Origin of the sequence: Pseudomonas sp. PICF141 (assembly GCF_002286815.1) — a bacterium.
GTDB lineage: Bacteria > Pseudomonadota > Gammaproteobacteria > Pseudomonadales > Pseudomonadaceae > Aquipseudomonas.
Genome location: NZ_MUNM01000025.1, coordinates 115,343 through 169,688 on the forward strand (window position 1 = coordinate 115,343; position 54,346 = coordinate 169,688).

40 protein-coding genes are annotated in these 54,346 nt (G+C 59.6%); 19 read left to right on the top strand and 21 right to left on the bottom strand.

Features of this window, described 5'->3' with window-relative positions:
• Positions 1-345 precede the first annotated feature (345 nt).
• The 4 genes from BZL43_RS04745 to BZL43_RS28765 all read left to right on the top strand — a co-directional run bounded on the left by BZL43_RS04745 (position 346) and on the right by BZL43_RS28765 (position 6,340).
• Positions 346-2,553: a DUF1631 domain-containing protein gene (locus tag BZL43_RS04745; protein ID WP_095631270.1), complete on the top strand. Its 2,208-nt coding sequence runs from the start codon at positions 346-348 to the stop codon at positions 2,551-2,553.
• A gap of 63 nt (positions 2,554-2,616) precedes the next feature.
• Entirely contained in the window at positions 2,617-3,171 is a 555-nt protein-coding gene (ampD, locus tag BZL43_RS04750; protein WP_095631235.1) for a 1,6-anhydro-N-acetylmuramyl-L-alanine amidase AmpD, read from the top strand.
• Positions 3,172-3,173: 2 nt separating this feature from the next.
• The gene (ampE, locus tag BZL43_RS04755) at positions 3,174-4,010 is read left to right on the top strand and encodes a regulatory signaling modulator protein AmpE (protein WP_095631236.1); all 837 of its coding nucleotides are present in this window, start codon (positions 3,174-3,176) and stop codon (positions 4,008-4,010) included.
• 1,625 nt (positions 4,011-5,635) lie between these two features.
• Positions 5,636-6,340, top strand: a complete 705-nt coding sequence (locus BZL43_RS28765) for a methyl-accepting chemotaxis protein (protein ID WP_371916200.1) — start codon at positions 5,636-5,638, stop codon at positions 6,338-6,340.
• 188 nt (positions 6,341-6,528) lie between these two features.
• Here BZL43_RS28765 and BZL43_RS04765 read toward each other — a convergent pair whose 3' ends face one another.
• Positions 6,529-7,305 (bottom strand): TatD family hydrolase, encoded by a 777-nt coding sequence (locus BZL43_RS04765; protein ID WP_095631238.1) that lies wholly within the window; start codon positions 7,303-7,305, stop codon positions 6,529-6,531.
• Positions 7,306-7,308: 3 nt separating this feature from the next.
• Complete coding sequence (gene cra, locus BZL43_RS04770) at positions 7,309-8,304, bottom strand: catabolite repressor/activator (protein WP_095631239.1); 996 nt, start codon at positions 8,302-8,304, stop codon at positions 7,309-7,311.
• 301 nt (positions 8,305-8,605) lie between these two features.
• Between cra and ptsP the strand changes: the two genes are divergently transcribed.
• The 3 genes from ptsP to BZL43_RS04785 are packed head-to-tail and all read left to right on the top strand — an operon-like array spanning position 8,606 to position 14,156.
• The gene (ptsP, locus tag BZL43_RS04775; RefSeq protein ID WP_095631240.1) at positions 8,606-11,467 is read left to right on the top strand and encodes a phosphoenolpyruvate--protein phosphotransferase; all 2,862 of its coding nucleotides are present in this window, start codon (positions 8,606-8,608) and stop codon (positions 11,465-11,467) included.
• Complete coding sequence (gene pfkB, locus BZL43_RS04780; protein ID WP_095631241.1) at positions 11,467-12,408, top strand: 1-phosphofructokinase; 942 nt, start codon at positions 11,467-11,469, stop codon at positions 12,406-12,408. The genes ptsP and pfkB overlap by 1 nt, the downstream gene beginning before the upstream one ends.
• 11 nt (positions 12,409-12,419) lie before the next feature.
• On the top strand, positions 12,420-14,156 hold the full coding sequence (locus tag BZL43_RS04785) for a PTS fructose-like transporter subunit IIB (protein WP_095631242.1): 1,737 nt from the start codon (positions 12,420-12,422) through the stop codon (positions 14,154-14,156).
• 149 nt (positions 14,157-14,305) lie between these two features.
• On the opposite strand, the gene BZL43_RS04790 is transcribed toward BZL43_RS04785, so the two are convergent.
• Entirely contained in the window at positions 14,306-14,569 is a 264-nt protein-coding gene (locus tag BZL43_RS04790) for a bacteriocin immunity protein (RefSeq protein ID WP_095631243.1), read from the bottom strand.
• Complete coding sequence (locus BZL43_RS04795) at positions 14,569-15,906, bottom strand: S-type pyocin domain-containing protein (protein WP_095631244.1); 1,338 nt, start codon at positions 15,904-15,906, stop codon at positions 14,569-14,571. Before BZL43_RS04795 ends, BZL43_RS04790 begins: the two co-directional genes overlap by 1 nt.
• Before the next feature lie 502 nt (positions 15,907-16,408).
• Between BZL43_RS04795 and BZL43_RS04800 the strand changes: the two genes are divergently transcribed.
• The gene (locus tag BZL43_RS04800) at positions 16,409-17,950 is read left to right on the top strand and encodes an alkaline phosphatase (protein ID WP_095631245.1); all 1,542 of its coding nucleotides are present in this window, start codon (positions 16,409-16,411) and stop codon (positions 17,948-17,950) included.
• Between the two features lie 171 nt (positions 17,951-18,121).
• Here BZL43_RS04800 and BZL43_RS04805 read toward each other — a convergent pair whose 3' ends face one another.
• From BZL43_RS04805 to BZL43_RS04830, 6 genes are all read right to left on the bottom strand, one after another.
• Positions 18,122-20,650, bottom strand: coding sequence for a sulfite reductase flavoprotein subunit alpha (locus BZL43_RS04805; protein WP_095631246.1), 2,529 nt, complete (start codon positions 20,648-20,650; stop codon positions 18,122-18,124).
• 280 nt (positions 20,651-20,930) lie between these two features.
• Entirely contained in the window at positions 20,931-22,094 is a 1,164-nt protein-coding gene (locus tag BZL43_RS04810; RefSeq protein WP_095631247.1) for a type III PLP-dependent enzyme, read from the bottom strand.
• A gap of 466 nt (positions 22,095-22,560) precedes the next feature.
• The gene (locus BZL43_RS04815) at positions 22,561-23,718 is read right to left on the bottom strand and encodes a betaine/proline/choline family ABC transporter ATP-binding protein (RefSeq protein ID WP_095631248.1); all 1,158 of its coding nucleotides are present in this window, start codon (positions 23,716-23,718) and stop codon (positions 22,561-22,563) included.
• Positions 23,715-24,368, bottom strand: a complete 654-nt coding sequence (locus tag BZL43_RS04820; protein ID WP_063341568.1) for an ABC transporter permease — start codon at positions 24,366-24,368, stop codon at positions 23,715-23,717. The genes BZL43_RS04815 and BZL43_RS04820 overlap by 4 nt, the downstream gene beginning before the upstream one ends.
• A gap of 12 nt (positions 24,369-24,380) precedes the next feature.
• Positions 24,381-25,274 carry a glycine betaine ABC transporter substrate-binding protein gene (locus tag BZL43_RS04825; RefSeq protein ID WP_095631249.1) on the bottom strand — a complete coding sequence of 298 codons (894 nt, stop codon included), beginning with the start codon at positions 25,272-25,274 and terminating at the stop codon, positions 24,381-24,383.
• Between the two features lie 20 nt (positions 25,275-25,294).
• Positions 25,295-26,011 (bottom strand): ABC transporter permease, encoded by a 717-nt coding sequence (locus BZL43_RS04830; RefSeq protein WP_095631250.1) that lies wholly within the window; start codon positions 26,009-26,011, stop codon positions 25,295-25,297.
• A 636-nt stretch (positions 26,012-26,647) separates the two neighbouring features.
• On the opposite strand from BZL43_RS04830, the gene BZL43_RS04835 reads away from it, so the two are divergent.
• Together BZL43_RS04835 and BZL43_RS04840 are read left to right on the top strand one after the other, a co-directional pair.
• Positions 26,648-28,231: a peptide chain release factor 3 gene (locus BZL43_RS04835; protein WP_095631251.1), complete on the top strand. Its 1,584-nt coding sequence runs from the start codon at positions 26,648-26,650 to the stop codon at positions 28,229-28,231.
• A 277-nt stretch (positions 28,232-28,508) separates the two neighbouring features.
• On the top strand, positions 28,509-28,724 hold the full coding sequence (locus BZL43_RS04840) for a hypothetical protein (protein ID WP_095631252.1): 216 nt from the start codon (positions 28,509-28,511) through the stop codon (positions 28,722-28,724).
• A 105-nt stretch (positions 28,725-28,829) separates the two neighbouring features.
• Here the strand turns inward: BZL43_RS04840 and BZL43_RS04845 are convergent, their stop codons facing one another.
• From BZL43_RS04845 to BZL43_RS04885, 9 genes are all read right to left on the bottom strand, one after another.
• Entirely contained in the window at positions 28,830-29,810 is a 981-nt protein-coding gene (locus tag BZL43_RS04845; protein WP_095631253.1) for a peptide ABC transporter ATP-binding protein, read from the bottom strand.
• Positions 29,810-30,778 (bottom strand): ABC transporter ATP-binding protein, encoded by a 969-nt coding sequence (locus BZL43_RS04850; RefSeq protein ID WP_008067269.1) that lies wholly within the window; start codon positions 30,776-30,778, stop codon positions 29,810-29,812. The genes BZL43_RS04845 and BZL43_RS04850 overlap by 1 nt, the downstream gene beginning before the upstream one ends.
• A 10-nt stretch (positions 30,779-30,788) precedes the next feature.
• Entirely contained in the window at positions 30,789-31,700 is a 912-nt protein-coding gene (locus tag BZL43_RS04855; RefSeq protein ID WP_095631254.1) for an ABC transporter permease subunit, read from the bottom strand.
• Between the two features lie 10 nt (positions 31,701-31,710).
• Positions 31,711-32,721: an ABC transporter permease subunit gene (locus tag BZL43_RS04860; RefSeq protein WP_007900379.1), complete on the bottom strand. Its 1,011-nt coding sequence runs from the start codon at positions 32,719-32,721 to the stop codon at positions 31,711-31,713.
• Between the two features lie 72 nt (positions 32,722-32,793).
• Positions 32,794-34,389, bottom strand: a complete 1,596-nt coding sequence (locus BZL43_RS04865; RefSeq protein ID WP_095631255.1) for an ABC transporter substrate-binding protein — start codon at positions 34,387-34,389, stop codon at positions 32,794-32,796.
• 75 nt (positions 34,390-34,464) lie between these two features.
• Complete coding sequence (locus BZL43_RS04870; RefSeq protein WP_095631256.1) at positions 34,465-35,898, bottom strand: OprD family porin; 1,434 nt, start codon at positions 35,896-35,898, stop codon at positions 34,465-34,467.
• A 169-nt stretch (positions 35,899-36,067) separates the two neighbouring features.
• Entirely contained in the window at positions 36,068-37,669 is a 1,602-nt protein-coding gene (locus BZL43_RS04875) for an ABC transporter substrate-binding protein (protein WP_095631257.1), read from the bottom strand.
• Positions 37,670-37,969: 300 nt separating this feature from the next.
• Positions 37,970-39,595: an ABC transporter substrate-binding protein gene (locus tag BZL43_RS04880; protein ID WP_095631258.1), complete on the bottom strand. Its 1,626-nt coding sequence runs from the start codon at positions 39,593-39,595 to the stop codon at positions 37,970-37,972.
• Between the two features lie 652 nt (positions 39,596-40,247).
• Positions 40,248-40,961 (bottom strand): SIMPL domain-containing protein, encoded by a 714-nt coding sequence (locus BZL43_RS04885; protein WP_095631259.1) that lies wholly within the window; start codon positions 40,959-40,961, stop codon positions 40,248-40,250.
• Between the two features lie 417 nt (positions 40,962-41,378).
• Between BZL43_RS04885 and BZL43_RS04890 the strand changes: the two genes are divergently transcribed.
• From BZL43_RS04890 to BZL43_RS04905, 4 genes are all read left to right on the top strand, one after another.
• On the top strand, positions 41,379-42,641 hold the full coding sequence (locus BZL43_RS04890) for an ATP-binding protein (RefSeq protein WP_095631260.1): 1,263 nt from the start codon (positions 41,379-41,381) through the stop codon (positions 42,639-42,641).
• On the top strand, positions 42,634-43,194 hold the full coding sequence (locus BZL43_RS04895) for a response regulator transcription factor (protein ID WP_007901386.1): 561 nt from the start codon (positions 42,634-42,636) through the stop codon (positions 43,192-43,194). The genes BZL43_RS04890 and BZL43_RS04895 overlap by 8 nt, the downstream gene beginning before the upstream one ends.
• A gap of 96 nt (positions 43,195-43,290) precedes the next feature.
• Positions 43,291-45,018 carry an ABC transporter ATP-binding protein/permease gene (locus BZL43_RS04900; protein ID WP_095631261.1) on the top strand — a complete coding sequence of 576 codons (1,728 nt, stop codon included), beginning with the start codon at positions 43,291-43,293 and terminating at the stop codon, positions 45,016-45,018.
• A 178-nt stretch (positions 45,019-45,196) separates the two neighbouring features.
• Positions 45,197-45,946: a FadR/GntR family transcriptional regulator gene (locus BZL43_RS04905; RefSeq protein WP_008067294.1), complete on the top strand. Its 750-nt coding sequence runs from the start codon at positions 45,197-45,199 to the stop codon at positions 45,944-45,946.
• Positions 45,947-46,085: 139 nt separating this feature from the next.
• Here BZL43_RS04905 and BZL43_RS04910 read toward each other — a convergent pair whose 3' ends face one another.
• Both BZL43_RS04910 and BZL43_RS04915 read right to left on the bottom strand, forming a co-directional pair.
• On the bottom strand, positions 46,086-46,277 hold the full coding sequence (locus BZL43_RS04910) for a hypothetical protein (protein ID WP_095631262.1): 192 nt from the start codon (positions 46,275-46,277) through the stop codon (positions 46,086-46,088).
• 14 nt (positions 46,278-46,291) lie between these two features.
• The gene (locus BZL43_RS04915) at positions 46,292-47,623 is read right to left on the bottom strand and encodes a phospholipase (RefSeq protein WP_095631263.1); all 1,332 of its coding nucleotides are present in this window, start codon (positions 47,621-47,623) and stop codon (positions 46,292-46,294) included.
• 235 nt (positions 47,624-47,858) lie between these two features.
• Between BZL43_RS04915 and kdgD the strand changes: the two genes are divergently transcribed.
• The 5 genes from kdgD to BZL43_RS04940 all read left to right on the top strand — a co-directional run.
• The gene (gene kdgD, locus BZL43_RS04920) at positions 47,859-48,770 is read left to right on the top strand and encodes a 5-dehydro-4-deoxyglucarate dehydratase (protein WP_095631264.1); all 912 of its coding nucleotides are present in this window, start codon (positions 47,859-47,861) and stop codon (positions 48,768-48,770) included.
• A 60-nt stretch (positions 48,771-48,830) separates the two neighbouring features.
• Positions 48,831-50,276 (top strand): aldehyde dehydrogenase family protein, encoded by a 1,446-nt coding sequence (locus BZL43_RS04925; protein WP_095631265.1) that lies wholly within the window; start codon positions 48,831-48,833, stop codon positions 50,274-50,276.
• 160 nt (positions 50,277-50,436) lie between these two features.
• The gene (locus tag BZL43_RS04930; protein ID WP_095631266.1) at positions 50,437-51,804 is read left to right on the top strand and encodes an MFS transporter; all 1,368 of its coding nucleotides are present in this window, start codon (positions 50,437-50,439) and stop codon (positions 51,802-51,804) included.
• Positions 51,805-51,815: 11 nt separating this feature from the next.
• Entirely contained in the window at positions 51,816-53,369 is a 1,554-nt protein-coding gene (garD, locus tag BZL43_RS04935) for a galactarate dehydratase (RefSeq protein ID WP_095631267.1), read from the top strand.
• Between the two features lie 182 nt (positions 53,370-53,551).
• Positions 53,552-54,346, top strand: a 795-nt coding sequence (locus BZL43_RS04940) for an AEC family transporter (protein ID WP_095631268.1), incomplete at its 3' end; no start/stop codon positions are given.

A 54,346-nucleotide genomic window follows, 5' to 3' on the forward strand; every position in this document is an offset into this window, starting at 1 on the left:
AAACAAAGTGGCCCGATTATAGGGCCATGGTGCAAGCCAACCCAAGGCATCAACGGCCATTCCATCGTTCGGCAACCTGCATTTGGTCGATTGGCGCGAGCAATCAGTGTTAAGCGAAGGCTTCTCTCTAACGTCTATTTCCTGGGTGCACGTAGAGTCTGCTGGTGCAAAGAAGTTCTTTTGCAGATAATCCGCCTTGCATTTGACGTCATAGCTTTGACGTGATTTTGGATTCCCGATTTTGAATGACAGTGGATGATGACTGTCTTCATTAAGCGCCGGCTGTTTGGCCTGCGTCTCGATCTTTCTTACCGTACCGAAGAATCACCGTTTCAGGAGGCTTGGATGCACAACGACGGGAATGTAGTGCCCTTGCACAAGGCCGCTACCGACCAGGCGACTCACTCGCCGCTTGCCCGCCTGCCCGTGATTCTGCTTCAGGTTCGCGACAAGGCCGCTCAACAGCTCAAACAAGGTTTGCAGGCGCTGTTCGATAACGCCGACGACACCCTGTTCGAGATGGCCGATCGGGCCCGAGATAACGTCGAGCAGAACATCTTCTTCGAGGCCATGCGTGATTTGCGTCTCAAGCGCAAAAGCATCGAGCGCGGTTTTCTCGAACAATTCTTCGAGGCCTTCGTCAGCCTTGCGCAATACGACATTGCTCAAGCGGCCTTGCGCCGGGCATTGGTTTTCGATGCCTCGGCCTCGATGCCCCATGACGACATGGAGCGTAACGTGGCGGTGGAGGCCATGGTTGGCAAAGTACTGAATCGGGACGGCTTCGCCCTTGATCAGCTCACCGCCCGACTCAGCACACTGCTGGGCAAGACGCTGGTCGAACAGCACAATCCCCTGGGGCCGACGCTGCTTTGCGAGTATTTCTTGCAGGCTGGGCGCAACCTGGGGATGGAGATCAAGGTCAAGCTGATCATCCTCAAGCTGTTTGAACGCTATGTGCTCAGCAATGCTGATCAACTCTACGCCGAAGCCAATCAACTGCTGATCGCCACCGGTGTACTGCCGGACCTCAAACCCGCCCCGGCACGGCGTGCGACCGACCGGGCGGCTGCCAGTGTTCGTGCTGATCCCGCCGAGACAGGCGTGCGAACTGGCAATACACAGATCGACGAAGGCGTGCAGCAAGTCTTCGCCGCCTTGCAGGAATTGCTGTTCCACGTGCGTGGCAGCGTTGCGCCGACGCTGGAAGTCAGCGCCCAAACCCAACCCATCTCAACCCGCGATCTGCTGCGCCTGCTCTCGCATTTGCAGCAATACGTGCCAGCGCTGGCGGCTCAGGACGACTTTGACCTGCGCACCCAACTCGAACAACTACTGACCCGGGTCAGCGTCAAAAGCGGCAAGTCCCGCGTGGTGGGAGTGGCCGACGAAGACGTGATCAACCTGATCGCCATGCTCTTCGAATGCATCCTCGATGACCGCAACCTGCCGGACTCGCTCAAGGCTCTGATTGGCCGTTTGCAGATCCCGATGCTGAAAGTCGCGGTGCTCGACAAGAGTTTTTTTAGCCGCAGCAGCCATCCCGCCCGGCGTTTACTCAACGAAATTGCTGCGGCGGCCATGGGCTGGGGCGAGTGCGATGACCATGAGCGCGATAGCCTGTACCTGCGCATCGAGCAAGTGGTGCAGCGTTTGCTGAACGACTTTGTCGATGACCCGGCAATCTTTTCCGAATTACTGGCCGATTTTCTTGCCTTCACCCATGACGAGCGCCGTCGCAGCGAATTACTTGAGCAACGCACCCGTGACGCCGAAGAAGGCCGTGCCAGGACCGAACTGGCGCGTCAGCGTGTCGAGCAGGCGCTGAACCAGGCGTTGATGGGCAAGGTGCTGCCGCACAGTGTGGTGGCGTTTGTCCAGGAGGCCTGGAGCAAAGTGCTGTTGCTGACCTGCCTCAAGCACGGTGATCAGTCCGCCGAATGGCATGCCGATGTGCAGACCATGGCGCAACTGATCTGGAGCGTGCAGCGCCATGACGAGCCTGACGCGAGTCTGCGTTTGTTGTCGCTGGTACCGGGGTTGCTCAAGTCGTTACGCGATGGTTTGAACAGTTCGGCATTCGATCCGTTCGCCACCGGCGAGTTTTTCAGCAAGCTGGAAGCTTTGCATGTGCAGTTGTTCGAACGTCCGGACCAGAAAAGCATGGCTGTTGACGCTCCGATGATGGTCGAAGTGCAGCAGCAAATCGTGCTTCGCACCGCTGACGAAGGCCCGGTTGAAACCCCATCGATGCGTTTGCCCGAGGACGATTTCGCGTTGCTTCAAGTCGATCAGTTGCGCCTGGGCTGCTGGGTCGAGTTTCAGGAAGACCAGGAAAACACCTTGCGCTGCAAGTTGGCGGCGATCATTCAAGCCACCGGCAAGTACATCTTCGTCAACCGTACCGGGATGAAAGTGCTGGAGCACAGTCGCACCGCTCTGGCCCTGGAATTCCGGCGTGGCGCGGTGCGAACGCTGGACGACACCTTGCTGTTCGACCGGGCGCTGGAGTCGGTGCTGGGTAATCTGCGGCGTCTCAATCGCGGCAAGTGATCGCCGCCGAGGGGCTATCGCGGCATACTGGGCACCAACACAGTTGTCGTTGAAGGAACCTGTATGCAGTTGGACCCCGCGAGCGGTTGGTGCCAGGGCGTGCGCATATGCCCCTCGCCTAACTTCAATGCGCGCCCCGAGGGCGAAATTTCCCTGTTGGTGATCCACAACATCAGTCTTCCGCCTGCGCAGTTTGCGACCGGCAAGGTGCAGGAATTTTTCCAGAATCGTCTGGATGTCACGGAACATCCCTACTTTGCAGGAATCGCCGACCTGCGGGTGTCTGCGCACTTTCTGATCGAACGTGACGGCATCGTCACTCAGTTTGTCTCTTGTCTGGAGCGCGCCTGGCACGCTGGCGTCTCGTGTTTCGAGGGACGGGAAACCTGTAACGATTTTTCCGTGGGCATCGAGCTCGAAGGCACGGATGATCTGCCGTTCACCGACGCCCAGTATCAAGCGTTGACGGCCCTGACCCGACAGCTGCAAAGCGCCTTCAAGGACATCACCGCACAACGCATCTGCGGTCATAGCGACATCGCCCCCGGGCGCAAGACTGATCCGGGACCGGCGTTTGACTGGGCACGCTATCGCGCGGCTCTGGAAAAAAAGGAGTGACAATGAGTTTTCTGGTGCTGCTGTTGGCGGTGTGGATCGAGAAATTCTCGGCCCTGCGTCATCAGATTCAACGTGATGGCGGTTGGGTGCGTGAGCTGAACAAGCTTGAAGCCAACCCGCGCATGACAAACCGTCCGTGGCTGATACTGGTGGTGCTAGTGTTGTTGCCGGTGGCGCTGCTGGGTTTGCTGTTGGTGGTGCTGGAGCCGGTAGCTTACGGTTTGCTGGCGTTGCCGGTGCATCTGCTGGTGGTGATCTACAGTCTGGGCCGTGGTGATCTGCTGGCCGGCCTCGGGCCATTCCGCGATGCCTGGCGTCGGGAAGACCTGCAAGCCGCTGCCCATGTGGCCAAACGTGACCTGAATATTTGCGCCGACAGCGGCGAGCAACTGCTGGAGCGAGTTGAAGGGCATCTGTTGTGGCAAGCCTATCAGAGCTTTTTTGCGGTGATCTTCTGGTACTTCCTGCTAGGCCCGGTTGCCGCATTGAGCTATCGACTGCTGGCGCTGGCCGAGGAACACGGGCAGAACCTGGCCGTGGTCGAGCGAGCGGCACAGCTGCGTCATGCGTTCGATTGGGTACCGGTGCGCCTGCTGGCGGCCAGCTTCGCATTGGTCGGCAACTTTGTTGCGGTCGGCCGAGTGATGTTGAACGAGCTACTGAACTGGAACATCAGCGCCGCCCAGTTGATCGAGAAGGTCGGTTTGGTGGCCGGTGAAATTCCGGCGCCGGTGGTCGGGCCGGACGGCATCAACAGCCTCGACCGGATCTGGGAACTGCTGCTGCGCGCGGCGGTGCTTTGGTATGCCGGGTTTGCGGTGTGGACTGTTTTGTCCTGATTTCTGCTTTGAGTCGAAAAGATCGCAGCCCTGCAGCTGGCGAAGCCTGCGTTCGGCTGCGCAGCAGTCGTGAATCCTGCGTGCACGGTTAGCCTGACAAAATGCAGTGCTTGAGCTGGCGACTGCTTCGCAGCCGAACGCAGGCTTCGCCAGCTGCTACAAGGCTGCGTGTCTGTCGTTAACCTTAAGTTACAAAACCTTCCGCCGATTTAGGCTATACAGGGATAGCGCCAATAGTGGCTATCTGCTGTCTCTGCGCGCCTGCCATAAAAATAAGAATTCAAAAGGGAGACTTCACAGTGAAGAGCTTGCTCTATCCCGCCGTCGCGCTGATGAACCGCCTGAGCTTCGGCATGAAGTTCAGCCTGATCAGCGTGCTGTTCCTCGTGCCGATGCTGGTGACCAACTTCTATCTGGTGCGCGATTCCTATCGCGAATTCCAGGGCACCCGGGTCGAGCTGCAGAGCCTCGACCTGCTGGGCAGCGGCCTGAGCCTGCGCCGGGATCTGGAAACCCTGAACAACCTGGTGCAGATCAACGTCACCCTTGGCCAGTCCGGCAAGGCCGGTGCTGTCGAATCGACTATCAGTGCTCTGGAGCAAAGCGTTCTGAGCCGTTTGCAAGGGTTGGCGGCGATGACCACTGACCCGGAGCAAATCACCTTTTTCAATGGCAAGCGCGACGAAATGATCGCCGCGTTCAAGGCCCAGCAAACGGAAACCTCCCTGCAAAGTAAAAGTGCGCTGATCGGCAAATTGCTCGGCAATGCGCAGATTTTCAGCCAGATCATTGCCAGTCAGGCCGGTTTGAGCCGCGACAGCCAGAGCGACATGCGTCAGCTGAGCGAGCTCATTATCAACGTCACGCCAGCTGTCACCCAGACGCTCGGCGAAGGCCGGGCAATGGGGTCTTACTCGTTGGGGCAGGGTTTTCTCAATTCGGCGTCGAGCACCCGTTTCGATGAATTGCTGGCGCAGATCGAAAAGCTTCAGGCTGAATACGCTCTGAAATTGCAGGACGCGCTGGGCTCCAGTAAAGCGGCGCACGAAACCCTGGCTGCTCAGGCCGAAAGCAGCAAGGCTTCCCTGAAAAAGGCCAGTGAACTGTTCGAAGAACAGGTGGTGATGGCCGATACCCTCGATGCGCCGTGGCAGGCTTTTTACGATCAGGTCACAGGCCTGCTCGACCAGACCTACCAACTCAACGAAGCCACCCTGAAGTTTCTCGGCATCCAGTTGCAGCAGCGACTGGAGCAGCACCGCACCCACATGATCCTGCAGGCAGTGGCGCTGACGGTCGTGTTTGTGTTGATTTTTTACCTCTATGGCGGTTTTTACGCCTCGACCCGTACCACGCTCAAGCGGCTTGGCGCGGTGATGGATAAAGTGGCGGCCGGCGACATGACCGTGACCTTCAGCGCCAACAGTCGCGATGAACTGGGCGAGTTGGGCGAGGTGTTCACCGCCACCGTGAAGAAAATCCATGACCTGATCGAGCGGGTGGGCCAGACCGTTGGTGAGGTCGAGCGGCAGGCCGGCCAAGTCGAAAATGTGTCCGCCCAGAGCAACCAGGCGGTGGCGGGGCAACGCACGCAGATCGAGCAGGTCGCCACCGCGATGAACCAGATGTCAGCCACGTCTCTGGAGGTGGCACGCAGTGCTGCGGCGGCCGTGAGCAGCGCCCACAGCGTCAACGACGAGACCATCAGCGGGCGCGGGCTGGTGGAGTCTCAGCAGGGCAGCATCGCTGCACTGGCCAGCGAGATCGATCAGTCGGTGCGGGTAATCAATCAACTGGCCAACGACAGCCAATCCATCAGTCGTGTGCTGGAAGTGATCAAAAGCATCGCCGAACAGACCAACTTGCTGGCGCTCAACGCGGCCATCGAAGCCGCGCGCGCAGGCGAGCAGGGCCGTGGTTTTGCGGTAGTGGCAGACGAGGTCCGGACCCTGGCCAAACGCACCCAGCAATCGACCGAAGAAATCGAGCAGATGATCGCCAAGCTGCACAGCGGTGTCGGTGCGGCGGTCAAGGCGATGGGCACCAGCCATCAGATGGCCAACGGCACGGTCGGGCAGTCGGAAAAGGTCCAGCAGGCGCTGGAAAACATCCTCGGCGCCGTCGGCATGATCGTCGACCAGAACCAGCAGATCGCCGCCGCGGTTGAGCAGCAGACCGCTGTGGCTCATGACATCGACCAGAACATCGTCGAGATCAACCGCGCCGGCGAGCGTACTGCCGACGGCGCGCACCAGACCGAAAATGCCAGCCGGGCGTTGTCGGCGCAGGTGGTGGAACTCAAGCAATTGATCAGTGCGTTCCGGGTTTGATGCTACAGAGTTGATTTACTGTGGGAGCGAGCTTATGTGGCGAGGGGGCTTGCCCCCGTTGGGTCGCGAAGCGGCCCCCGGCGCCCATCCAGACAGACCAGGTTGTCCGGATTTGCGACTGCTTCGCAGCCGAACGGGGGCAAGCCCCCTCGCCACAAAAGCCCACAGGTAGTGCGTGAATCAACGGACTACCAGTTGAACAGCTCACACGCATTAACCGTGCTGGCGGCAGCCAGTCGTTCGGGGCTGACGGCCATGATGGCAGCCAGTGCCGCGCAGATCGCCGGCAAATGAGCCGGGCTATTACGTTGACCGGCAAACATGGCGGGGGCCATGTCCGGTGAGTCGGTCTCCAGTACCACCGATTCGACCGGCAAACCGGCGAGCACGCGGTGCATGCGCAGGGCCTGCGGCCAGGTCGCGGCACCACCCAGGCCGAGTTTGAAACCCAGCTTGATGTATTCGCGAGCCTCTTCCTGACTACCGGCGAAGGCATGAATGATCCCTGCGCGCTTCAAGCGAAACCGTTTGAGCGTGGCAATCACTGCCGCATGGCTGCGTCGCACATGAATCAGCGCCGGCAGATTGAAGTCCGCTGCCAATTGCAGTTGGGCGTCGAACAGCACTTGCTGGCGTTCGCGATCCAGGGTTTCGATCAAGTAATCCAAGCCGATCTCGCCCACCGCACATAGCTGCCGATGGCCCGCCAGACGCGTCAGCCAGTCACCGAGTTCGGTCAAATCCTCAGGCCGATGGTCATCCAGATACACCGGATGCAAACCAAACGCCGCATACAGATCGGCATCGCTTTGCACCAGGTCCCAGACCCGCTGCCAATTGGCCTGATAAACCCCCAACACCACCATCCGCCGCACGCCGAGAGCGCGACTCTCGGCCAACAGTGCCTGACGATCCATGTCGAAATCCGGGAAATCCAGATGGGTGTGGGTGTCGATCAGTTCCACGGCTCAGCCCTGCAGAATTCGCTGCTTGAAGGTCCGCGCGATGGCCTGCACGCCGGGCTTGTAATCGGCCTGTTCGATGGCCGCCAGTGCCAGTTGCAGCGCCTTGTCGGCGATCAGCTGATGCTGCTGGGACATGGCGTTGACCGGCAGCGGCAGGAAGTCCAGCAACTGCGTATCACCGAAGGTGCCCAGGCGTAGCGGGCGGGTTTTCAGCGGGAAGTCATGCAAGGCATCGAACACGCCCTGAAGCAGCACGTAGGAGGTGGTCACCAACGCATCCGGCAAATGGCCCAGGCGCTGAAGCAACTCTTCCATCAATTGCTTGCCGCACTCACGGCTGAACGACTCGCCGTGTTCGATCAGCGCTTCGCCTTTGAAGCCGTTCAGCGCTTCCTTGAAGCCCGCCGCCCGTTCCTGGCTGATACTCAATTCGGGACGCGCGCCAATCAGCGCGATCTGCTTGGGCAACGGGTCCAGCAGGCTGCGGGTCAGGTGCAGACTGGCTTCGCGATCGTCACTGATCACCGAGCAGAAGTGCTCGGGCTCCATCACCCGGTCGATGGCGATGATCGGAATGCCTTTGGCCTGCAACTGGCGATAGCTATCGTCGCCGGCCGGCAGGCAACTGGCGACGATCAGCGCATCGCAGCGGCGGGCGCGGAACAGTTGCAGCAATTGCCGTTCGCTGTCTGGCGCATCGTCGGAGCTGGCGATCAGCAACTGATAGCCGCGAGCCCGGGCGCCTTGTTCCAGCAGTTTGGCGATTCGCGCGTAACTGGGGTTTTCCAGGTCCGGCAGAATGAACCCCAAAGTGCGGGTATGCCGACTGCGCAGTCCAGCGGCCTGAGGGTTAGGAGTGAAGCCGTGTTGTTCGACAACTGCTCGCACGCGCTCGACGGTGGCGCTGCTGATACGTTGCTGTTCGGCCTTGCCGTTGATGACATAACTGGCGGTGGTCACGGAGACGCCGGCCAACTGTGCAATATCACTGAGTTTCAACCCGGTATTTCCTTGTTTATTCGAGCGTGCCCGGCATTTTCGCCAATCCTACCCGATTCGGCAGGCGATCATTGTGGCAGCACATCCGACAATTGGACTTCAAGGATGAGACATTATCGAGTAACGTGCCTAACATTCTAGATTAAACGTTTCAGCAGGCGTATTTTCTACGTTCCAGGTCGCTTTGAACGGTTCTGCCGCAAAACCGCCAAAACTGCCCCTGAAAAGGCGCTCCCAAAGGGCCTAAGCTGAATCAATCAAAACAATACCTGGCGTCACACGGCGCCAAAAAGGAGAAAGCATGCTCGAGCTCACCATAGAGCAAATATCCATGGGCCAGTCGGCTGTGGATAAAGCCACCGCCTTGCAATTACTCGCTGACCGACTCGTGACCGATGGCTTGGTGGCCGACGGCTACCTCGCGGGCTTGCAGGCCCGGGAAGCCCAGGGCTCGACCTTTCTCGGCCAAGGTATTGCCATCCCCCACGGCACCCCGCAAACCCGTGATCAGGTGTTCGCCACTGGCGTGCGGCTGATGCAGTTCCCGGACGGCGTGGATTGGGGCGATGGCCAGATCGTTTATCTGGCCATTGGTATCGCCGCCAAATCCGATGAACACTTGCGCCTGCTGCAACTGTTGACTCGCGCCCTCGGTGAAACCGACCTGGGTCAGGCCCTGCGTCGCGCCAGTTCCGCCGAAGCCTTGTTGAAACTGCTGCAAGGCGCGCCGCAGGAATTGGCGCTGGACGCACAGATGATCGGCCTCGGCGTCTCCGCCGATGACTTCGAAGAACTGGTCTGGCGCGGTGCCCGTTTGCTGCGTCAGGCCGATTGCGTGAGCAACGGTTTTGCCGGCGTCTTGCAGCAGGTCGACGCGCTGCCGCTGGGCGATGGCCTGTGGTGGCTGCACAGCGAACAAACGGTGAAGCGTCCGGGCCTGGCGTTCGTTACCCCGGACAAACCCATGCGCTACCTCGGTCAGCCGTTGAGCGGTCTGTTCTGCCTGGCCAGCCTCGGTGAAGCCCATCAGGCGCTGCTCGAACGCCTTTGCGCGTTGCTGATCGAAGGCCGTGGCCATGAATTGGGCCGTGCCACCAGCAGTCGCGCGGTGCTGGAAGTGCTGGGCGGTGAAGTGCCGGCGGATTGGCCGAGCGCACGCATTGCCTTGGCCAACGCCCACGGTTTGCATGCGCGCCCGGCGAAAATTCTTGCGCAACTGGCGAAAAGTTTTGAAGGCGAAATCCGCGTGCGCATCGTCGATGGCCACGACAGCGCGGTGTCGGTGAAGAGTTTGAGCAAACTGCTCAGCCTCGGCGCCCGTCGTGGTCAGGTGCTGGAATTCATCGCCGAACCGACCATCGCCGCCGATGCCTTGCCGGCCTTGCTGGCGGCCATCGAAGAAGGCCTCGGTGAAGAAGTCGAGCCGCTGCCGGCAGTGAGCCAACAGCGTGAAGTGATCGCCGATGTTGCCGAAGTGCTGCTTGCACCGGCTTCCGGCAGTTTGATTCAGGCGATTGCTGCTGCCCCGGGGATCGCCATCGGCCCGGCGCATATTCAAGTGCTGCAAGTCATCGATTACCCGCTGCGCGGTGAGTCCGCCGCCATCGAGCGCGAACGTCTCAAACAAGCGTTGGCAGATGTGCGTCGCGACATCGAAGGCCTGATCGAGCGCAGCAAGGCCAAAGCGATTCGCGAGATTTTCATTACCCATCAGGAAATGCTCGACGACCCGGAACTGACCGATGAAGTCGACACCCGCCTCAAGCAAGGCGAAAGCGCCGAAGCAGCGTGGATGGCGGTGATTGAGGCGGCGGCCAAACAACAGGAATCGCTGCAGGACGCCTTGCTCGCCGAACGTGCCGCCGACTTGCGCGACATTGGCCGTCGGGTGCTGGCGCAATTGAGTGGCGTCGAAACGCCGGCCGAGCCGGAGCAACCGTACATTCTGGTGATGGATGAAGTCGGCCCGTCCGACGTGGCACGTCTCGACCCGACGCGCGTGGCCGGCATCCTCACCGCTCGCGGTGGTGCCACGGCCCACAGCGCCATCGTCGCGCGAGCACTCGGTATTCCGGCGCTGGTGGGCGCCGGTGCCGCGGTGTTGCTGCTGAAACCGGGCACGCCGCTGTTGATCGATGGTCAACGTGGTCGCCTGCACGTAGATGCCGATGCCGCCACCTTGCAGCGCGCCACCGAAGAACGCGACACCCGCGAACTGCGCTTGAAAGCCGCGGCTGAACAGCGCCATCAGCCGGCGCTGACCACCGACGGCCACGCGGTGGAAGTGTTCGCCAATATCGGCGAAAGCGCCGGCGTCACCAGTGCGGTGGAGCAGGGCGCCGAAGGTATTGGCCTGCTGCGCACCGAACTGATTTTCATGGCCCACCCGCAAGCGCCGGACGAGACAACCCAGGAAGTCGAATACCGACGCGTGCTCGATGGCCTGGCCGGTCGACCGCTGGTGGTGCGCACTCTTGACGTCGGTGGTGACAAACCGCTGCCGTACTGGCCGATCGCGAAAGAAGAAAACCCCTTCCTCGGCGTGCGCGGCATTCGCCTGACTCTGCAACGTCCGCAGGTCATGGAAGCGCAATTGCGCGCCTTGCTGCGTGCGGCGGACAACCGTCCGTTGCGGATCATGTTCCCGATGGTCGGCAGCGTCGATGAGTGGCGTCAGGCGCGGGATATGACTGAACGTCTGCGCCTGGAAATCCCGGTTGCGGACCTGCAACTGGGGATCATGATCGAAGTGCCGTCGGCTGCTTTGCTGGCGCCGGTGCTGGCCAAGGAGGTGGACTTTTTCAGTGTCGGCACCAACGACCTGACGCAATACACCCTGGCCATCGACCGTGGTCATCCGACCTTGTCGGCCCAGGCTGATGGCTTGCATCCGGCGGTGCTGCAGCTGATCGACATCACCGTGCGTGCGGCTCATGCTCACGGCAAGTGGGTCGGTGTGTGCGGTGAGCTGGCGGCCGATCCGCTGGCGGTACCGGTGCTGGTGGGACTGGGTGTGGATGAGTTGAGTGTGTCGGGGCGCAGCATCGCCGAGGTCAAGGCGCGTATCCGTGAACTCAGCCTGACCCAGACTCGAACCCTTGCCCAAGAGGCCCTGGCCGTGGGCAGCGCGAACGAAGTCCGTGCATTAGTGGAGGCCCTGTAATGGCCAAGATCTTAACCCTGACCCTTAACCCGGCGCTGGACCTCACCGTCCAATTGCCGCTCCTTGCACCCGGTCAGGTCAATCGCAGCGACGAAATGCACACCCACGCTGCCGGCAAAGGGGTGAACGTGGCGCAGGTGCTGGCCGACCTCGGGCATCAGCTGACCGTCAGCGGTTTTCTCGGGGAAGATAACCTTCAGGCGTTCGAAACCCTGTTTGCCAAACGCGGGTTTACCGACGCGTTTGTCCGTGTCCCCGGCGAGACTCGCAGCAACATCAAACTGGCGGAAAGCGACGGGCGCATCACCGACATCAACGGCCCCGGGCCGAGGGTCAGTGAAGCGGCGCAGCAGGCCTTGCTCGATCGGCTCGACCAGATCGCTCCCGGGCATGATGCGGTCGTGATTGCCGGTAGTTTGCCCCGGGGGGTGAGCCCTCAGTGGTTGCGCGAGATGATTCAGCGCTTGAAAAAACGCGGTTTGAAAGTGGCGCTCGACACCAGCGGTGAAGCCTTGCGCGCAGGTCTGGCGGCCGGCCCATGGCTGATCAAACCCAACACCGAAGAATTGGCGCAGGCGCTGGGTTGCGAGGTGGTTTCGGTGGGCGCCCAAGCCGAGGCCGCGAGCCGTTTGCATGCGCATGGTATCGAGCACGTGGTGATTTCCGACGGTGCCGACGGGGTGAACTGGTTCAGTGTCGGCTCGGCCATGCACGCCTCGCCTCCCAAAGTCAGTGTGGTCAGTACTGTCGGTGCGGGTGACTCGTTGCTGGCGGGCATGCTGCACGGTTTGCTCAGTGCCGATACGCCCGAACAAACCTTGCGCACCGCCACTGCGATTGCCGCCATGGCCGTTACCCAGATCGGTTTTGGTATCAGCGATACGGCGCAACTGGCGCACCTTGAACAGGGCGTACGCGTGCGTCCCCTGACCGAACAATAAGAGGGTTTGTCATGAAGTTAGCCATTGTTACGGCCTGCCCGAACGGTATGGTCACCAGTGTGCTGTGCGCCCGTCTGCTCGATGCAGCGGCTCAGCGTCAGGGCTGGAGCACCAGTGTCGAAGTCGTTGATGCGGCCCATCCGGAACGGCAGCTGTCAGCTGCGACCCTCGAAGCCGCCGAGTGGGTGTTGCTGGTCACCAGCACGCCTGTGGATATGTCGCGGTTTGTCGGTAAACGGGTATTCCAGAGCACCCCGGCCCAGGCCCTGCAAGATGTCGAAGCGGTGCTGCGGCGTGGGGTGGAAGAAGCCGAGGTTTACGTCGCGCCCGACGTCGCCGTCGAACCTGCCGTGGGTAAACAGGTGCCACGCCTAGTGGCTGTCACCGCGTGCCCGACCGGGGTCGCCCATACCTTCATGGCCGCCGAAGCCTTGCAGCAAGCGGCCAAGCGTCTGGGCTACGACTTGCAAGTGGAAACCCAGGGTTCGGTCGGCGCGCGCAATCCACTCAGCGCCGAGGCGATTGCCGATGCCGACGTGGTGCTGTTGGCGGCAGACATTGACGTGGCCACCGAGCGTTTCGCGGGCAAGAAAATCTACCGTTGCGGCACCGGCATTGCCCTGAAACAGGCCGAAGCGACCCTGAACAAAGCCTTGGCCGAGGGCAAACAGGAAAGCGCTTCGACTGGCGCCAAAGGCCCGGCCAAGCAAGAGAAGACCGGCATCTACAAACACTTGCTGACCGGTGTGTCGTACATGTTGCCGATGGTGGTGGCGGGCGGTCTGATGATTGCCTTGTCCTTTGTGTTCGGCATCACTGCGTTCAAGGAAGAGGGCACGCTCGCGGCCGCGCTGATGCAGATCGGCGGCGACACTGCGTTCAAATTGATGGTGCCGTTGCTGGCAGGTTACATCGCCTACTCGATCGCCGACCGCCCGGGCCTGGCGCCAGGGATGATCGGTGGTTTGCTGGCGAGTACGCTGGGGGCCGGTTTCATCGGCGGGATCATTGCCGGTTTCATCGCCGGTTATGCCGCCCAGGCGATCAACCGCTATGCACGTTTGCCCCAGAGCCTTGAGGCGCTGAAACCGATCCTGATCATTCCGTTGCTGGCGAGCCTGTTCACTGGTCTGGTGATGATCTACGTGGTCGGCAAACCAGTGGCTGGGATGCTCGCGGGGCTCACGCACTTCCTCGACAGCATGGGCACCACCAATGCCATCCTGCTGGGTGTGCTGCTGGGCGGCATGATGTGCATCGACCTCGGCGGGCCGATCAACAAAGCCGCTTACGCGTTTTCGGTGGGGCTGCTGGCATCGCAAAGTTATGCACCGATGGCCGCGACCATGGCCGCCGGCATGGTACCGCCGATTGGTCTGGGTATTGCCACGTTCATCGCCCGGCGCAAGTTCGCCCAGACTGAGCGCGAGGCCGGTAAAGCGGCGCTGGTGCTGGGGCTGTGCTTTATCTCCGAGGGCGCGATTCCGTTTGCGGCGAAAGACCCGTTGCGGGTGATTCCAGCGAGCATCGCCGGCGGTGCGCTGACGGGCGCGCTGTCGATGTACTTCGGCTGCAAACTCATGGCACCCCACGGCGGTTTGTTCGTGATGCTGATTCCGAACGCGATCAACCATGCGCTGTTGTATCTGCTGGCGATCGTGGCCGGGAGTTTGCTGACGGCGGTGACGTATGCGCTGCTCAAGCGGCCGGAAACGGTAGAACTGGCGCTGGAACCGGCCAACGCTTAACAGCAAAAGATCGCAGCCCTTCGGCAGCTCCTACCCGGGATTGTGTTCGACCGTGATATTGCGGCGTACATCGAACCTGTAGACCTGCCGAAGGCTGCGGTCTTTTTCCTGTCATCTCGATATTGAGCCAGGTCGGCGGCTTCATGACTTCAGTTTTCAGGATCAGTTCTGAAACCTGGCAAGCCTTTGGACGCGCAGTAGTCTTCGATTGTCTGCACGACTCCTTCCGGCGAGTCATCTGCTCCATCTTCTGGATAGAACAGTAAGTCACTCCCTGCTGGATGCGGCACGATCCTGTTGAAATGCTCCACCAACTTCCCCCGGTCGTCCTCTATTTCGGCATCGTCGATAGCGCCAATCAACGCTTTGAATTCCTGTTTTGTGTACTCGGCAAGATTGTTCTTCAAATCCATTATTCAACCCTTCTGTGTATGTCGATATGGCGCCTTGGCGTGACAGCTCGCAGATTGTCAGCATCGTATACGGCGCCACCATCCATGATTGGTTCCACGTGGTGCAATTCGAAAGCAATTCGTTTTCCTACATGCTCGATTTTGGGGGATGCGGGGGCCAAACCTTTCGCCATGCCGGACAGGTTGCGTGAATTGAATTGCTGACTTAACTCTAAGTCATTGGCTACTGCTATCCAGAACGCTTTCCTGAATGCGTCGAAGCTACTGAACTGTCGGCCACGAAGCTGATCAACAATCCGCGTTGGAATGGGGGCGCCTAACGCTGTGCCAGCCCCAGCAAGCCAAATACCCGACACATTCTCGCCCACCCCCGTAACCCCACCAGGTTCATACCGTGCATTGAGTACGATGTAGATTGGCTCAAGCCCCGCATCCGCAGGAAACCAGATAATCGCATCCTGATACTCGGGCGGATGCTCCGGGTTCACCAGGGCCTTGTTGGCTTGTTCGGTGGGCGGATATACCCATATCGTCGGCAGGGGCGGGGCGCCTTCGAGTGCAGGAATGCGCGGCAGATCATCGGGACTCGCTGCGGGAGTCCAGATCAGGCCAATGCCGTTGCCGATATCGGCGACAAAATGTTCCCCCTCTCGGGCGGCTTTGATGACCGGGACAAATTCCCAGTCTTTTTTCCCGCCCGTGTAGAAGCCGTAAGCGCTGATGGAGCCGTCCGGCAAGGTTTTCAAGTTGAGGCGGACACGAGTTCGCCCGCTATCAAGCTCCGCGTACTGCTCTTTCTTGTAGAAGGCACTGTCGGGGGAAAGGCTGGTGTTCGGTATCAAGAGCGCGACGGTGCCGACCGCCGCAGTGGTTGCCACCGCCGTTGAACTGGTCAGCAGACTGAGGGCAAGGGATCCGCCGAGACGCTGGGCCAGGGCGTTGCCCGTGGCCGAGCCGGCCACCCATTTGAGCGGTATGCCTTCGGCGGTAATCGCTGCGCCAGTGCCCAGTACGGCCCACGCCCCGTAGTCGGCCAGTCTCTCGACCGGGACAAACCCGGCGGGGTTGCTGTGATTGATGACGCCGTCAGGGAGGTTGCAGCTTTTGGTGAACACGCAACCGTTGCTGGCGGCTTGCTTGCGTTTTTCGACTTGCCTGACGAGGCGATTTTCATACGCCTGTTGTCGGGCGAGCATGTCGTCGTAGGCTTTTTGTCTGGCGTCACGTTCGGCCAGCTCGGTCGGGGTCATGTCGCGCAGGTAGCGGATGCCGATTCCGCTGCCGCCGCCACCGCTGGAATATTCCCAGAATTGGGGGATGTCCTTGTTGCGCGCCATTGGTGCTTTTCTGCATGTGGCTAGGGGAGCCTCGAACCTAACCGGAGAGCGAAGGGGCTGGCGTTAGGACGTTTCCCAAAAGCGGCGCTGAAATTTCCTATTTCAGGTTGTTGCTGGGGGAGGAAGGGCTATTGCTCGGTTTCGACTGTGGCCCGGTGAATGGCGCCTTCGGCAGCTCCTACCCGGGATTGTGTTCGACCGCGATATTGCGGCGTACATCGAACCTGTAGGAGCGGCCGAAGGCTGCACCCGGCTAAAACACCGACTGTGGAAGGGTTTTTGTGGCGAGGGGGCTTGCCCCCGTTGGGTCGCGCAGCGGCCCCAAAACCTGAAACTGCGTTATGTCAGACACACCGTGTTTGCCGGGTTTGCGACTGCTTCGCAGCCGAACGGGGGCAAGCCCCCTCGCCACAGAAGTTGTGCATTTCATTAAGTCGGCGAAGATCCTGTCATACCGGTTTCATGCAGCCATGCTTAAGTTTTCCTTTTCAGGGAGAACACCATGAGCGAATTCGACCTCGGCCGCCGTCGTGTCATGCAAGCCGTCGGGGCCGGGCTGTTGATGCCTGGCATGGCCCCGGCGGTGATCGCTTCGGTCAAGGATCGGCCGCAACTCACCGATGGCGTGCAGTCTGGTGACCTGCTGGGCGACCGGGCGATGATCTGGAGCCGTTGCGACCGTGCGGCGCGGATGGTGGTGGAATGGGACACCCGCAGCCTGTTCAGTAATCCTCGTCGATTCGTTTCGCCATTGGCCGATGCCCGCACCGACTTCACTGCCCGGGTCGACCTCACTGGCCTGCCCGCCGATCAGGCAATTTTCTACCGCGTGTATTTCGAAGACGCCCAGAGCGGTGTCGCCAGTGAACCCTGGTTCGGTCATCTGCGCAGTGTGCCAACCGCCCGACGGAATATTCGGTTTGTCTGGAGCGGCGACACGGTCGGCCAGGGCTTCGGCATCAACCCGGACATTGGCGGCATGCGCATTTACGAAGCCATGCGTCTGCGCCTGCCGGACTTTTTTATCCACAGCGGTGACACCATTTACGCCGACGGCCCGGTGCCGGCGCAACTGACCACCGAAAGCGGACGGGTGTGGCGCAACCTCACCAGCGAAGCCAAGAGCAAAGTCGCCGAAACCCTCGACGACTATCGCGGCAATTACCGCTACAACCTGATGGATGAAAACATCCGCCGCTTCAACGCTGAAGTGCCGCAGATCTGGCAGTGGGACGACCACGAAGTGGTGAACAACTGGTCGCCGGGCAAGCAACTGGATGAGCGTTACAAAAGCAAAGATATCCACAGCCTGGTGGGCCGTGCGCGCCAGGCCTGGCTGGAATACGCGCCGATGCGCTTGCAGAGTGCCGATGACGGCGGGCGGATTTATCGCAAGCTGAGTTATGGGCCGATGCTTGATGTATTTGTGCTCGACATGCGCAGTTATCGCCAAGCCAATGACGACAACCTGGGTGCCGCCAAAGCGTTTCTCGGTCGCGAACAATTGGATTGGCTCAAACGCGAATTGAAAGGCTCCCAGGCCCAATGGAAAGTCATCGCCGCCGACATGCCCATCGGCCTCGGCGTGCCCGATGGTGAAGTCAGCCCCGGTGTGGCGCGGTGGGAAGCGGTGGCCAATGGTGACCCTGGCCCGGCTCAGGGCCGTGAAGTGGAAATCGCCGAACTGCTCGGTTTTCTGCGGGCGCAGCGGGTGCGTAATTTCGTGTTCCTCACGGCGGATGTGCATTACTGTGCGGCGCACCATTACCACCCGGACCGCGCGGCGTTTCAGGACTTCGAACCGTTCTGGGAATTTGTCGCGGGGCCGTTGAATGCGGGGAGCTTCGGGCCAAATGCGCTGGATAAAACCTTCGGCCCCGAAGTGGTGTTCGAGAAAGCACCACCGGCGCAAAACACCTCGCCGTTTGCCGGGTTTCAGTTTTTTGGCGAGGTGAACATCGATGGGCAGACGGGGGAGATGAGTGTGGTGTTGCGGGATCTGGATGGGGTGGGGGTGTTTGAGCGTAAGTTGCAGCCGGTTTGAGGACTGCACGATCGTTCCCATGCTCTGCGTGGGAATGCCTCAACGGACGCTCTGCGTTCGGCTGTTGTGGGACGCGGAGCGTCCCGGGCTGCATTCCCACGCGGAGCGTGGGAACGATCAACGTTGGATGTGATGGCCTCATCGCAGGCAAGCTACAGGGGATCAAGGGTGTCAGTAGACGTCGCGGCGGTAGCGGCCTTGTTCGATCAGGCGCTCGACCTCTTCAATGCCGAGCAATTCGTTGAGCGCGTGATCCACCCCTGAAGCCATTCCCTGCAGACTGCCGCAGATGTAAATCATGGCGCCATCGGCCAGCCATTTTTTCAACTCATCGGCAGATTCGCGCAGCCGATCCTGCACGTAGATCTTCTCTGCCTGATCCCGGGAAAACGCCAGGTCCAGCCGCTCCAGATCACCGTTGATCAACCACTCTTCCAGTTCCGCGCGGCACAGGTAATCGTGCTCGCGATGACGCTCGCCGAACAGCAGCCAGTGACGCTGCTGCCCGTCGGCAATCCGTGCCTTGAGCAAACTGCGCAACCCGGCAAGGCCAGTGCCGTTGCCCAGCAGGATCATCGGCACCGGTTGATTCGGCAGATGGAAACCACTGTTGCGGCGTACCCGCAAGCTGATGCTACTCCCCACGGGAGCGTGTTCGGTCAACCAGCCGGAACCGACCCCCAGGCTGCCGTCGGCATGCACCTCCTGACGCACGATCAATTCCAGTACGCCGTCGGCGGCGATCGAGGCGATGGAGTATTCGCGCATGGACAACGGCACTAAAGCGTCCGCCAGCGCTTGCGCATGCAGGCCAACCAGATGGGTGCGGTTTTCGGGCAGTTGTCGGCTGGCCAGGGCTTGTTCCAGTGTTTGCGACAGGCCATCGAACTCAACCATGGCCCGACCATCAACCCCCAAACCGTCGAGGAAATGCTCGATGGCCCACGGACAATTGCGTGGCAGCACTTCCACCAGATCCCCGGCCAGCCAACTGCTGGCAGTGGGAGCGCTCAGACCGAGCAAATACACGGGCGAACCGCTGCTGTCCGGGTTCATCAATTCGCGGTGGGTGAGGGTCCAGTTGTCGTAACTTGGCGCTTGCCAGGTATCCACCGGCGCCTGGCCTGTCAGCAGGCCGAGTTGCTGTTGCCAGTGGCGCAGGGCGTAAGGGTCACCGCTGTCGACTTCTACCGGAGCGAACAAAGTCTTGCCGCCGTTTTCGCCCAGCCATGCGTGCAAGCGGCGGGCGAAGCCGCAGAAATGTTGGTATTGACGGTCGCCGAGGCCAAGCACGGCATAGTTCAGGCTGTCGAAGCTCAGCGCCCGGCCCAGCACTTTGCGTTCGAATCCTCGGGCACTGTCCGGCGCTTCACCGTCGCCGAAGGTGCTGACCACAAACAGCGCGTTGCTGGAATCCTGCAGATCCTGTTGGCTGACATTGGCCAATGGTTGGACCTTCACCGGCAACCCGGCGGCCTGCAGTTGTCCGGCAGTCTGCCAGGCAAGCTGTTCGGCGAACCCGCTCTGACTGGCGAAGCCGATCAGCCATGCTGGTGCATCACTGCCCGGTTGCGCGAGGCCTTTGCGTGTTTTCTGGATCTGACGTTTCTTGCGTCGGCGGTCCAGGTACAGCAACCAGCCGGTGATGAAAAACACTGGCATGGTCAGCGCAGCGATCGTCAGGATAATCCGTCCGATCATCCCGAAGTAACTGCCGACGTGCAGCGCATAGATACTGGTCAGCAGCTGCGCCTTGAGGCTCTTGTCGCTGTAGCGGTCATGCCGGCTGACGATCCCGGTCGCCGGATCGAGAGTGAGCTGGTTCCGCGCCTGGTCGTGAGGGGAGTTTTGCAGCAGATAGAACACGGTTGCCGGTTGTCCGGCCACGGGCGGCATTCGGACGTTGTAGGAGGCAAGCCCTGGGCCGGCAGCGCTGTAGATGCTGCTCCATATCGCCCTGTAATCGGCGGTGGGGGCTGGGCCGCTTGGCGCAGGACCGCGGCTACTGCGCACTCGTTCGTTCTGCGGCGAATCGGAAAGCAGCCGGGTCAGGCCTTTGTTGTACCACTCGTACGACCAGAATAACCCGGTCAGCGCTGCCAAAAGATAGAACACCAGGCACCAGGTACCGGCCACCGAATGCAAATCCCAGTTGAAGCCGCGTCCCTTTTTCTTCCAGTCGAGGGTCAGCCAGGCCCGCCAGCTTTTCCACTGGCGTGGCCAGCGCAGGTACAGGCCGGACAGGCAGAAGAACACCAGAATCAGGGTACAGGCGCCGGTGATCTGCCGGCCGATATCGTCCATGGCCAGAACCCGGTGCAGTTGCAGCATCAGGCCAAAGAAATCCTGGCCGGTGACGTCGCCCATGAACTCGCCGGTGTACGGGTCGAAGTAACGCATCGGCCCGCGACGTTCACCGGGTGGCGCCGTGAAGATCACCCGCGCGGCGTTGCCGCTGTCGGTCTCGACCCAGAGCATCGAGACTTTTTTGCCCGAGGCACCTTCGATCTTCTCCACCAGTTCGGCAGGCGGCAGTACGCCAGCAATCTGCTTCTCGACGTGCAGCACAGAGGGGTTCAATGCACGCAGTATTTCATCCTGAAACGATACCGCCGCCCCGGTGATGCCCATCAGGGCCAGGACCAGTCCGGCGCTGATGCCGAAAAACCAGTGCAACTGGAACAGGGATTTTTTCAACACGTCGCTCGCCTTGTTCGTTCAAAAGTCATCACGGCGCGCATTATGCCGTGAGTTGTCGAGAAAGATTCTTTTTTACACAGAAAAACCTGATCGCCGCCCGTGAAGGCGCGCTCGATACTCAGGCGTTGCTCGGGCAGAATCTGCTCGACGGTCGTGGCTGATCAGCTGTCTATAGCAGGTGCGGGAACACCGATAGCAAAACGACCTCGACAGCTTCGAACGTCAGACACAAAAAAGCCCATGACAGGTCATGGGCTTTTTGATTTTCTGCGTATGGTTTTTACACGTAGAACGACTTCAGCGGCGGGAAGCCATTGAATTCAACAGCGCTGTAGCTGGTGGTGTAAGCACCGGTCGACAACCAATACAAACGGTCACCGATCGCCAGGTTCAGCGGCAGGCCATACTTGTAGCTTTCGTACATGATGTCGGCGCTGTCGCAGGTTGGACCGGCGATGACCACTTCTTCCATCTCGCCTTTCTTCTCGGTCCAGATCGGGAACTTGATGGCTTCATCCATGGTTTCGATCAGGCCAGAGAATTTGCCCACATCGGTGTATACCCATCGCTCGACGGCGGTACGGGATTTACGCGCCACCAGCACCACTTCACTGACCAGAATGCCGGCGTTGGCGATCAGCGAGCGGCCCGGCTCCAGGATGATTTCCGGCAGCTCGTCGCCGAAGTCTTCCTTGAGGAAGCGGATGATTTCTTCGGCGTAGGTTTCCAGGCTGTTGGTGCGGGTAATGTAGTTGGCCGGGAAGCCTCCGCCCATGTTGATCAGCTTCAGGTGAATGCCGTCTTCTTCTTTCAGACGCTCGAAAATCACTTTGACCTTGGCGATCGCCGCGTCCCACACGCTGATGTCGCGCTGCTGCGAACCGACGTGGAACGAGATGCCGTACGGCACCAGGCCCAGATCGCGAGCGAGGATCAGCAGGTCCATGGCCATGTCGGTCTGGCAGCCGAATTTACGCGACAGTGGCCAGTCGGCAGTGGTCGAGCCTTCAGTCAGGATGCGTACATAGACTTTCGAGCCTGGAGCTGCCTTGGCGATGTTGCGCAGGTCGGCTTCGGAGTCGGTGGCATACAGACGCACGCCCTTGTCGTAGAAGTAGCGAATGTCTTTGGATTTCTTGATGGTGTTGCCGTAGCTGATGCGATCCGGGCCGACGCCCTGGTTCATCACTTTGTCGAGCTCGTAGATCGAGGCGATGTCGAAGTTCGAGCCTTTTTCTTTGAGCAGGTCGATGATTTCAACGGCCGGGTTGGCCTTGACTGCATAGTAGACCTTGGCGAATTCGAAACCGGCGCGCAGGTCATCGTAGGCCTGGCTGATCATCGCGGTGTCGATCACCACGAACGGGGTTTCTTGTTTGTCGGCGAAGGCCTTCATTTTCTGGAAGGTATCGCGCGCGAAATAGTCTTCGACGTTGATCGACATGCTGGGAACTCCTACTGGCAAACTGAAATTATCAATGGGTGCAAATGAACGCCCTCCGTATCCCCACTTTGGTTCGCCTACTTCCCAAGGCATGTCGCCGAAAGCAAAAAGGCCATGGGAAACGGTGCTTCCCTTGGCCTTGCTGTCTCGTCGTCAGTACTTGAGCCGGATGGATCGTTTCCAGCATGGACGTTCGGCGCGAACTTTAGGGCGTGAGGGGCTTGAGATCAACAAAAAATGTCGCGTTTTTGCACGCTTCCGTCGTGCGGTCCTGGGTAGCTACTGATGTAACCGACCTGCATGACAGTGTGATGTTCCCGTAGGAGGGATATTTGAGGGGGTTCAGGAGGGATTGGTGGTGCCCCATTCGCGGGCAGCCTCGCTCCTACAGGTTTGGTGTCGTGCAAAAAATCAAGGCACACCACAAATCCTGTAGGAGCGAGGCTTGCCCGCGAAGACCGTCAGATCAGGCGACAGCAGTCTCGGCCGGCGAAACAATGCTGGTTTTGCCCCCACGAGACTTGCCGGAGCTCAAGTACTCGGCAATCGATTCCTGAGTCACCTCACCCAGGAACACCCGCTCGGCATCCATCACCGGCAGCCATGAGCGGTTGAACTCGTACATGCGCGACAGCAGGATGCGCAAATGCTCGTCGTAGGCCGCGGTGGCGTTGAACTCGCGCAGGTATTGCGCGCAGGTGCCGGTCTGGCGGTGCAGGTCGCGACGGCGCACGTAGCCCAGGGCCTTGTTCTCGGCACAGGTGACCACCACGTAACGACGGTCCAGTTCGTCCATCAATTCCAGCGCTTCGGCCACTGGCGTTTCCGGGCTCACTGAGGGCGCGTTATCCGCCGCGTCTTCGGCTTTCACCAGCAACAGGCGCTTGAGGGTGCTGTCCTGGCCGACGAAATTGCTGACAAAGTCATCCGCCGGGTGCGCGAGAAGCGTGTCCGGATGATCGATCTGCAGCAGTTTGCCCGCGCGGAAAATGGCGATCTTGTCGCCAAGCTTGATCGCTTCGTCGATGTCGTGGCTGACCATGATCACGGTCTTGTTCAGTGCCCGTTGCATCTCGAAGAATTCGTTCTGAATCATCTCGCGGTTGATCGGGTCGACCGCGCCGAACGGCTCGTCCATCAACAGCAGCGGCGCATCCGCCGCCAACGCGCGAATCACGCCGATCCGCTGCTGTTGGCCGCCGGACAATTCACGCGGGTAGCGAGTCAGGTACTGCTTGGGTTCGAGCTTGATCATGCTCATCAACTCGCGGGCGCGATCGTGGCATTTCTGTTTGTCCCAACCGAGCAGGCGCGGAACGATAGTGATGTTTTCCTCGATGGTCATGTTCGGGAACAGACCGATCTGCTGGATCACATAACCGATGTTGCGACGCAGGGTCACGGCGTCGAGGTCGGTGGTGTCTTCGCCGTTGATCAGGATCTTGCCCGAGGTTGGCTTGATCAGGCGATTGATCATCTTCAGCGTGGTGCTTTTGCCGCAGCCCGATGGCCCGAGGAACACACAGATTTCGCCTTCATTGACGGTCAGGCTCACCGAGTCCACGGCTTTCACATCTTTGCCGTTGCTTTGGAAGGTTTTACTGAGGTTTTGAAGTTCGATCATTTCAGGAGTCCTTTTGGAGTCAGCGTGCGTTGTAGCCATTGCAGAAGCAGGTCGGCGAAGATGGCCAGGAGACTGACCAGCACGGCGCCGACGATCAGCATCGACATGTCGCTGCGGCTGATGGAAGCGAGAATGAGTACACCCAGGCCACCGGCGCCGATGGTCGCGGCGATGGTCATCACACCAATGTTCATCACCACGGCGGTGCGCACACCGGCGAGGATCACCGGCACGGCAATCGGCAGTTCGACCATGCGCAGGCGCTGGCCGAAGGTCATGCCGATGCCGCGCGCTGCTTCGCGAATGCCAGGTTCCACGCCGGTCAGGGCCAAATAGGTGTTACGCATGATCGGCAGCAACGAGTACAAAAACACTGCAGTGATCGCCGGCATCGGGCCGAGGCCCTGGCCGAATTTCGAGTAGAACGGCAGCAGCAAGCCGAACAGGGCAATCGATGGCACGGTCAGCAACACCGTGGCGCTGGCTTGCAACGGACCGGCCAGTGTCGGGAAACGGGTCATCAGGATGCCCAGCGGCACGCCGACCACAATCGCCAGGGTCACGGCGATGCCGACCAGAGTGATGTGCTGCCAGGTCAGGTGCAAAACCTGCGGCCAATCGAGATGGGAAAAGGCGTTCAAAAATTCCATGGCTTTTCCTCCTCAGTGGATGGGGTGCTGGCGCAGGAAATCTGCGGCAACGGATGAAGGACTTTCGTGATCGACATCGACCCGCGCATTCAGCTGACGCAGGGTGGCGTCGTCGAACAGTTCGGCCAGCGGCTTGAGTTCTTCGGCGAGTTTCGGATGGGCGTCGAGGTAGACCTGACGCACCACCGGCGCGGCGGTGTAGTCGGGGAAGTAATGCTTGTCGTCTTCGAGCAACTTGAGCTTGAAGGCATTCAAGCGACCGTCAGTGGTGTAGACCAGACCGGCAAACACCTGGCCATTGCGCAGCGCGGTGTAGACCAGTCCGGCATCCATCTGGCGGATGTTGTTGCGGGTCAGGTTCATGCCGTAGAGATCAACCATGCCATCGAGACCGTCGGAGCGGTTGGCAAACTCGGTGTCCAGGGCGATGAGGTGAGGGCTTTTCGCCTCGGCCTGCAACACGGCATTCAGTTCGCTGATGGTGTTGATCTGCGGGTAAGCCTTGGCGGTGTTTTCCGGCAGCGCCAGGGCGTAGGTGTTGCTGAACTTCGACGGGGTGAGCCAGACCAGGCCTTTTTTTGCGTCGAGTTCTTTCACCCGGGCGTAGGACTGAGCGCTATCAAGCTTGTCGGTGACGTGGTTGTAAGCCACCAGCGACACGCCGGTGTATTCCCACATCAAATCCAGCTGACCACTTTCGTGGGCGCTACGGGCCAGGTTACTGCCCAGGCCGCCGGTCACCTGGGTGTCGTAACCCTTGGTGCGCAGGTATTGCGAAGTGATTTCCGCCAGCAGGGTTTGTTCAGTGAACACCCGGGCGCCGATGCGGATCACGGGTTTTTCAGCGGCTTGGGCAAATCCTGCGAACAGCAGAATGCAGCCTGTTAAAAAGCTTAATGTCTTCATGAATATTCCTTTGCCGAGGCTTAAGACGGGCGCAGGCCGCGTTCGAGCCAGAGTCGGCTGGCGGCTGTCACCAGACCGTCGAGCAGCAAGGCCAGCAGGGCGGTGCAGGCCGCGCCGAGCAGCAATTGCGGCTGATTGTTCAGGGCGATGCCGGGGAAAATCAGGCTGCCCAAGCTGTTGGCGCCAATCAGGAACGCCAGCGGTGCGGTACCGACGTTGATCGCCAGCGCCACGCGCACGCCGCCAATGATGATCGGCACAGCGTTCGGCAGTTCGACCCGCCACAGCACCTGAGTCGGTGTCATGCCGATGCCGACGGCCGCTTCCTTGAGTGAACCCTGAACGTTTTTCAGCCCTTCGTAGGTGTTGCGCACAATGGGCAACAGTGAGGCGAGGAACAAGGCGAAAATCGCAGGGCCGCTGCCGATGCCGAGGATACCCAGGGCGATGGCCAGTACGGCGAGAGGCGGCACGGTGTTGCCGATATTGAAGATCTGCATGAAGCGTTCGGCGCGGCCAACCATGGTCGGGCGGCTGAGGAAGATACCGGCGGGTATGCCCACTACAAGGGCGGCCAGCATGGAAACGAGGACGAGAATCAGATGAGCTTGCAGGTAAAACAACAAATCGTCGCGGTACTGTTCGATCGTGTTGATGCCAATCCAGTGGACCAGCAGGGCCAGAAGGGCGACGACAACCGCACCTCCTATCAGCCCTTTGCCATAGCGAATAGCCACAGGCGGACTCCTTTTTTCAGTCGGCGGACGCAGTCCCGTGTTACGTGGCCGGGGTGGTCAGTTCTGTTTGCCCAACTTCGGCACCAGAAGCTCATATCCTGCGTTGCTGTTCCTCGCCATAGCGAGCTATGACTCGTCACAGCGCCTGGGCTATGAACTTCTGGCATCCGAATTTGAGCAACAGAACTGACCACCCCGGCCACATGCCATTCCTGGCTGCCGGGAAATCAACGTTCGCGAGAAGCAGCTCTTCATGCTCGTGAAACCGCATGAAATCGAGCCATAAGCGCAGCCCCGTCAGGCTAACTTGCTGATTTTTCAGCCCCTGACGATGGGTCGTAACAGGGGAGTGGACGCCTCCACCTTTTAAAAGGTTCCATAATTAACAGCATTTAGCCACCCCGCGCCTCATGTAGCAGCTGCCGAGCCTTCGAGGCTGCGTTCGGCGGCGCAGCCGTCGTAGAGTCGGCATGCCCGGTCTGCCTGATACACCGCAGCGTCTGGTTTTACGACGGCTGCGCCGCCGAACGCAGCCTCACAGGCTCGGCAGCTGCTACAGGGCGAACGGTGGTCTGTCAGGCTCGGTTTGCGCTATACTCGCCGCCCTTTTTTGAATCACCTGCCAGGCGATTTCCCATGACCAAACAGGCCGCCGAAGTCGCGAAACGCCGCACTTTCGCCATTATTTCCCACCCCGATGCCGGTAAAACCACCATCACCGAGAAGCTCTTGCTGATGGGCAAGGCGATTGCGATTGCGGGCACGGTGAAATCTCGAAAATCCGACCGCCATGCCACCTCCGACTGGATGGAAATGGAAAAACAACGGGGTATTTCCATTACCACGTCGGTCATGCAGTTTCCGTATCGCGATCACATGATCAACCTGCTCGACACCCCGGGGCACGAAGACTTCTCCGAAGATACTTACCGCACTTTGACGGCAGTGGACTCGGCCTTGATGGTCCTCGACGGCGGTAAGGGTGTAGAGCCACGGACCATCGCCCTGATGGATGTCTGCCGTCTGCGTGACACGCCGATCGTCAGCTTCATCAACAAACTCGACCGTGACATCCGCGACCCGATCGAACTGCTCGACGAAATCGAAGCGGTCCTGAAAATCAAGGCTGCGCCGATCACCTGGCCGATCGGTTGCTACCGCGACTTCAAGGGCGTTTATCACCTCGCCGACGACTACATCATCGTCTACACCGCCGGTCACGGCCACGAGCGCACCGAGGTGAAAATCATCGAGAAGCTCGACTCCGATGAAGCCCGTGCGCACTTGGGCGATGAGTACGATCGCTTCGTTGATCAGCTGGAACTGGTGCAGGGCGCCTGCCACGAATTCAATCAACAGGAATTCCTCGACGGCCAACTGACGCCGGTATTCTTCGGTACCGCACTGGGCAACTTCGGTGTCGATCACGTGCTCGACGCCGTGGTCAACTGGGCGCCGAAACCGCTGGCCCGTGTGGCCAACGAGCGCACGGTGGAGCCGGTTGAGGAGAAGTTCAGCGGCTTCGTGTTCAAGATCCAAGCGAACATGGACCCCAAACACCGCGACCGTATCGCTTTCATGCGCATCTGCTCCGGCAAGTACGAAAAAGGCATGAAAATGCGCCACGTGCGCACCGGCAAAGACGTACGGATCGGCGATGCGCTGACGTTCTTCTCCTCCGAACGTGAGCAGCTGGAAGAAGCCTTTGCGGGCGACATCATCGGTTTGCACAACCACGGCACCATCCAGATCGGCGACACCTTCACCGAAGGCGAAGTCCTGGGCTTCACCGGCATCCCGCACTTCGCCCCGGAACTGTTCCGTCGCGTGCGTCTGCGTGATCCGCTGAAATCCAAGCAACTGCGTCAGGGCTTGCAGCAACTGGCCGAAGAAGGCGCCACTCAGGTGTTCTTCCCCGAGCGCAGCAACGACATCATCCTGGGGGCCGTCGGTGTGCTGCAGTTCGACGTGGTCGCCAGCCGTTTGAAAGAGGAATACAAGGTCGAGTGCTCGTACGAGCCGATCACTGTTTATTCCGCGCGCTGGATTGATTGCGACGATAAGAAGAAGTTCGAGGAGTTCCGGGTCAAGGCCGTGGAAAACCTTGCGGTCGATGGGGGTGGTCACCTGACCTATCTGGCGCCGACCCGGGTCAACCTGGCGCTGATGGAAGAGCGTTGGCCGGATGTGAAATTCAGAGCGACGCGTGAGCATCATTAAGCGCTGAGTTACAAAACAAAAACCCCGTTGTGAAAACTCCGGGGTTTTTTATTGACCATGAATTACCTGTGGCAAGGGAGCGAGTTCCCTCGCCACAAGTCGTCACTGATGTTGAAATTGCTGTTCAGCATATCCCTTATTCCAAACCAATCTCCCCGCCAACGATAATTTCTGCTACCCGGTAGTGTCCTGTCTGGAGAACCCGGTCAATCGGAACTAGATTTCACTCAGTACCTTCAGCATCCACGCGTCACCCAAGAAAAGGATGGAATCGGCTATGAGTATTTATCAACGCATTGTGTTGTTGCTTAAGGTTTTGGTGCTGCTGTCCCTCGGCACATCGGCGATGGCGTGGGCAGAGTGTGAGAACCATGAAAAACAGGCTTTGAACGGGCAAGGGGTGCATAGCGAGCTGATGATCGCCGCGACCGAATCGGATGAGGACGACCCGGACGTCGATGAAGACGAAGACGAGGAAGATACGCAAACGTAAGTGACAGACAAAAGAAAACCCCTCCTGCCGGACTGATGCGCAATCTGGCGGAAGGGGTCTGGTCAACTCGATAAAAGCGCGCCCCGATACCCGAGGCGCGTTTTTTTACACCGCGCCGTCGAGAAATTGCTCGGCGTAGTGACAAGCCACCTGACGGGTGTCGACCAGCCGCAGGAGCGGTTCTTCTGTGGTGCAGCGGTCGGTCGCGTACGGGCAGCGCTTGTGGAAGGCGCAGCCCGACGGCGGGTTCAGCGGGTTCGGCAGTTCGCCGACGATCTTGATTTTCGGTTTGGCCGGGTCCGGGTGGATGGTCGGCGTGGCCGACAGCAGCGCCTGGGTGTAGGGGTGCAGAGGGCGAGTGTAGATGTCCTCTTTCGGGCCCATTTCCACCGGACGGCCGAGGTACATCACCATCACTTGATCGGCGACGTGGCGCACCACCGCCAGGTTGTGGGAGATGAACACGTAGGCGGTGTTGAACTCTTGCTGCAAATCCATGAACAGGTTCAGTACCTGTGCCTGGATCGACACGTCCAGCGCCGAGGTCGGTTCATCCGCCACCAGCACTTTGGGTTGCAGCATCATCGCGCGGGCGAGGGCGATCCGCTGGCGCTGACCGCCGGAGAACATGTGCGGGTAGCGCTGGTAATGCTCAGGCCGCAAGCCCACCTGTTTCATCATTGCCTGGACTTTCTCGCGACGTTCCGAGGCGCTCAGGTTGGTGTTGATCAGCAGCGGTTCGGCGAGCTGATCACCGACTTTCTGTCGTGGGTTCAGCGAGGCGTACGGGCTCTGGAACACCATCTGCACGTCTTTGCGCAGCTGCTTGCGCTGAGCCTTGTCGGCACCAGCGACTTCCTGCCCGGCGATTTTCAAAGAGCCGGAGGACGGTTCTTCGATCAGCGTCAGGGCCCGGGCCAGGGTGGATTTGCCACAACCCGATTCGCCCACGACGGCGAGGGTCTTGCCGGCTTCCAGTTCGAACGACACACCGTTGAGGGCGCGCACGGTCGCATGCCCCTTGAACAGGCCACGGGACACTTCGTAGTGACGGGTCAGGTTGCGGGCGGTAAGTACGACGGCCATTACGCCACCTCCTGATTCAACGGGTAGAAGCAGCGGGCGAGGCTGTTGCTTTTCGGGTCAAGGGCCGGACGCTGGGTGCGGCAGTTGTCCTGCACGTACGGGCAGCGCGGCGACAACAGGCAGCCTTGCGGGCGGTCGTAACGACCGGGAACGATGCCCGGCAATGTCGACAGGCGCGCGGCGCCCAGGCTGTGTTCCGGAATCGCCTTGAGCAGTGCTTCGCTGTACGGGTGCGCCGGAATGTCGAACAGTTGTGGCACCTGACCGACTTCAACCGCTTGGCCGGCGTACATCACGCACACGCGCTGGGCCGTTTCGGCCACGACCGCGAGGTCGTGGGTGATCAGCACCAGGCCCATGTTCTGCTCTTTCTGCAGGGCCAGCAGCAAGTCCATGATCTGCGCCTGAATCGTTACGTCCAACGCGGTGGTCGGTTCGTCGGCGATCAGCAGTTTCGGTTCGCCGGCAATCGCCATGGCGATTGCAACACGCTGGCTCATGCCGCCGGAGAGTTGGTGCGGATAGGCGTCCATACGGCTGGCGGCGCCCGGGATTTCCACTTTTTCCAGCAGTTCGATGGCACGCTTGCGGGCGTCCTTGCGGGACATTTTCAGGTGCAGGCGCAGCACTTCTTCGATCTGGAAACCGACGGTGTAGCTCGGGTTCAACGCGGTCATCGGATCCTGAAAGACCATGGCCAGGTCTTTGCCGACGATTTGCCGACGCTGACGGTTGCTGAGCTTGAGCATGTTCTTGCCGTCGAAATTCAGGGCGTCGGCGGTGACGATCCCCGGATGCTCGATCAGGCCCATCAGCGCCATCATGGTCACGGACTTGCCGGAACCCGACTCGCCAACGATGGCCAGCACTTCGCCCTTGTCCACGGTAATGTCGAGACCGTCGACCACCGGAACGGCGTTGGCGTCGCCGAAGCGAACGTTGAGATTCTTGATTTCTAACAGTGACATTTGAATCTCCTCAGGCGGCATTCTTGAGTTTCGGGTCCAGCGCATCGCGCAGGCCGTCGCCCATCAAGTTGATTGCCAGCACGCTGAGCAAAATGGTCAAACCAGGCAAGCTCACCACCCACCAGGCACGTTCGATGTAGTCACGAGCCGAAGCCAGCATGGTGCCCCACTCAGGGGTTGGCGGTTGAACGCCAAGGCCAAGGAAGCCCAGTGCCGCGGCATCGAGAATCGCCGAGGAGAAACTCAAGGTGGCCTGAACGATCAGCGGCGCCATGCAGTTGGGCAGCACGGTGACGAACATCAGACGTGGCAGACCGGCACCGGCCAGGCGCGCGGCGGTCACGTAGTCGCGGTTCAATTCGCCCATCACCGCGGCGCGGGTCAGACGAACATAAGACGGCAACGAAACCACGGCGATGGCAATAATGGTGTTGATCAGGCCAGGGCCGAGGATGGCGACAATCGCCACAGCCAGCAGCAGGGACGGCAGGGCCAGCATGATGTCCATCAGACGCATGATGGTCGGGCCGAGCACGCGCGGAAAGAACCCGGCGAACAGACCCAAAAGGATGCCCGGAATCAGCGACATCACCACCGACGACAAGCCGATCAGCAAGGACAGGCGCGAACCGTTGATCAGCCGCGACAGCAGGTCGCGACCCAGTTCATCGGTGCCGAGCAGGAACTGGATTTGCCCGCCTTCCAGCCAGGACGGCGGGGTCAGCAGGAAGTCGCGGTATTGCTCGCTTGGGTCATGCGGTGCGACCCACGGCGCGAAGATCGCGCAGAAGATCACCAGCAGCATGAACATCAGGCCGGCGACGGCGCCTTTGTTCCTGGAGAACGCGTGCCAGAATTCTTTATATGGGGATGGGTACAGCAGGCTTTGATCGACTGCTACCGGTGTAATGAGAGTGGTCATGGTCTTGATCTCAGCGCTGATGACGGATGCGTGGGTTGGCAAAGCCGTAGAGGATGTCCACCACGAAATTGACCAGAATCACCAGGCAGGCGATTAACAGGATGCCGTTCTGCACCACGGGATAGTCCCGTGCGCCAATGGCTTCGATCAGCCATTTGCCGATGCCGGGCCAAGAGAAAATGGTTTCGGTCAGAACCGCACCGGCCAGCAGTGTGCCGACTTGCAGGCCGACCACGGTCAGTACCGGAATCAGTGCGTTACGCAGGCCGTGAACGAACACCACCCGCGATGGCGACAGGCCTTTGGCGCGGGCGGTACGGATGTAGTCTTCACGCAGCACTTCGAGCATCGACGAACGGGTCATTCGCGCGATCACCGCCAGCGGGATGGTGCCGAGCACGATGGCCGGCAGGATCAGGTGATGCAGGGCATCGAAGAACGCCCCGACGTCATCGGCCAGCAGCGTATCGATCAGCATGAAACCGGTGCGCGGCTCGATGTCGTAGAGCAGGTCGATCCGCCCGGACACGGGGGTCCAGCCCAGGCTTACCGAGAAGAACATGATCAGAATCAGGCCCCACCAGAAGATCGGCATCGAGTAGCCCGCCAGGGAGATACCCATCACCCCGTGGTCGAACAGGGATCCTCGCTTGAGTGCCGCAATCACCCCGGCCAGAAGGCCCAGGATGCCGGCGAACAACAGGGCGGCCATGGACAGTTCCAGGGTCGCGGGGAATAGAGAGCTGAACTCGGTCCAGACGCTTTCACGGGTACGCAGGGATTCGCCGAGATCGCCGTGGGCCAATTTGCCGATGTAATCCAGGTATTGGGCATACAGGGGTTTGTTCAGACCCAGGCGTTCCATTGCCTGAGCATGCATTTCGGGGTCGACCCGGCGTTCGCCCATCATCACTTCCACGGGGTCGCCTGGAATCATGCGAATCAACGCGAAAGTCAGCAAGGTGATGCCGAAGAACGTGGGGATCAATAACCCCAATCGGCGGGCAATAAAACTAAACATCTTGTGTGGTACCTCATCAGCCGGTTAGGCATGCCCGGCAGCGCTGGGGTCAGCGATGCCGGGCGTTTTTATCTACTTCACCTGGGTGGTGGCGAAGTTATTAGTGGTGAGGGGACTAATGTGATAGCCCTCTACGTTGGTGCGCATGGCCGTGAACACGCGGGTGTGCGCCATGCTGATCCATGGCTGGTCCTGATTGAAAATGGCCTGGGCTTGTTCGTAGAGCGCCGTGCGTTCGCCCGGGTTCACTTTAGCCCGTGCTTCGTCGATCAGCGCCTGGAACTTTTCATTGCACCAGCGAGCGTAGTTTTCGCCGTTCCTGGCGGCTTCGCAACTGAGCATAGGCGTCAGGAAATTATCCGGGTCGCCGTTGTCGCCAGCCCAGCCGGCAGACACCATGTCGTGCTCGCCGTTTTTCGCGCGTTTAAGCATTTCGCCCCATTCCATGACACGAATATCGATCTTGATCCCGACCTTGGCCAGGTCGGCCTGCATCATCTGTGCGCCGAGCATCGGGTTCGGGTTGGTCGGGCCGCCGCCGTTGCGGGTGAACAGGGTAAAGGTGGTGCCTTCCGGTACGCCGGCGTCCTTGAGCAGGGCGCGAGCCTTGTCCAGATCACGCGGCGGGTTGGTCAGTTGGTGGTTGTAGCCGAGCAGGGTGTCCGGGTACGGGTTGACCGCCACGGTCGCATTGCCCTTGCCGAACAACGCGTTGACGTATGCCGCCTTGTCGAAGGCAATGTCGATGGCTTTACGCACGCGCACGTCGCTCATGTACGGGCGGGCGGTGTTCATGGCGACATAGGACACGGTCATCGCGTTCAGCTCGTCAACCTTCAGGTTGGTGTCTTTCTTGATGCTCGGGATGTCATCCGGCTTCGGATACAGCGCGATCTGGCATTCGTTGGCCTTGAGCTTTTGCAGGCGCACGTTGTTGTCGATGGCGATGGCCAGGATCAGCGCATCAGCCGGTGGCTTGCCGAGGAAATAATCCGGGTTGGCCTTGAAGCGGACTTGAGCGTCCTTGGCGTAGCGCTGGAAAACGAACGGGCCGGTGCCAATCGGCTTGCTGTTCAGGTCACCGGTCTTGTTGGCTTTGAGCAACTGGTCGGCGTACTCAGCGGAGTAGATCGAGGAAAAGGCCATGGCAATGTCGGCCAGGAACGGTGCTTCACGGCGGGTCAGGGTGAATTTCACCGTGTTGTCGTCGACTTTCTCGACGCTTTTGAGCAGTTCCTTGAAGCCCATGCTTTCAAAGTACGGGAAGCCCACGCTCGACAGTTTGTGCCATGGGTGATTCGGGTCCAGCTGACGCTGGAAGCTCCAGACCACATCGTCGGCGTTCATGTCGCGGGTCGGCTTGAAGTAATCGGTGGTGTGAAACTGGACGCCTTTGCGCAGATGGAACGTATAGGTCAGGCCGTCATCGCTGATGTCCCACGACTCGGCCAGTGCCGGAACCACTTCGGTGGTACCGGGCTTGAAGCCCACCAGACGGTTGAAGATGGTTTCGGACACCGCATCGCCTGTGACTGCAGTTGTGTACTGGACCATGTCGAAGCCTTCCGGACTGGCTTCGGTACAGACCACCAAGGGTTTGGCCGAGGCGCCGACGGCGACACTCAGCAACGCGGCAGCGATGGCCGCTCGTAGGGGAAGCATTTTCATCTAGAGCCCTCTGCAATCGGTTGAACAGAAAAACCAGACGGCCGACTCATCATGAGTCAGCCGCCGGCATGGGTTTTACAAAATGTTGAACGGGATGGTGGTCACCAGACGGAACTCATTGATGCTGCCATCCGCCTGGTTTTCGCTGGCGCGGTGAGCGGTGTAGGTGGCGCGGATAGCGGTGGCCTTGAGTGGGCCGCTCTGCACGGCGTACGAAGCACCGATGCCGTATTCGTAGTGGTGTTCGCCGTCCTGGGACTGGATACCGTCGTAACCCTTGCCTGCTACGCCTTCGTTGCCGGTGTAGTGAGTGCCATCGATGCCCCAGCCGCGAGCCTGGTAAATGTTGAACTTCAGGCCAGGAACGCCGTATTCAGCCATGTTCAAACCGTAGGCAACCTGGAAGGACTTCTCGTTCGGGCCGTTGAAGTCCGACAGCAGGGAGTTGGCCAGGTAGATGCCGTTGGTTTCGTGCAGGTAATCGAAGTACTCGTTACCGTTAATTTCCTGATAGGAGAAGGTCAGGCTGTGAGCCTGGTGGGTCAGGCCGAGCGACAGGGAATAGGTGTCGTTATCGATCTTGCCGATAAGGGCTTTACCTTCTTCCTGGGTTTTGTAGTAGTTCAGGCCAGTGGTCAGGCTCAGGATCGAACTGTCGCCCAGCACATGAGTGGCGCCGAAGTAGTACTGGTTCCACAGGTCTTCAGCCTGGGTGCCCCACACACTGGTGGTCAGGCTGGCGAATGGCGTGTAAGTGATACCGGCCGTGTGGACATGATCGGTTTCAACGATGCCGTTGGCGTATTCGGTGCGGAACTTGCGCTGGCTTTGTTCGGTTCGTGGCGAGTTTCGATCGAACGTGCCGATGTCGAAGCTCAGGTTCTCCAGCTCTTCGCTGTGCAGGCTCACACCCTGGAAGCTTGAAGGCAATGCACGGTTACCGATGACATCGACCATCGGGCTGCTGAAGTTCTGGCGACCGGCAGTAAGGGTGGTGTTGGATACGCGGGCCTTGACGTTGGCCAGGCCCAGCTTGCTCCACTGGCCGACGGCGTCGCCACCTTCCTCGGTCAGGGTGCGGTTGTTGCCCGCGCCAGAACGAGTACCCGGTGCGCCACCGTTATTGGACGCCAGATCCTTGCGATCACGATCCAGAGCAATAGCGTTGTAGGCCGCCACTTCGGTGCTGAACCCCACAGTGCCTTCGGTGAAACCGGAGTTGTACTTGAGGATAGTGCCCTGAACCCAGTTGATACGACGATCAGTCGGGGTCGATACACCGTGCTTCTTATAGCTGAACGTGGCGCCGCGCTTCAGTTGTTCATTGGCGTACCAGTTACGCGTGCTGCCGGTGATCGATTGGCCTTCGACAAAACCTTTGGCTTCACTCTGGGCACTTTTCTCTTTAACGGTAACCGGCGTGAACGCCTGGCTCTGGGATTCTGCGTACGCCGTGGCGGTCACGCTGCTGATGGCCAAGGCCAATAACGCAGTGCTGCTCAGTTTCATGGGTGAAGCTCCTTGTTTTCTTTTTTTATGCCGGTCTTTTTTTGGTGATCCGGCTATTTGTTTAGAACACATTCAGGCATTGCAAACGTTTGCTATAGGCCGGATTGGCGAATTACGGCAATACGCTTGCGTGAGGGCGCAAGCCGCCCCCAGCGTTCTGGCTAATTGGTTATTGGTCGATGCTGACGCCCGAGAACACGTTGCGACCGAAAGGACTCACCTTGAATCCTTCGACGTTGGCGCTCAACGGCTGGTTGACCGTCGAGTGAGCGACAGGCGTGATCGGCACTTGCTGCTTGAGCAATTGCTGAGCCTGTTTGTAGAGCACGGTGCGCTGGTCGCGATCGGTGACGACCTTGGCCTGCTTGATCAGCTTGTCGTAAGCCGGATCACACCACATGGAATAGTTGTTGCCGCCAATGGCATCGCAGCTGTACAGCGTGCCGAGCCAGTTGTCCGGATCGCCATTGTCACCGGTCCAGCCGATGAGGCTGATGTCGTGCTCGCCGTTCTTGGTGCGCTTGATGTACTCGCCCCATTCGTAGCTGACGATATTGACCTTGAGGCCGATCTTCGCCCAATCCGCCTGGAGCATTTCGGCCATCAACTTGGCGTTGGGGTTATAGGGACGTTGCACCGGCATGGCCCAGAGGGTGATTTCAGTGCCTTCCTTGACACCGGCGGCCTTGAGCAATTCCTTGGCCTTTTCCGGGTTGTAGGCGGCGTCTTTAATCGTCTCGTCGTAGGACCATTGAGTCGGTGGCATGGCGTTCATTGCCAGTTGACCGGCGCCTTGATAGACCGCGTTGAGAATGCCTTGCTTGTTCACCGCCATGTCCAGCGCCTGGCGCACTTGGAGCTGATCGAACGGTTTGTGCCGCACGTTATAGGCGATGTAACCCAGGTTGAAGCCAGGCTTTTCGATCAATTGCAGTTTCGGATCGTTTTTCAGCGCGGTCACGTCGGCGGGGCGTGGATGAAGCGTGATCTGGCATTCGTTGGCCCTGAGCTTCTGCACGCGCACCGAGGCGTCGGTATTGATGGCGAAAATCAGGTTGTCCAGCTTGACCCGGCTCGGGTCCCAATACTGCTTGTTACCGCTGTAACGGATGCTGGAATCTTTCTGATAGCTCTTGAACACGAACGGGCCCGTGCCGATCGGCTTCTGGTTGATGTCGCTCGGCTTGCCGGAGGCCAGCAATTGATCGGCGTATTCGGCGGACAGGATCGCGGCGAAGCTCATGGCGATGTTCTGGATGAACGCGGCGTCAACGCTGTTGAGCGTCATTACCACGGTCAATGGTCCGGTCTTCTCGACCTTGGCGATGTTCTTGTTCAGGCTCATCCCGTTGAAGTACGGGAACTCAGTCGGGTAAGCCTTTCGGAAGGGTTGTTGCGGATCGAGCATGCGATTGAAGGTAAACAGCACGTCATCGGCGTTGAAATCGCGGGTCGGCGTGAAATATTTGGTGGTATGAAATTTCACCCCTTCACGCAGGTGAAAAGTGTATTTGAGGCCGTCCTCGGAAACGTCCCAGCTCGTTGCCAGGCCTGGTACGACGTTGGTGGCGCCTTTTTCAAATTCTGCCAATCGGTTGTACAGCGGTTCCGCGGCGTCGTTATCGGTCGCCGTAGTGTACTGCGCGGTGTCGAAACCGGCGGGGCTGCCTTCGGAACAAAACACCAGGCTGTTATTGGCGGCCTGGCCGATGGAAGTGACGGCCAGCAGGCCGGTGCCCAGCAATGCGGATAAAACCAATGTATGGCGCATGACGCTCCCTCTTTTTGTAGTGTTTATTCAATGCGCCGCGACCCCGTCGGGGGATGTTGTGGCGCATTGAGCTCAAACCAATACGGGCAGCAAACCGATAGCCACGCAATTGCTGGTCAGATCCCGACGGTAGGGGCCGTGGGTCTGGCAGTAAATTGCGCTGTGTCCTAAAAACTCGTAGGAATTGTCAACGCGTCCTAATCCTGGCTGTACAAGACAGCGGATTTGGATGTAGGCAAATTCCTACTTATCGGCAGAAAAAAAACAGCGGCGCCGCTGAAGACGTCGCCGCTGCTTTTCTTATTTGCTGACGCTGACGCCGTAGAAGGAGTTCAAGCCAAACGGGCTGATCTTGAAATCCTGCACGTTGTTGCGCATGGGTTGGAACACCGTTGAGTGAGCGATAGGTGTCATTGGAACGGCGTCTTTGAGGACGTGTTGAGCCTGCTTGTACAGTTCGGTGCGCTTGGCCTGATCGGTCGTACGCTTGGCTTCTTTGACGATGCCGTCGAACGTCTTGTCGCACCATTTGGAGAAGTTGTTGCCCTGCAACGAGTCGCAGCCGAACAGCACGTTCAGCCAGTTGTCCGGGTCACCGTTGTCGCCGCTCCAGCCAATCAGCATCGCGCCGTTTTCGCCGCCTTTGGAGCGCTTGATGTACTCGCCCCATTCGTAGGTGACGATCTTGGCCTTGATACCGACCTTGGCCCAATCGGACTGGAGCATTTCGGCCATCAGCTTGGCGTTGGGGTTATAGGGACGTTGCACCGGCATGGCCCACAGGTTGATCTCGGTGCCTTCCTTGATGCCGGCTTCCTTGAGCAGCTCCTTGGCTTTCTCAGGGTTGTACGGCGTGTCCTTGATGGTGGTGTCATAAGACCATTGGGTCGGTGGCATGGCGTTGACGGCCAGCTGGCCAGCACCCTGGTAAACCGAATCGATGATCTGCTGCTTGTTGACGGCCATGTCCAGTGCCTGACGCACTTTCAGCTGCGCCATCGGGTTTGGCTGATCGCTGCCCTTGATCTTGTCCATCACGTTGTAGGCGATGTAACCCAGGTTGAAACCGGCCTGGTCCGGCACCTTCAGGGTTTTGTCTTCCTTGAGCGCCTTCAGATCGGCCGGACGAGGAAACAGGGTGATCTGACACTCGTTCTTTTTCAGCTTCTGGATGCGTACCGACGGGTCGGTGGTGATGGCGAAGATCAGGTTGTCGATCTTCACGTCGTCAGGCTTCCAGTAGTCCTTGTTGCCGGTATAGCGGATGTTGGAGTCTTTCTGGTAGCTCTTGAACACGAACGGGCCAGTACCGACCGGCTTCTGGTTGATGTCGGCGGCTTTGCCTTCCTTGAGCAGCTGGGCAGCGTACTCGGCGGAATGGATCGAGGCGAAACTCATGGCCATGTTCTGGATGAACGCGGCATCCACTTCTTTGAGAGTGAACTTGACCGTATGGTCGTCGACTTTATCGATCTTGGTGATGTTGGTATCCATCCCCATGTCGGTGAAGTACGGGAATTCAGTCGGATAGACCTTACGGAACGGATCATCCTTGTTAATCATGCGATTAAAGGTGAACAGCACGTCGTCGGCGTTGAACTCACGAGTTGGCTTGAAGTACGGGGTGGTGTGGAACTTGACGCCTTCACGCAGGTGGAAGGTGTAAGTCAGGCCATCATCGGAAATGTCCCACTGGGTCGCCAGGCCAGGAACAACGGCGGTGCCGCCGCGCTCGAACTGGGTCAGGCGGTTGAACATGGTCTCGGCAGAGGCGTCGAAGTCGGTTCCGGTGGTGTACTGACCAGGATCGAAACCGGCCGGGCTCCCTTCGGAGCAAAACACCAGGTTAGTCGCCGCGAAGGCGAATGGTGCGCTGGCTAACAAGCTTGCGCCGACTAAAAACGGAATGACCGCGTGTTTAAGCATGGTGGCCTCATGATTTGTTGTCATTTTTGGAATTAGAGGACGACCTCGTGAGTCGACCTGCGGATACTTATGCAGGGGCCATACCCAATGCAAGATCCTGAATGGCTCCAAACCTTAAACAGTGGAACGAACGTACCTTAATGTCGCATATGTATAAATACTGACGCATTTGACCGTTTGCGCAGGTTTTTTACGGTGCAAATCGCGCACCGACACAGGGCAATCGGCCCATCTGGCGCACCCGGTTGGCGCCTGGTGTTACTTATTTATACCCACTCATAGAAGGTGTGAGGCCGAACGGATTGAGTCTTGAAGACGGTCACTTCCGTGCTCAGAGGCTGGAATATTTCCCCCCTTGGCGCGGAACCTGGTCATCACCTTGGTGACTCTCAGGGCTCAATCCAACAGGTCATCATGCTCGCGGAGTTGGCGGTGAACCGGGCGTTGGATAACGTCGATCTGGCGTAGACCGCGTTATCGTTCATCGCGAGCAGGCTCGCTCCCACAGGGATTGAGGGTGTACATGGATTTTATCTACGACACAGATCTAAGGTGGGAGCGAGCCTGCTCGCGATGGCGGCAGATAGTTCGCGAAAAATAAAAAAACGGCGATCACTTCGGTGATCGCCGTTTTTTGTACCGACTTATCCAATCACTGCATCAACACTTCAATCGCCCCATCCGCCGTCATGCTGACCTGGCTAGTACCCGCTTCAACCTCGGGCGTCACGGGCGCTGAATCCATGGCGGCGGCTTTCATCATCGGCCCGCGCATGTACGGCTGTGGATAACCGTTGCTGTTGAGGTTCAGGTTGACGATTTTGTAGCTCTTGCCGCCCAGGGCATCGGTGGCCAGTTGGGCGCGGGACTTGAAGGCGGTCACGGCTTCTTTGAGCAGGGCGTCTTCGCTGGCTTTGCGGGTTGGCGTCGCGATGGCGAAGTCCATGCCGCCCATTTTCAGGTCGGTGAGCAGTTCGCCGGTGAGTTTGGAGAGGGCGGCGAAGTCCGAGCTTTCCAGGCGCAGTTCGGCACGTTCGCGCCAGCCGGTGATTTTCTGGCCTTTGGTGTCGTAGATCGGGTAACTGTTGCGGCTGCCCTGACGCAGGGTGATGTCTTTGACTTCTTTAGCCTGGGCCAGTGCCTTGTTCATGGTGGTGCTGACGTCGGCGGCGAGTTTGGCCGGGTCGCTGTTTTGCTCTTCGGTGTAGAGGGTCACGATCATCAGGTCGCGGGCCACTTCCTGGCTGACTTCGGCGCGCAGGGAGATCTGGTTGTAATGCAGCTCGTCGACGGCCAGGGCCGGAAGGCTGGCGACGGTGCCTACGCTTAAGGCAAGAAGGGCGGCGCTGCGGCGCAATGTGTGCATGAAAAGCTCCTTGGAGTGCGCAGGGGTTAAGGTCCGAACCTGCGTGAAACCATCAGACTCTAGCTTCAATGGTCCGGTTCGCACAGTTACAACTTCTATACAGATGGAAGGCAGCTAGCCCTTTGGCGAGGCGCTTGCTGTGGCGAGGGGGCTTGCCCCCGTTGGACTGCGAAGCAGTCCCAAAACCAGCCACGGTGTGTTATCAGACAAACCGCGTCAGCCGATCTGGGACTGCTGCGCAGTCCAACGGGGGCAAGCCCCCTCGCCACAGGTTCACCATGTCCCCGGTCCAAACAGGTTAGTTCGTCACAGATACACTGCTTGGTAGCTGTGGTCGTTTGCCGCACTTTTGCCTCTCAGGCCCGCGGCTTGGTTATACTCCGTGCGATCCGCCTGGAGCGCTCATCAGGAGAGCTCATGCTCGCCCCCGTTCAAATTACTTCCGCCACTCGCCAGAACCTCTGGCGGCTCACGTTCATCCGCACCTTGGTGCTGGCCGCTCAGGCCGGCTCTGTGGGGCTGGCCTACTGGTTCGACTTGTTGCCGTTGCCATGGGTGCAACTGGCAATGACCCTGGGTTGCTCGATGTTGCTGTGCGCGTTCACGGCGGTTCGTCTACGCACCTCGTGGCCGGTGACTGAGCTCGAATACGCCTTGCAACTGGCCTGTGACCTGTTTATCCACAGTGCCTTGCTGTATTTCTCCGGCGGTTCTACCAATCCGTTCGTTTCTTATTACCTGGTGCCGTTGACCATCGCCGCCGTGACGCTGCCGTGGCGCTATTCGGTGATTTTGTCGGGTATCGCCCTGACGCTTTACACGTTGCTGCTGGCGCAGTTCTACCCGTTGGAAACGTTCCCGATCGCCAGGGAAAACCTGCAGATCTACGGCATGTGGCTGAGCTTCGCCCTGGCAGCGGCGGTGATCACATTCTTCGCCGCCCGCATGGCCGAGGAGCTGCGTCGTCAGGAAGAATTGCGTGCCATACGTCGCGAAGAAGGCCTGCGCGATCAGCAATTGCTGGCCGTCGCCACCCAGGCTGCCGGTGCGGCCCATGAACTGGGCACACCGCTGGCGACCATGAGCGTGCTACTCAAGGAAATGCGCCAGGACCATCCCGACCCGCTGTTGCAGGAGGATTTGAGCGTGTTGCAGGATCAGGTCAAACTCTGCAAAGAAACCTTGCAGCAGTTGGTCCGGGCGGCGGAAGCCAATCGTCGCCTGGCGGTGGAGATGCAAGACGTCACCGACTGGCTCGACGAAGCCCTGAACCGCTGGCACTTGATGCGCCCGGAAGCCAGTTACCGCTTCCAGCGCCTGGGCCAGGGGACCGTGCCGCGCATGGCGCCACCACCGGACCTGACCCAGGCCCTGCTGAATTTGCTGAACAATGCCGCCGACGCGTGCCCCGAAGGCTTGCAAGTGACCCTGGACTGGAATGCCGAGGACGTGACCATCAGCATTCGCGACCATGGCGCCGGTGTGCCATTGGCCATTGCCGAGCAAATTGGCAAACCGTTTTTTACCACCAAGGGCAAAGGTTTCGGCCTGGGCCTGTTTTTGAGCAAGGCCAGCGTGACACGCGCCGGCGGCTCAGTGAAACTCTACAGTCATGAGGAAGGTGGCACGCTTACCGAGCTGCGCCTGCCCCGTGTCGCCCGAGGAGACGAACATGAGTGACGAGATCCAAGTCGAAGGCGAAGAACTGCCGCATTTGCTGCTGGTAGACGACGACGCAACCTTCACCCGCGTGATGGCCCGCGCCATGGCCCGTCGCGGGTTTCGCGTCAGCACAGCAGGTTCCGCCGAAGAAGGCCTGACTATCGCCCAGGCCGACATTCCGGATTACGCCGCGCTGGATCTGAAGATGGACGGCGATTCGGGCCTGGTATTGCTGCCCAAATTGCTTGAGCTCGATCCGGAAATGCGCGTGGTGATCCTCACCGGTTATTCGAGCATTGCCACCGCTGTCGAGGCAATCAAGCGTGGCGCCTGCAATTATTTGTGCAAACCGGCGGACGCCGATGACGTGCTGGCCGCGTTGCTCTCCGAGCACGCCGACCTCGACACGCTGGTGCCGGAAAACCCGATGTCCGTGGACCGTCTCCAGTGGGAGCACATCCAGCGCGTATTGACCGAGCACGAAGGCAACATCTCCGCTACCGCCCGCGCCCTGGGCATGCACCGCCGCACGTTGCAGCGCAAACTGCAGAAGCGCCCGGTCCGTCGCTGAACGGACGCTGAACGATTATCGCCAGCCCTCGCGATAACACGAACCGATCCTTTATGATCGGTTCGTGTGTGTTCTTTTCTTTATCGAGCCTTTTCCATGAACCAGAACGCTGAATATTCCGCGGTCAACGATGCTGTGCGCGGGCAGTTTTTTCGCAAAGTCTGGGCGATGACCACGCCTTACTGGCACAGCGAAGAGAAGGGCAAGGCCTGGACATTGCTGATCGCGGTGATTGCGCTGTCATTGTTCAGCGTGGCGATTTCGGTGTGGATCAACAGTTGGTACAAGGATTTCTATAACGCCCTGCAGAGGAAGGATGACGCGGCGTTCTGGCAGTTGATTCTGTATTTTTGCGGCATCGCTGCCGTGGCGATTCTCGGCGCTGTATACCGGCTGTATCTGACTCAGATGCTGACCATTCGCTGGCGGGCCTGGCTCACCGAGAAACACTTTACCCGTTGGCTCGCCAACAAGAATTACTACCAGCTGGAGCAGGGCGGTTACACCGATAACCCGGACCAGCGGATTTCCGAAGACCTCAACAAGTTCACTACCAATACCTTGGGCCTGGGCCTTGGTCTGATCCGTAACATCGTCAGCCTGGTGTCGTTCTCGATCATTTTGTGGGGCGTATCGGGCAGTATCGAAGTGCTTGGCTTCACGATCCCCGGCTACATGTTCTGGTGCGCACTGGTTTATGCCGCCGTCGGCAGCTGGCTGACCCATGTGATCGGTCGTCGCTTGATCGGTCTTAACAACAACCAGCAACGTTTCGAAGCCGACTTGCGTTTCTCCATGGTGCGGGTTCGCGAGAATGCCGAAAGCATTGCGCTGTACAACGGCGAGCCCAACGAGAATCGTCGCTTGAGCAGCCGTTTCGGGCTGGTCTGGCACAACTTCTGGGACATCATGAAGGTGTCCAAGCGCCTGACCTTCTTCACCTCCGGTTATGCCCAGATCGCAATTATCTTCCCGTTCATGGTCGCGGCGCCGCGTTACTTCGCCGGCAAGATCGAACTTGGTGAACTGATGCAAATCAACTCCGCGTTCGGCAACGTCCAGGAGAACTTCAGCTGGTTCATCAGCGCGTACCAGGACCTCGCCGAGTGGCGTGCGACCTGTGATCGCCTGCTGAGTTTCCGTCAGGCCATGACCGACAATGAAGAGCGCGCACCGGCCATCGACGTGCAAAACCAGGGCACGGCCTTGAAAGTACAAAACCTTGGCCTCGACCTCGCTGACGGTCGTCACCTGCTGACCAACGCCGATATGACGGTGGAGGAGGGCGAGCGTGTCATGCTCAGCGGTCGTTCCGGCAGCGGCAAATCAACGTTGCTGCGGGCGATGGGGCACCTTTGGCCGGCTGGCCATGGCAGCATCCGTCTGCCGACAGGACGGTATCTGTTCCTGCCGCAAAAACCTTATCTGCCGATTGGCACCCTGCGCGAGGTGCTGAGTTATCCACAGCCGGGCGACACCTACCCGCATGAGCGTTACGTCCACGTCCTGGAAACCTGCCGCTTGCCACACTTGATTGGGCGTCTGGATGAAGCCAATCACTGGCAGCGCATGCTTTCACCGGGTGAGCAGCAACGACTGGCCTTTGCCCGTGCGCTGCTGTACGCGCCGCAATGGTTGTACATGGATGAGGCGACGTCGGCGATGGATGAAGAGGATGAGGCGTCGCTGTATCAGGCGTTGATCGATGAATTGCCTGGGCTGAGCATTGTCAGCGTCGGCCATCGCAGCAGCCTGAAACGTTTCCACCCACGGCATGTGCGGATCGAGAATGGGCATCTGGTGGACCAGACCGTGACCGCCTGAACACCACACCCTCTGTAGGAGCGAGGCTTGCCCGCGAAGGCCTTCACGCGGTTTCCGACTGAGGACCACGTTATTGTTCTTCACGGGCAAGCCTCGCTCCTACGGGTGTGGTGGTGATCGTACAACTCGCATGCGCTATGATGCGGCTTCAGCCGAATTTTCGAGACAGACGTTCACCATGGAAAACCCGATCGACGCACCTCGCCTCCCTCGCAAGCGCCGCAGCCTCGCTCAGGAACTGGTGACGGTGCTGTCCGAGCAGATCCGCGACGGTCACCTCAAGCGTGGCGACAAGTTGCCCACCGAGTCGGCGATCATGGATGCCCATGGCGTCAGTCGCACCGTGGTGCGCGAAGCGATTTCACGTTTGCAGGCCGCAGGCCAGGTCGAAACCCGTCACGGCATCGGCACCTTCGTGCTCGATACGCCGAGCCCGAGCGGTTTCCGGATCGACCCGGCCACCGTGGTGACCTTGCGCGATGTGCTGGCAATTCTGGAGTTGCGCATCAGCCTGGAAGTGGAATCCGCCGGCCTTGCCGCGCAACGTCGCACTCCTGAGCAGTTGGCGTTGATGCGAGCGGCGCTGGACGCCCTCAATGAAAGCGTTTCCCACGCCAGCGATGCCGTGGCGTCCGACTTCCAGTTCCACCTGCAGATTGCCCTGGCCACCGGCAATCGCTACTTCACCGACATCATGACCCACTTGGGTACCAGCATCATTCCGCGCACACGCCTGAACTCCGCGCGCCTGGCCCACGACGACCAGCAGCACTACATGAGTCGCCTGAGTCGTGAGCATGAAGAGATTTACGATGCGATTGCGCGCCAGGATTCCGATGCGGCGCGGGCGGCGATGCGGTTGCATTTGACGAATAGCCGCGAGCGGTTGCGCCAGGCCCATGAAGAGGCGCAGGCGCAGCGGGGCTGAGCGTCACCAGAAAGAACGCCATCGCGGGCAAGCCCGGCTCCCACAGGTTTTTGTGTCGATCACAACAGTGTGAGCGCACACAGAAACCTGTGGGAGCCGGGCTTGCCCGCGATGGGGTCAGTCGCCGTCAATTAATCTTTCAGATTGTCTCCAAAATTCCCCGATCCACTCTCACCGCCAACCCGGCAGCCCCAGGTTTGGCATCGAAAACCGCATGCCCGCGCTCATCTACAAGTGCCCGGGCGATCGGCAAGCCTTTGGACAGCAACTCCAGCGGCGCGCCTTTGAGCGATTGGCCAGAAGCCAGTTCCAGTTTCAGTTTGATAGTCATCAGTGATTTCCTTATCAGGCATTGGCCGCTGAATTCAGCACGCCAGTTGGTTGGTAATCCTTGAGCAGCAGATACGTGCTCCAGCCCCACCAGTCGTCCACGGTGGCGGTGTCGTTCAAATTGTTGACGTCCTTGCGCCGCAATACCTTGTCACCCTCGACCTTGAACAGTGGCGAGAAATTGCCGGCCGGGTTCAGAACCGCTTGCAGGTCGGGCAGTCTTTTCAACGCAGCAAAACTGCCGGCCGATGGAGCAGTGCCGCTGAGGTACGCCGCGAACACTTCATCCGCAGACACCTGTACCGCTTGATTGACCTGGGCGCGATTGGCGCTGTCGATGGTGTCGAAGTAGCGCTTGTCGCCGTAGGCGTGCCAGCGATCGCCGTTGCCATTGCTCACGTTGAGGCCGAACTTGCTGTCTTCATCGTGCATGAAGCGGGTAATCAACGAGCCGAGATCGCTGGGCGTGACCACCGCCGCCAACTGTTTGCGCGGGACACGCAGGTGACCGGCGGAATACAGGTCGGTCAAGGAGTGATCGGCAAAAGCGTTCATCGCATAGGCCAGCTCCAGCTGCTTTTCATCGCCGCTGTTGTGGGCCAGCACCGCTTGTTGCAGCGCTGCCGTGTGCCCGGCGATGTAAGCCAGCAGTGCCCATTCGGCAAAGTGGTCGGCATTGTTGGCGGCCAGTTTCAGATAGCGCCCCAACGGGAACAGCGCCGAGACGAAACTGCCGCCGCCGGTGATCTTGTTCCACTCTTCCGACAACGTATCACCCAAGACGTCATAAGCCTCATGAGGCTCTTTACCGTCCCTGATCGCTTGATTGATGGCGGCGATTTCTTTCTGCATGACACCTAGGATCAACTTCGCCTCGGCGTTTGAGGCCGGCAGAACCGCCAGGGAATTGAAGGCGTTGGTAAAGCGCTGGATTCGGTCCGCCGCTGTAGCGCCTTCGCAGATCGGTTGGTCGGGAATTCCATAAAAATCACCCCCCAGCGCAATCACTTGCCCATAGGTCAATGCCAGGCCATTGGGCAAATGCAACTCCACCTCAGAGGCCGGTATGGCAGGCGCATCCTTGACGAAGCGCAGCAGGGTGCTGTCGCCGATCGCGGTATGTTCTGCACCCTCAAACCTCAATTGCGGCGCGCCTTTCAGCGTATTTTTCGTTGGGGTCGGCAGCGGGTCCTGGCGCTGCTGCTTGAGGCCGTGATGGCTGCCGGCGGTGAGTTTAAGCGTGTCGCCATTGCCAGAAAGGGCGATGCCGTGCTCGGTAAAAAGATCATCCAGATCGGCGATGATCTGTCGGGTTTTTTCCTTCGATTGTGCGTGTACACCTGACATTTCTAGCTCCTTGATATGTCGTAGGTAGAATCAAATTTAACTGTATGCATATACAGTTATCTGGATCATAGATGAGAAATTTCCCACGTCAAGGGATTACTTTTTCCGACGCAGATTTTGCGGCTCACGATGAAATGCAGTTGACGGTTGTATTTTAAGTTGTACGATGACCTACAACTTCGGCGAAGGCTGAACGGTTTTCTCACACAACGTTGCTACCCAGGGTGTTCGAATAATGAATCCACAAGAACTGAAGTCCATCCTCTCTTCCGGCCTGCTGTCGTTCCCGGTCACCGACTTCAATGCCCAGGGCGATTTCCATCGCGCGGGCTACATCAAGCGTCTCGAATGGCTGGCCCCATACGGCGCCTCGGCATTGTTCGCCGCGGGCGGCACCGGTGAGTTCTTCTCTCTGGCGGCCAGCGAATATTCGGAAATCATCAAGACTGCCGTCGACACTTGCTCCACCAGCGTGCCGATTCTTGCCGGCGTAGGCGGCGCCACCCGCCAGGCCATCGAATACGCTCAGGAAGCCGAACGTTTGGGCGCCAAAGGCCTGTTGCTGCTGCCGCACTATCTGACCGAAGCCAGCCAGGACGGCGTTGCCGACCACGTTGAAGCGGTCTGCAAATCGGTAAAAATCGGCGTGGTGGTTTACAACCGCAACGTTTGCCGCCTGACCGCTCCTTTGCTGGAACGTCTGGCCGAGCGCTGCCCGAACCTGATTGGTTACAAGGATGGCCTGGGCGATATCGAGTTGATGGTGTCGATCCGTCGCCGCCTCGGTGATCGTTTCAGCTATCTGGGCGGTTTGCCGACCGCTGAAGTCTACGCCGCGGCTTACAAGGCGCTGGGCGTGCCGGTTTATTCCTCGGCGGTGTTCAACTTCATCCCGAAAACCGCGATGGATTTCTACCACGCCATTGCTCGCGAAGATCACGCCACCGTTGGCAAGATCATCGACGACTTCTTCCTGCCGTACCTGGACATTCGTAACCGCAAGGCCGGTTACGCGGTGAGCATCGTCAAGGCCGGGGCGAAAATCGCCGGCTTCGACGCAGGTCCGGTGCGTGCGCCGCTGACCGATCTGACGGGCGAAGAGTACGAAATGCTCGCCGCGCTGATCGACAAGCAAGGTGCGCAATAACACTCGATAAAACCAAGGCCGCTGAGCAATCAGCGGCTTGTTGCGTGAGGAGATCTTCAAGTGGCTGATGCAAAGCGTTACGACAACTACATCAACGGCGAATGGGTGGCGGGCAGTGATTACTGCGCCAACATCAACCCCTCGGAGCTGACCGATTCCCTCGGCGATTACGCCAAGGCTGATCTGGCCCAGGTTCACGCCGCCATCGACGCCGCCCGCGCCGCGTTCCCGGCCTGGTCCACTTCGGGCATTCAGGCACGTCACGATGCCCTGGATAAAGTCGGCAGCGAGATCCTTGCCCGTCGCGAAGAGCTTGGCACCTTGCTGGCTCGGGAAGAGGGCAAGACCCTGCCCGAAGCCATCGGCGAAGTGACTCGCGCCGGCAACATCTTCAAGTTCTTCGCCGGTGAATGCCTGCGCCTGTCCGGCGACTATTTGCCGTCGGTGCGTCCGGGCGTCAACGTCGAAGTGACCCGCGAAGCGTTGGGTGTGGTCGGCTTGATCACTCCGTGGAACTTCCCGATTGCGATCCCGGCGTGGAAAATCGCACCGGCCCTGGCTTACGGCAATTGCGTCGTGCTCAAGCCTGCCGATCTGGTACCGGGCTGTGCCTGGGCGCTGGCGGAAATCATCTCCCGCGCCGGCTTCCCCGCTGGCGTGTTCAACCTGGTGATGGGCAGCGGTCGGGTGGTTGGCGATGCGCTGGTGCAGAGTCCGAAAGTCGACGGCATCAGCTTCACTGGCTCCGTCGGTGTCGGTCGGCAGATCGCTGTCAGCTGCGTATCGCGCCAGGCCAAGGTTCAGCTGGAAATGGGCGGCAAGAACCCGCAGATCATTCTCGATGATGCCGACCTCAAGCAAGCGGTCGAACTGTCGGTACAGAGCGCGTTCTACTCCACCGGGCAGCGTTGCACCGCCTCGAGCCGCTTCATCGTCACCGCCGGGATTCACGACAAATTCGTCGACGCCATGGCCGAGCGCATGAAGTCGATCAAGGTCGGTCACGCGCTGAAAACCGGCACCGATATCGGTCCGGTCGTCTCGCAGGCTCAGCTTGAACAGGACATGAAATACATCGACATCGGCCAGGGCGAAGGTGCGCGTCTGGTCAGTGGCGGTGCTCTGGTGACGTGCGACACCGAAGGCTACTTCCTCGCGCCGACCTTGTTCGCCGACAGCACAGCGGCGATGCGCATCAGCCGCGAAGAGATCTTCGGCCCGGTGGCCAATGTCGTTCGCGTGGCTGATTACGAGGCCGCGCTGGCCATGGCCAACGACACGGAGTTCGGTCTGTCGGCGGGTATCGCCACCACATCGCTGAAATACGCCAACCACTTCAAGCGCCACTCCCAGGCCGGGATGGTGATGGTCAACCTGCCGACCGCCGGCGTGGATTACCACGTTCCGTTCGGTGGGCGTAAGGGTTCATCCTATGGCTCACGTGAGCAAGGTCGCTATGCGCAAGAGTTTTATACGGTCGTGAAGACCAGCTACATCGGCTCCTGATCCACGTAATACCTGTGGGAGCTGGCCTGCCGGCGATAGCATCATCGCGGTGTGACTGACACACCGCGTGGCCTGTATCGCTGGCAGGCCAGCTCCCACAAAAGACCGACCAAAGAAGATTCACCCGCGCATAAAAATAATCAGTGGGAGTACATCTACAATGCAATCGACCAAGCCGACTCACGTCCGCTATTTGATCTTGCTCATGCTGTTTCTGGTGACCACGATCAACTACGCCGACCGGGCCACTATCGCAATCGCCGGCTCCAGCCTGCAAAAAGACCTCGGCATCGACGCGGTCACCCTCGGTTATATCTTCTCCGCATTCGGTTGGGCCTACGTGGCCGGGCAAATTCCCGGTGGCTGGCTGCTGGACCGTTTCGGTTCGAAAAAAATCTACGCGTTGAGCATTTTCACCTGGTCGCTGTTCACCGTGCTGCAAGGCTATGTCGGTGAGTTCGGCCTCTCTACGGCGGTGGTTGCGCTGTTCATGCTGCGCTTTTTGGTGGGGCTGGCCGAAGCGCCATCGTTCCCCGGCAATGCACGCATTGTGGCAGCCTGGTTCCCCACCGCTGAACGCGGCACAGCGTCTGCGATCTTCAACTCGGCGCAATACTTCGCCACTGTGTTGTTCGCACCGCTGATGGGCTGGATCGTCTATGCGTTTGGCTGGCAGCACGTGTTCATCGTCATGGGCGTGATCGGCATCGTCTTTTCGGGGATCTGGCTGAAGGTGATCTACAGCCCGCGCCAACACCCGATGATCAACGACGCCGAGTTCAAGCACATTGCCGACAATGGCGGCATGGTCGACATGGACCAGGACAAAGGCAAAGGCAAAAAAGGCGACGGTCCGAAGTGGGACTACATCCGCCAGCTGCTGACCAACCGCATGATGCTCGGCGTGTATCTGGGCCAGTACTGCATCAACGGCATCACCTACTTCTTCCTCACCTGGTTCCCAGTGTACCTGGTGCAGGAGCGCGGCATGACCATCCTCAAGGCCGGTTTCATTGCCTCGCTTCCGGCGATCTGCGGGTTTATCGGTGGCGTGCTGGGCGGGGTGATTTCCGATTATCTGCTGCGCAAAGGCCACTCGCTGACCTTCGCCCGCAAGACGCCGATCATCGCCGGCCTGCTGGTTTCCAGTAGCATCGTGGCCTGCAACTATGTGGACGTGGAATGGATGGTCGTCGGCTTCATGGCCCTGGCCTTCTTCGGCAAAGGCGTGGGCGCGTTGGGCTGGGCGGTGGTGTCCGACACCTCGCCGAAACAGATCGCCGGTCTGAGCGGTGGCCTGTTCAACACCTTCGGCAACATTGCGTCGATCACCACGCCAATCGTTATCGGCTACATCATCAGCTCCACCGGTTCGTTCAAATGGGCGCTGGTGTTCGTCGGTTGCAACGCGCTGGTTGCAGTCTTCAGCTATCTGGTGATCGTTGGCCCGATCAAACGTGTGGTGCTCAAAGAGCCGCCTGTCAGCGGTCCCGAAACCAACAGTAAATTGTCCGAAGCGCATTCCTGAGGAGCGGCGTCATGCAGTTGATTGAACATTCCGACTCGCCGCGCTACATCCGCCTGCACGAGCGGGACAATGTGGTGATCGTGGTCAATGATCAGGGCGTACCGGCCGGTACGGAATTCCCCGATGGCCTGGTCACCGTGGATTTCGTGCCGCAGAGCCACAAGGTCACTCTCGAGGACATTCCCCAGGGCGGCCAGGTGATTCGTTACGGCCAGACCATTGGGTATGCGTTGCAGCCGATCCCTCGCGGCAGCTGGGTCAAGGAAGATCAACTGCGCATGCCGACCGCGCCACCGCTGGACAGCCTGCCGCTGTCCACCGAAGTGCCGGCCGCGCAGGCACCGCTGGAAGGCTTCACCTTCGAGGGTTTTCGCAACGCCGACGGCACCGTTGGCACGCGCAACATTCTGGGCATCACCACCACCGTGCAGTGCGTTACCGGCGTGCTGGATCACGCAGTGAAACGCATCAAGGACGAGTTGCTGCCCCAGTACCCGAACGTCGATGACGTGGTCGCGCTGACCCACAGTTACGGCTGTGGCGTGGCGATCACCGCCACCGACGCATACATCCCGATCCGCACTGTGCGCAACCTGGCGCGCAACCCGAACCTGGGTGGCGAAGCGCTGGTGATCAGCCTGGGCTGCGAGAAATTGCAGGCCGGGCAGGTGATGCACGAAAACGATAGCTCGGTGGATTTGAGCGAGCCGTGGTTGTACCGCTTGCAAGATTCCAGTCACGGTTTCACCGAGATGATCGAGCAGATCATGGCGCTGGCCGAGACTCGTTTGAAGAAGCTCGACCTGCGTCGTCGGGAAACCGTGCCGGCGTCCGAGTTGATCCTCGGCATGCAGTGCGGCGGCAGCGATGCATTCTCTGGCATCACTGCCAACCCGGCGCTGGGCTATGCCTCGGACCTGTTATTGCGGGCGGGGGCGACGGTGATGTTTTCCGAAGTCACCGAGGTGCGCGACGCGATTTACCTGCTGACGTCCCGCGCCGAAACCGAGGAAGTGGCTCAGGAGCTGGTGCGGGAAATGGACTGGTACGACCGTTACCTGGCCAAGGGTGAAGCGGATCGCAGTGCCAACACCACGCCGGGGAACAAGAAGGGCGGGTTGTCGAACATTGTCGAGAAGTCGCTGGGTTCGATCGTCAAGTCCGGCAGCAGCGCGATCAACGGGGTACTGGGCCCCGGCGAACGGTTCAAGCGCAAAGGGCTGATTTTCTGCGCGACCCCGGCCAGTGATTTTGTCTGCGGGACGTTGCAGTTGGCGGCGGGGATGAACCTGCATGTGTTCACCACCGGGCGGGGCACGCCTTACGGGTTGGCGATGGCGCCGGTGGTGAAGGTATCGACCCGCACGGAACTGGCGCAACGCTGGCCGGATTTGATCGATATCGACGCCGGGCGCATTGCGACCGGGCGGGCGTCGATCGAAGAGCTTGGCTGGGAGTTGTTCCACTACTACCTGGACGTGGCCAGTGGCAAGAAACAGACGTGGGCCGAGCAGCATAAGCTGCATAACGACATCACCTTGTTCAACCCTGCGCCGATCACCTGAGACCGAGTTATCGTTCTTCGCGGGCAAGCCTCGCTCCTACAGGATCGCGTCGTACGTATTTTCCGCGAACGACGCGATCCTGTAGGAGCGAGGCTTGCCCGCGAAGGCGTTCTACCAGACGCCAACGTCCCCAGTGGCTTATCATTAGCCCCCTAACGACGCCCACCCAAGGTTCCCCCGGCATGCTGGCTATTTTCCTCGAAACCCTGAACATCACCGCGCCGGTGTTTGCCATGCTGTTTCTGGGGGCGCTGCTCAAGCGCATCGACTGGATCAACGATAACTTCATTCATACCGCGTCGGCCCTGGTGTTCAACGTCAGCATGCCGGCGTTGCTGTTTCTGGGCATCTTGCATGCCGACCTGCATGCCGCGCTGCAACCGGCGCTGCTGATCTACTTCTCGATTGCCACGCTGATGAGTTTTGCGATTGCCTGGGGCTGGGCGATCTGGAAATGCCCGCGGGAAGACCGGGGCATCTATACCCAAGGCGCGTTTCGCGGTAATAACGGCGTTATCGGCCTGGCGCTGGCGGCGAGCATGTACGGTGGTTACGGGATTTCCCTGGGGGCCATTCTCGCGGCGTTGGTGATCCTGTTCTACAACACACTCTCGACCATCGTGCTGGCGGTCTACAGCCCGGTGATCAAGTCTGACCCGTGGAGCATCTGCAAAAGCGTGATGGTTAACCCGCTGATCATCAGCGTGTTTGCGGCGACGCCGTTTGCGTACTTCAAGATTGGTTTGCCGGGGTGGCTGGAAACGTCCGGCCAGTACCTGGCACAAACCACCTTGCCGTTGGCGCTGATCTGTATCGGGGGCACGTTGTCGCTGGCGGCGATGCGCAAAAGCGGCACGATGGCGCTCAGTTCAAGCCTGGTGAAGATGATCGGCCTGCCAGTGCTGGCAACATTCGGGGCCTGGCTCTGGGGGTTTCGCGGGGCGGAATTGGGGATTCTGTTTTTGTACTTCGGCAGC

What these genes read in the sequence shown, in the direction of transcription:
- BZL43_RS04745 (WP_095631270.1), top strand. Translation starts at nt 346, where the DNA reads ATGCACAACGACGGGAATGTAGTGCCCTTGCACAAGGCCGCTACCGAC.
- ampD (WP_095631235.1), top strand. Translation starts at nt 2,617, where the DNA reads ATGCAGTTGGACCCCGCGAGCGGTTGGTGCCAGGGCGTGCGCATATGC.
- ampE (WP_095631236.1), top strand. Translation starts at nt 3,174, where the DNA reads ATGAGTTTTCTGGTGCTGCTGTTGGCGGTGTGGATCGAGAAATTCTCG.
- BZL43_RS28765 (WP_371916200.1), top strand. Translation starts at nt 5,636, where the DNA reads ATGTCAGCCACGTCTCTGGAGGTGGCACGCAGTGCTGCGGCGGCCGTG.
- ptsP (WP_095631240.1), top strand. Translation starts at nt 8,606, where the DNA reads ATGCTCGAGCTCACCATAGAGCAAATATCCATGGGCCAGTCGGCTGTG.
- pfkB (WP_095631241.1), top strand. Translation starts at nt 11,467, where the DNA reads ATGGCCAAGATCTTAACCCTGACCCTTAACCCGGCGCTGGACCTCACC.
- BZL43_RS04785 (WP_095631242.1), top strand. Translation starts at nt 12,420, where the DNA reads ATGAAGTTAGCCATTGTTACGGCCTGCCCGAACGGTATGGTCACCAGT.
- BZL43_RS04790 (WP_095631243.1), bottom strand. Translation starts at nt 14,569, where the DNA reads ATGGATTTGAAGAACAATCTTGCCGAGTACACAAAACAGGAATTCAAA.
- BZL43_RS04795 (WP_095631244.1), bottom strand. Translation starts at nt 15,906, where the DNA reads ATGGCGCGCAACAAGGACATCCCCCAATTCTGGGAATATTCCAGCGGT.
- BZL43_RS04800 (WP_095631245.1), top strand. Translation starts at nt 16,409, where the DNA reads ATGAGCGAATTCGACCTCGGCCGCCGTCGTGTCATGCAAGCCGTCGGG.
- BZL43_RS04810 (WP_095631247.1), bottom strand. Translation starts at nt 22,094, where the DNA reads ATGTCGATCAACGTCGAAGACTATTTCGCGCGCGATACCTTCCAGAAA.
- BZL43_RS04815 (WP_095631248.1), bottom strand. Translation starts at nt 23,718, where the DNA reads ATGATCGAACTTCAAAACCTCAGTAAAACCTTCCAAAGCAACGGCAAA.
- BZL43_RS04820 (WP_063341568.1), bottom strand. Translation starts at nt 24,368, where the DNA reads ATGGAATTTTTGAACGCCTTTTCCCATCTCGATTGGCCGCAGGTTTTG.
- BZL43_RS04825 (WP_095631249.1), bottom strand. Translation starts at nt 25,274, where the DNA reads ATGAAGACATTAAGCTTTTTAACAGGCTGCATTCTGCTGTTCGCAGGA.
- BZL43_RS04835 (WP_095631251.1), top strand. Translation starts at nt 26,648, where the DNA reads ATGACCAAACAGGCCGCCGAAGTCGCGAAACGCCGCACTTTCGCCATT.
- BZL43_RS04840 (WP_095631252.1), top strand. Translation starts at nt 28,509, where the DNA reads ATGAGTATTTATCAACGCATTGTGTTGTTGCTTAAGGTTTTGGTGCTG.
- BZL43_RS04845 (WP_095631253.1), bottom strand. Translation starts at nt 29,810, where the DNA reads ATGGCCGTCGTACTTACCGCCCGCAACCTGACCCGTCACTACGAAGTG.
- BZL43_RS04850 (WP_008067269.1), bottom strand. Translation starts at nt 30,778, where the DNA reads ATGTCACTGTTAGAAATCAAGAATCTCAACGTTCGCTTCGGCGACGCC.
- BZL43_RS04855 (WP_095631254.1), bottom strand. Translation starts at nt 31,700, where the DNA reads ATGACCACTCTCATTACACCGGTAGCAGTCGATCAAAGCCTGCTGTAC.
- BZL43_RS04860 (WP_007900379.1), bottom strand. Translation starts at nt 32,721, where the DNA reads ATGTTTAGTTTTATTGCCCGCCGATTGGGGTTATTGATCCCCACGTTC.
- BZL43_RS04865 (WP_095631255.1), bottom strand. Translation starts at nt 34,389, where the DNA reads ATGAAAATGCTTCCCCTACGAGCGGCCATCGCTGCCGCGTTGCTGAGT.
- BZL43_RS04870 (WP_095631256.1), bottom strand. Translation starts at nt 35,898, where the DNA reads ATGAAACTGAGCAGCACTGCGTTATTGGCCTTGGCCATCAGCAGCGTG.
- BZL43_RS04875 (WP_095631257.1), bottom strand. Translation starts at nt 37,669, where the DNA reads ATGCGCCATACATTGGTTTTATCCGCATTGCTGGGCACCGGCCTGCTG.
- BZL43_RS04880 (WP_095631258.1), bottom strand. Translation starts at nt 39,595, where the DNA reads ATGCTTAAACACGCGGTCATTCCGTTTTTAGTCGGCGCAAGCTTGTTA.
- BZL43_RS04885 (WP_095631259.1), bottom strand. Translation starts at nt 40,961, where the DNA reads ATGCACACATTGCGCCGCAGCGCCGCCCTTCTTGCCTTAAGCGTAGGC.
- BZL43_RS04890 (WP_095631260.1), top strand. Translation starts at nt 41,379, where the DNA reads ATGCTCGCCCCCGTTCAAATTACTTCCGCCACTCGCCAGAACCTCTGG.
- BZL43_RS04895 (WP_007901386.1), top strand. Translation starts at nt 42,634, where the DNA reads ATGAGTGACGAGATCCAAGTCGAAGGCGAAGAACTGCCGCATTTGCTG.
- BZL43_RS04900 (WP_095631261.1), top strand. Translation starts at nt 43,291, where the DNA reads ATGAACCAGAACGCTGAATATTCCGCGGTCAACGATGCTGTGCGCGGG.
- BZL43_RS04905 (WP_008067294.1), top strand. Translation starts at nt 45,197, where the DNA reads ATGGAAAACCCGATCGACGCACCTCGCCTCCCTCGCAAGCGCCGCAGC.
- BZL43_RS04910 (WP_095631262.1), bottom strand. Translation starts at nt 46,277, where the DNA reads ATGACTATCAAACTGAAACTGGAACTGGCTTCTGGCCAATCGCTCAAA.
- BZL43_RS04915 (WP_095631263.1), bottom strand. Translation starts at nt 47,623, where the DNA reads ATGTCAGGTGTACACGCACAATCGAAGGAAAAAACCCGACAGATCATC.
- kdgD (WP_095631264.1), top strand. Translation starts at nt 47,859, where the DNA reads ATGAATCCACAAGAACTGAAGTCCATCCTCTCTTCCGGCCTGCTGTCG.
- BZL43_RS04930 (WP_095631266.1), top strand. Translation starts at nt 50,437, where the DNA reads ATGCAATCGACCAAGCCGACTCACGTCCGCTATTTGATCTTGCTCATG.
- garD (WP_095631267.1), top strand. Translation starts at nt 51,816, where the DNA reads ATGCAGTTGATTGAACATTCCGACTCGCCGCGCTACATCCGCCTGCAC.